At 55.9% G+C, this 54,108-nt stretch carries 55 protein-coding genes; 23 read left to right on the top strand and 32 right to left on the bottom strand.

Annotation, left to right across the window (positions count from 1 at the left end):
- Window positions 1-57: 57 nt before the first annotated feature.
- Window positions 58-429 (bottom strand): SFCGS family glycine-rich protein, encoded by a 372-nt coding sequence (locus tag ACMWL8_RS22915; RefSeq protein ID WP_414751615.1) that lies wholly within the window; start codon window positions 427-429, stop codon window positions 58-60.
- Between the two features lie 10 nt (window positions 430-439).
- On the bottom strand, window positions 440-778 hold the full coding sequence (locus tag ACMWL8_RS22910) for a PRD domain-containing protein (RefSeq protein WP_026080657.1): 339 nt from the start codon (window positions 776-778) through the stop codon (window positions 440-442).
- Window positions 779-1,195: 417 nt separating this feature from the next.
- Here ACMWL8_RS22910 and ACMWL8_RS22905 point away from each other — a divergent pair, with 417 nt between their 5' ends.
- Window positions 1,196-1,351 carry a Hok/Gef family protein gene (locus tag ACMWL8_RS22905; RefSeq protein ID WP_041911460.1) on the top strand — a complete coding sequence of 52 codons (156 nt, stop codon included), beginning with the start codon at window positions 1,196-1,198 and terminating at the stop codon, window positions 1,349-1,351.
- A 70-nt stretch (window positions 1,352-1,421) separates the two neighbouring features.
- On the opposite strand, the gene cybC is transcribed toward ACMWL8_RS22905, so the two are convergent.
- Window positions 1,422-1,808, bottom strand: a complete 387-nt coding sequence (cybC, locus tag ACMWL8_RS22900; protein WP_028015297.1) for a cytochrome b562 — start codon at window positions 1,806-1,808, stop codon at window positions 1,422-1,424.
- A 40-nt stretch (window positions 1,809-1,848) separates the two neighbouring features.
- On the bottom strand, window positions 1,849-3,201 hold the full coding sequence (gene pmbA, locus ACMWL8_RS22895; protein ID WP_032644960.1) for a metalloprotease PmbA: 1,353 nt from the start codon (window positions 3,199-3,201) through the stop codon (window positions 1,849-1,851).
- A 95-nt stretch (window positions 3,202-3,296) separates the two neighbouring features.
- On the opposite strand from pmbA, the gene yjgA reads away from it, so the two are divergent.
- On the top strand, window positions 3,297-3,848 hold the full coding sequence (gene yjgA, locus ACMWL8_RS22890) for a ribosome biogenesis factor YjgA (protein ID WP_028015295.1): 552 nt from the start codon (window positions 3,297-3,299) through the stop codon (window positions 3,846-3,848).
- Between the two features lie 73 nt (window positions 3,849-3,921).
- Here yjgA and mpl read toward each other — a convergent pair whose 3' ends face one another.
- Window positions 3,922-5,295, bottom strand: coding sequence for a UDP-N-acetylmuramate:L-alanyl-gamma-D-glutamyl-meso-diaminopimelate ligase (gene mpl / locus ACMWL8_RS22885; RefSeq protein WP_028015294.1), 1,374 nt, complete (start codon window positions 5,293-5,295; stop codon window positions 3,922-3,924).
- A 197-nt stretch (window positions 5,296-5,492) separates the two neighbouring features.
- On the opposite strand from mpl, the gene fbp reads away from it, so the two are divergent.
- Both fbp and ACMWL8_RS22875 read left to right on the top strand, forming a co-directional pair.
- The gene (gene fbp / locus ACMWL8_RS22880; protein ID WP_028015293.1) at window positions 5,493-6,491 is read left to right on the top strand and encodes a class 1 fructose-bisphosphatase; all 999 of its coding nucleotides are present in this window, start codon (window positions 5,493-5,495) and stop codon (window positions 6,489-6,491) included.
- A 148-nt stretch (window positions 6,492-6,639) separates the two neighbouring features.
- Complete coding sequence (locus ACMWL8_RS22875) at window positions 6,640-6,996, top strand: helix-turn-helix domain-containing protein (RefSeq protein ID WP_041911461.1); 357 nt, start codon at window positions 6,640-6,642, stop codon at window positions 6,994-6,996.
- Here the strand turns inward: ACMWL8_RS22875 and ACMWL8_RS22870 are convergent.
- The 5 genes from ACMWL8_RS22870 to ytfQ all read right to left on the bottom strand — a co-directional run bounded on the left by ACMWL8_RS22870 (window position 6,968) and on the right by ytfQ (window position 13,181).
- Complete coding sequence (locus ACMWL8_RS22870) at window positions 6,968-8,539, bottom strand: methyl-accepting chemotaxis protein (RefSeq protein WP_045259618.1); 1,572 nt, start codon at window positions 8,537-8,539, stop codon at window positions 6,968-6,970. The two genes, ACMWL8_RS22875 and ACMWL8_RS22870, sit on opposite strands and share 29 nt — an antisense overlap.
- Before the next feature lie 93 nt (window positions 8,540-8,632).
- On the bottom strand, window positions 8,633-9,634 hold the full coding sequence (yjfF, locus tag ACMWL8_RS22865; RefSeq protein WP_045259619.1) for a galactofuranose ABC transporter, permease protein YjfF: 1,002 nt from the start codon (window positions 9,632-9,634) through the stop codon (window positions 8,633-8,635).
- Window positions 9,621-10,646, bottom strand: coding sequence for a galactofuranose ABC transporter, ATP-binding protein YtfT (gene ytfT, locus ACMWL8_RS22860; protein ID WP_162196517.1), 1,026 nt, complete (start codon window positions 10,644-10,646; stop codon window positions 9,621-9,623). The genes yjfF and ytfT overlap by 14 nt, the downstream gene beginning before the upstream one ends.
- Before the next feature lie 10 nt (window positions 10,647-10,656).
- Complete coding sequence (gene ytfR, locus ACMWL8_RS22855) at window positions 10,657-12,159, bottom strand: galactofuranose ABC transporter, ATP-binding protein YtfR (RefSeq protein WP_041911465.1); 1,503 nt, start codon at window positions 12,157-12,159, stop codon at window positions 10,657-10,659.
- A gap of 65 nt (window positions 12,160-12,224) precedes the next feature.
- Window positions 12,225-13,181 (bottom strand): galactofuranose ABC transporter substrate-binding protein YtfQ, encoded by a 957-nt coding sequence (gene ytfQ, locus ACMWL8_RS22850; RefSeq protein WP_021240696.1) that lies wholly within the window; start codon window positions 13,179-13,181, stop codon window positions 12,225-12,227.
- 309 nt (window positions 13,182-13,490) lie between these two features.
- Between ytfQ and ppa the strand changes: the two genes are divergently transcribed.
- The 3 genes from ppa (at window position 13,491) to ACMWL8_RS22835 (ending at window position 15,292) form a co-directional block, all read left to right on the top strand.
- Complete coding sequence (ppa, locus tag ACMWL8_RS22845) at window positions 13,491-14,021, top strand: inorganic diphosphatase (RefSeq protein WP_041911466.1); 531 nt, start codon at window positions 13,491-13,493, stop codon at window positions 14,019-14,021.
- Window positions 14,022-14,405: 384 nt separating this feature from the next.
- On the top strand, window positions 14,406-14,825 hold the full coding sequence (locus ACMWL8_RS22840) for a hypothetical protein (RefSeq protein ID WP_235428235.1): 420 nt from the start codon (window positions 14,406-14,408) through the stop codon (window positions 14,823-14,825).
- On the top strand, window positions 14,822-15,292 hold the full coding sequence (locus tag ACMWL8_RS22835) for a hypothetical protein (RefSeq protein ID WP_045259620.1): 471 nt from the start codon (window positions 14,822-14,824) through the stop codon (window positions 15,290-15,292). The genes ACMWL8_RS22840 and ACMWL8_RS22835 overlap by 4 nt, the downstream gene beginning before the upstream one ends.
- 314 nt (window positions 15,293-15,606) lie before the next feature.
- Here ACMWL8_RS22835 and ACMWL8_RS22830 read toward each other — a convergent pair whose 3' ends face one another.
- From ACMWL8_RS22830 to tamA, 3 genes are read right to left on the bottom strand one after another with little or no spacing between them, the layout of a single operon-like run.
- Window positions 15,607-15,951, bottom strand: coding sequence for a gamma-glutamylcyclotransferase (locus ACMWL8_RS22830; RefSeq protein ID WP_008501424.1), 345 nt, complete (start codon window positions 15,949-15,951; stop codon window positions 15,607-15,609).
- Window positions 15,952-15,953: 2 nt separating this feature from the next.
- The gene (tamB, locus tag ACMWL8_RS22825) at window positions 15,954-19,730 is read right to left on the bottom strand and encodes an autotransporter assembly complex protein TamB (RefSeq protein WP_045259621.1); all 3,777 of its coding nucleotides are present in this window, start codon (window positions 19,728-19,730) and stop codon (window positions 15,954-15,956) included.
- A complete protein-coding gene (gene tamA / locus ACMWL8_RS22820) occupies window positions 19,727-21,460 on the bottom strand; it encodes an autotransporter assembly complex protein TamA (RefSeq protein ID WP_045259622.1) in 1,734 nt (577 codons plus the stop codon). Before tamA ends, tamB begins: the two co-directional genes overlap by 4 nt.
- Window positions 21,461-21,683: 223 nt before the next feature.
- Here tamA and msrA point away from each other — a divergent pair, with 223 nt between their 5' ends.
- On the top strand, window positions 21,684-22,325 hold the full coding sequence (gene msrA / locus ACMWL8_RS22815; protein ID WP_028015284.1) for a peptide-methionine (S)-S-oxide reductase MsrA: 642 nt from the start codon (window positions 21,684-21,686) through the stop codon (window positions 22,323-22,325).
- Between the two features lie 211 nt (window positions 22,326-22,536).
- Window positions 22,537-23,874, top strand: coding sequence for a hemolysin family protein (locus tag ACMWL8_RS22810; RefSeq protein WP_028015283.1), 1,338 nt, complete (start codon window positions 22,537-22,539; stop codon window positions 23,872-23,874).
- A gap of 75 nt (window positions 23,875-23,949) precedes the next feature.
- Here the strand turns inward: ACMWL8_RS22810 and ACMWL8_RS22805 are convergent, their stop codons facing one another.
- On the bottom strand, window positions 23,950-24,156 hold the full coding sequence (locus ACMWL8_RS22805; RefSeq protein ID WP_008501430.1) for a DUF1107 domain-containing protein: 207 nt from the start codon (window positions 24,154-24,156) through the stop codon (window positions 23,950-23,952).
- A 324-nt stretch (window positions 24,157-24,480) separates the two neighbouring features.
- On the opposite strand from ACMWL8_RS22805, the gene ACMWL8_RS22800 reads away from it, so the two are divergent.
- A complete protein-coding gene (locus ACMWL8_RS22800; protein ID WP_045259623.1) occupies window positions 24,481-25,038 on the top strand; it encodes a YtfJ family protein in 558 nt (185 codons plus the stop codon).
- Here ACMWL8_RS22800 and cysQ read toward each other — a convergent pair.
- Complete coding sequence (gene cysQ / locus ACMWL8_RS22795; RefSeq protein ID WP_028015281.1) at window positions 25,032-25,772, bottom strand: 3'(2'),5'-bisphosphate nucleotidase CysQ; 741 nt, start codon at window positions 25,770-25,772, stop codon at window positions 25,032-25,034. The genes ACMWL8_RS22800 and cysQ overlap by 7 nt on opposite strands.
- A gap of 190 nt (window positions 25,773-25,962) precedes the next feature.
- Between cysQ and ACMWL8_RS22790 the strand changes: the two genes are divergently transcribed.
- Entirely contained in the window at window positions 25,963-27,906 is a 1,944-nt protein-coding gene (locus ACMWL8_RS22790) for a bifunctional 2',3'-cyclic-nucleotide 2'-phosphodiesterase/3'-nucleotidase (protein WP_045259624.1), read from the top strand.
- A gap of 40 nt (window positions 27,907-27,946) precedes the next feature.
- Here the strand turns inward: ACMWL8_RS22790 and ACMWL8_RS22785 are convergent, their stop codons facing one another.
- Window positions 27,947-28,333 (bottom strand): winged helix-turn-helix transcriptional regulator, encoded by a 387-nt coding sequence (locus ACMWL8_RS22785; protein WP_028015279.1) that lies wholly within the window; start codon window positions 28,331-28,333, stop codon window positions 27,947-27,949.
- Window positions 28,334-28,417: 84 nt separating this feature from the next.
- Between ACMWL8_RS22785 and ACMWL8_RS22780 the strand changes: the two genes are divergently transcribed.
- The 3 genes from ACMWL8_RS22780 to ACMWL8_RS22770 all read left to right on the top strand — a co-directional run bounded on the left by ACMWL8_RS22780 (window position 28,418) and on the right by ACMWL8_RS22770 (window position 31,213).
- Complete coding sequence (locus ACMWL8_RS22780; RefSeq protein ID WP_045259625.1) at window positions 28,418-29,266, top strand: SDR family oxidoreductase; 849 nt, start codon at window positions 28,418-28,420, stop codon at window positions 29,264-29,266.
- Window positions 29,267-29,347: 81 nt separating this feature from the next.
- Window positions 29,348-30,172 carry an AraC family transcriptional regulator gene (locus ACMWL8_RS22775; protein WP_045259626.1) on the top strand — a complete coding sequence of 275 codons (825 nt, stop codon included), beginning with the start codon at window positions 29,348-29,350 and terminating at the stop codon, window positions 30,170-30,172.
- A gap of 75 nt (window positions 30,173-30,247) precedes the next feature.
- A complete protein-coding gene (locus ACMWL8_RS22770; protein ID WP_041911471.1) occupies window positions 30,248-31,213 on the top strand; it encodes a DMT family transporter in 966 nt (321 codons plus the stop codon).
- 79 nt (window positions 31,214-31,292) lie between these two features.
- On the opposite strand, the gene ACMWL8_RS22765 is transcribed toward ACMWL8_RS22770, so the two are convergent.
- Window positions 31,293-32,942 carry a methyl-accepting chemotaxis protein gene (locus ACMWL8_RS22765; protein ID WP_045259627.1) on the bottom strand — a complete coding sequence of 550 codons (1,650 nt, stop codon included), beginning with the start codon at window positions 32,940-32,942 and terminating at the stop codon, window positions 31,293-31,295.
- 244 nt (window positions 32,943-33,186) lie between these two features.
- On the opposite strand from ACMWL8_RS22765, the gene ytfE reads away from it, so the two are divergent.
- On the top strand, window positions 33,187-33,849 hold the full coding sequence (gene ytfE, locus ACMWL8_RS22760) for an iron-sulfur cluster repair protein YtfE (RefSeq protein WP_045259628.1): 663 nt from the start codon (window positions 33,187-33,189) through the stop codon (window positions 33,847-33,849).
- Between the two features lie 86 nt (window positions 33,850-33,935).
- On the opposite strand, the gene cycA is transcribed toward ytfE, so the two are convergent.
- Together cycA and fklB are read right to left on the bottom strand one after the other, a co-directional pair.
- Window positions 33,936-35,345, bottom strand: a complete 1,410-nt coding sequence (cycA, locus tag ACMWL8_RS22755) for a D-serine/D-alanine/glycine transporter (RefSeq protein ID WP_045259629.1) — start codon at window positions 35,343-35,345, stop codon at window positions 33,936-33,938.
- A gap of 311 nt (window positions 35,346-35,656) precedes the next feature.
- Complete coding sequence (gene fklB, locus ACMWL8_RS22750; protein WP_008502892.1) at window positions 35,657-36,277, bottom strand: FKBP-type peptidyl-prolyl cis-trans isomerase; 621 nt, start codon at window positions 36,275-36,277, stop codon at window positions 35,657-35,659.
- A gap of 233 nt (window positions 36,278-36,510) precedes the next feature.
- Here fklB and ACMWL8_RS22745 point away from each other — a divergent pair, with 233 nt between their 5' ends.
- Complete coding sequence (locus tag ACMWL8_RS22745) at window positions 36,511-37,149, top strand: OapA family protein (protein WP_028015272.1); 639 nt, start codon at window positions 36,511-36,513, stop codon at window positions 37,147-37,149.
- Between the two features lie 46 nt (window positions 37,150-37,195).
- Here the strand turns inward: ACMWL8_RS22745 and ACMWL8_RS22740 are convergent, their stop codons facing one another.
- From ACMWL8_RS22740 to rpsF, 5 genes are all read right to left on the bottom strand, one after another.
- Window positions 37,196-38,125, bottom strand: coding sequence for a DMT family transporter (locus ACMWL8_RS22740; RefSeq protein WP_045259630.1), 930 nt, complete (start codon window positions 38,123-38,125; stop codon window positions 37,196-37,198).
- A gap of 152 nt (window positions 38,126-38,277) precedes the next feature.
- Entirely contained in the window at window positions 38,278-38,727 is a 450-nt protein-coding gene (gene rplI / locus ACMWL8_RS22735; RefSeq protein WP_006810372.1) for a 50S ribosomal protein L9, read from the bottom strand.
- 41 nt (window positions 38,728-38,768) lie between these two features.
- Entirely contained in the window at window positions 38,769-38,996 is a 228-nt protein-coding gene (gene rpsR, locus ACMWL8_RS22730; protein ID WP_000135199.1) for a 30S ribosomal protein S18, read from the bottom strand.
- Window positions 38,997-39,000: 4 nt separating this feature from the next.
- Window positions 39,001-39,315, bottom strand: coding sequence for a primosomal replication protein N (gene priB, locus ACMWL8_RS22725; protein ID WP_028015270.1), 315 nt, complete (start codon window positions 39,313-39,315; stop codon window positions 39,001-39,003).
- A 6-nt stretch (window positions 39,316-39,321) separates the two neighbouring features.
- The gene (gene rpsF / locus ACMWL8_RS22720) at window positions 39,322-39,717 is read right to left on the bottom strand and encodes a 30S ribosomal protein S6 (protein WP_014068637.1); all 396 of its coding nucleotides are present in this window, start codon (window positions 39,715-39,717) and stop codon (window positions 39,322-39,324) included.
- Between the two features lie 340 nt (window positions 39,718-40,057).
- On the opposite strand from rpsF, the gene yjfY reads away from it, so the two are divergent.
- The gene (yjfY, locus tag ACMWL8_RS22715; protein WP_041911476.1) at window positions 40,058-40,333 is read left to right on the top strand and encodes a DUF1471 family protein YjfY; all 276 of its coding nucleotides are present in this window, start codon (window positions 40,058-40,060) and stop codon (window positions 40,331-40,333) included.
- A 139-nt stretch (window positions 40,334-40,472) separates the two neighbouring features.
- Here the strand turns inward: yjfY and ACMWL8_RS22710 are convergent, their stop codons facing one another.
- The 6 genes from ACMWL8_RS22710 to ulaA are packed head-to-tail and all read right to left on the bottom strand — an operon-like array spanning window position 40,473 to window position 44,880.
- Entirely contained in the window at window positions 40,473-41,159 is a 687-nt protein-coding gene (locus tag ACMWL8_RS22710; RefSeq protein ID WP_045259631.1) for an L-ribulose-5-phosphate 4-epimerase, read from the bottom strand.
- The gene (locus tag ACMWL8_RS22705) at window positions 41,152-42,012 is read right to left on the bottom strand and encodes an L-ribulose-5-phosphate 3-epimerase (protein ID WP_045259632.1); all 861 of its coding nucleotides are present in this window, start codon (window positions 42,010-42,012) and stop codon (window positions 41,152-41,154) included. The genes ACMWL8_RS22710 and ACMWL8_RS22705 overlap by 8 nt, the downstream gene beginning before the upstream one ends.
- 9 nt (window positions 42,013-42,021) lie before the next feature.
- Window positions 42,022-42,672, bottom strand: coding sequence for a 3-keto-L-gulonate-6-phosphate decarboxylase UlaD (gene ulaD, locus ACMWL8_RS22700; protein WP_023334265.1), 651 nt, complete (start codon window positions 42,670-42,672; stop codon window positions 42,022-42,024).
- A gap of 12 nt (window positions 42,673-42,684) precedes the next feature.
- Entirely contained in the window at window positions 42,685-43,152 is a 468-nt protein-coding gene (ulaC, locus tag ACMWL8_RS22695) for a PTS ascorbate transporter subunit IIA (protein ID WP_241276773.1), read from the bottom strand.
- Window positions 43,153-43,161: 9 nt separating this feature from the next.
- A complete protein-coding gene (ulaB, locus tag ACMWL8_RS22690) occupies window positions 43,162-43,467 on the bottom strand; it encodes a PTS ascorbate transporter subunit IIB (protein ID WP_003856022.1) in 306 nt (101 codons plus the stop codon).
- Window positions 43,468-43,479: 12 nt separating this feature from the next.
- On the bottom strand, window positions 43,480-44,880 hold the full coding sequence (gene ulaA, locus ACMWL8_RS22685; RefSeq protein ID WP_028015265.1) for a PTS ascorbate transporter subunit IIC: 1,401 nt from the start codon (window positions 44,878-44,880) through the stop codon (window positions 43,480-43,482).
- A 358-nt stretch (window positions 44,881-45,238) separates the two neighbouring features.
- Here ulaA and ulaG point away from each other — a divergent pair, with 358 nt between their 5' ends.
- Window positions 45,239-46,303: an L-ascorbate 6-phosphate lactonase gene (gene ulaG, locus ACMWL8_RS22680; RefSeq protein ID WP_006810379.1), complete on the top strand. Its 1,065-nt coding sequence runs from the start codon at window positions 45,239-45,241 to the stop codon at window positions 46,301-46,303.
- Between the two features lie 110 nt (window positions 46,304-46,413).
- Window positions 46,414-47,169, top strand: coding sequence for an HTH-type transcriptional regulator UlaR (gene ulaR, locus ACMWL8_RS22675; RefSeq protein WP_024907324.1), 756 nt, complete (start codon window positions 46,414-46,416; stop codon window positions 47,167-47,169).
- Here ulaR and yjfP read toward each other — a convergent pair.
- Window positions 47,166-47,888 carry an esterase gene (yjfP, locus tag ACMWL8_RS22670; RefSeq protein WP_045259634.1) on the bottom strand — a complete coding sequence of 241 codons (723 nt, stop codon included), beginning with the start codon at window positions 47,886-47,888 and terminating at the stop codon, window positions 47,166-47,168. The two genes, ulaR and yjfP, sit on opposite strands and share 4 nt — an antisense overlap.
- A 137-nt stretch (window positions 47,889-48,025) precedes the next feature.
- On the opposite strand from yjfP, the gene bsmA reads away from it, so the two are divergent.
- The 3 genes from bsmA to ACMWL8_RS22655 all read left to right on the top strand — a co-directional run bounded on the left by bsmA (window position 48,026) and on the right by ACMWL8_RS22655 (window position 50,882).
- Window positions 48,026-48,355 carry a biofilm peroxide resistance protein BsmA gene (gene bsmA, locus ACMWL8_RS22665; RefSeq protein WP_028015263.1) on the top strand — a complete coding sequence of 110 codons (330 nt, stop codon included), beginning with the start codon at window positions 48,026-48,028 and terminating at the stop codon, window positions 48,353-48,355.
- A 136-nt stretch (window positions 48,356-48,491) separates the two neighbouring features.
- Entirely contained in the window at window positions 48,492-48,779 is a 288-nt protein-coding gene (gene yjfN / locus ACMWL8_RS22660) for a DUF1471 family protease activator YjfN (RefSeq protein WP_032644956.1), read from the top strand.
- 171 nt (window positions 48,780-48,950) lie between these two features.
- Window positions 48,951-50,882, top strand: a complete 1,932-nt coding sequence (locus ACMWL8_RS22655) for a methyl-accepting chemotaxis protein (RefSeq protein ID WP_045259635.1) — start codon at window positions 48,951-48,953, stop codon at window positions 50,880-50,882.
- Here ACMWL8_RS22655 and ACMWL8_RS22650 read toward each other — a convergent pair.
- A complete protein-coding gene (locus ACMWL8_RS22650; RefSeq protein ID WP_045259636.1) occupies window positions 50,879-52,501 on the bottom strand; it encodes an isovaleryl-CoA dehydrogenase in 1,623 nt (540 codons plus the stop codon). The two genes, ACMWL8_RS22655 and ACMWL8_RS22650, sit on opposite strands and share 4 nt — an antisense overlap.
- Window positions 52,502-52,695: 194 nt before the next feature.
- Here ACMWL8_RS22650 and ACMWL8_RS22645 point away from each other — a divergent pair, with 194 nt between their 5' ends.
- Window positions 52,696-53,970, top strand: coding sequence for an MFS transporter (locus tag ACMWL8_RS22645; RefSeq protein WP_028015259.1), 1,275 nt, complete (start codon window positions 52,696-52,698; stop codon window positions 53,968-53,970).
- Window positions 53,971-54,108: the final 138 nt, after the last annotated feature.

Raw genomic sequence — 54,108 nt, 5'->3', positions numbered from 1 at the left:
CAACAACGTGAAGAAGTGGCAGATCCCGCGATTCATCAACACGGATAAAGCGCCCGCCTATGGTCGCGCGCTTGCTCTGCTCAAACGCGAAGGCCGGTGCCCGTCTGACGTTGAACACCGATTATCCATAAAGCCAAAGCCCAGCACGTTGCAGCCTTCGTTGATGGCGGTCACGCCCTCTTCCACGGAACGCATGCCGTATTTGGCCTTGTAGCCATATTTGGTTTGGGCCGTGATGGCGCCCGCGCCGCCGCTGCCGCAGAAGGAGATGCCGAAGGTGGCGTTTTCCGCTTTCATTACGTCGCCGAGCTTCATGTCCGCCGCCATGCCCGGCACAACCACTGCGCGTCCACCTGCTTTTTCCACACCCGCAGCCACTTTCTGACCTTTACCCAGGCGATCGCCAATCACGACTGTAATCTGTTCCATGTGTTGCTCCTTAAAGGTTGTCTTTCGCGACTTCAAAGTGAACGGAGAGCAGCCAGGCCTCTTCATCAGGAAGGTTGCCAAACTGCGCCACCACTTCACGGGCAAGCTGCATTGAATCTGGTGAAATTTCGTCGAACAGCTCTGCTTCAACCTCCGGCAGCGGCTCGCCGGTCACGGACCGGTGCGCCATTGCGCGAACGTGGGAGGTGAGCATCTGCTCCTGTACCGCATTGGGGATGATGTTGTGCCGGGCCAGCAGGGCATAAACCTGCTGCAGCATGGTGTTCGCGAGCTGTTCTGTTTGCACCGCCTGTTCCCCAACGTCGTTCATTACCGCTCCGTTAATCACTCGTCTTACCCCGTTAATGGCTCTGGAATAAAACTAACGTTGGGCGTGAAGGGTTTGTAGCGAGTTGTTTTCCACTTCGAAGTGGAAAGGCGAGCCGCAGCAGTGATCTGTGCCACATAAATATGGTGAATCTGGATTAACGGCCGCATTTACGTGATGAATATCACGCTATTAAGCGGCACTAAACAGGTAAGCGGAGTGGAAAAGTTTACGAGCAGGCTCGTAGAAATGTGACGTGGATAAGGTTTTCTTATGGGGATTCGCTAGAGTGGCTGCGGGTGCTTGAGACTGACCGTCTCAGGCATGGGACGGAAAGTGGAAAGCCCCGCCTGATAGAAAATCAGGGCGGGGGCTCGAAACGACACGTCACGACCGTGGAGTTCGCTACCTCGCCCGCTTTAAAGCAAGGAGGCATCCATGAAACGCCAATCCCCAATTATCCGGGTTTCGATGATTGTTGCTTTGACAATAATCATCTTAACGCTGGTGACGAGGAAAACACTGTGCGAGATCCGTTTTCGAAACGGCTCGCTTGAAGTGACAGCGCGGATGGATTGTCGCTCCGGCCAGTAGGGAGCAAGGATGCGGGGGCGCTTAGTGCGCCTCCGCATACGGAGGAAGGACGTACAGCTCAGGCACCCAATTAACGGTATTTCTTGTGATACGTGTTGCGCGTCGCCACAAACTGGTCGGCCGCCGCCTGGGCTTCCTTCACTTTGCCTTCGTTAGCCAGCTTCAGCGCGCCGTCGATCTGACCGACCAGCACGTCAAAGCCGTGGCGATAGTCTTTCATCTCTGCGCTGTCTGCCGCTTTGCTTTCCAGCTTTGGCGGCGTCGCTTTTTGCGCGTCCAGCGCCGCTTCACGCATTTTGGTCAGTGCGCCTTTCATTTCCGCCGCATTGTCCGTTTTCTGCACTACCTTCAGGTTTTGACTGAGGATGTCCATGTTGTCTTCGAGATCGGCAGCAAACGCAGAAGAGCCAAGAACCAGCGTTGAAGCCGCGACGATCGCTAACAGGTGTTTACGCATTGCTCACTTCCTTTTTTATTATTAAAACGCTTTTCGGGTATTACTGGCCGGCGATTTTCATTTCCGGCAGTAATACAGAACCACACTGTATATTGCTACGTGTTTCAATATCGTTACCGACCGTAACGATATTGCGCCACATGTCCTTCAGGTTACCGGCGATGGTAATTTCGCTCACCGGATACTGAATTTCGCCGTTTTCGACCCAGAAGCCTGCCGCACCGCGAGAATAGTCGCCGGTGATGCCGCTTACGCCCTGGCCCATCAGCTCGGTGACCACCAGACCGGTGCCCATCTCTTTCAGCATCTGCTCGAAGTTCAGGCCCTGACCGGCAATGCGCCAGTTATGGATCCCGCCCGCATGTCCGGTGCTTTTCAGCCCCAGCTTGCGCGCGGAGTAGTTGGTCAGCAGCCACTGGGTCAGAATGCCGTCTTTAACGATATCGCGGCGTTCCGTGCGCACGCCTTCGCTGTCGAATGGCGTGGAGGCCAGCCCTTTCAGCAGGTGCGGATGTTCCTCGATAGTCAGCCACTCCGGCAGGATCTGCTTGCCCAGCGAGTCGAGCAGGAAGGTCGATTTACGGTACACCGAGCCGCCCGCGATAGCGCCCACCAGATGACCAAACAGACCGGTCGCCACTTCATTGGCAAAAATGACCGGGGCCTTCATGGTGGAGAGCTTACGCGGCGACAGGCGAGACAGCGTGCGTTCGGCACACTCTTTGCCCACCCACTCAGGAGACTGCAAATCCCCCAGCGCGCGGCCAATGGTGTAGGCGTAGTCACGCTCCATGTCGCCGTTCTCTTCGGCAATTACGCAGCTTGAAAGCGAGTGACGGGTGGAGCAGTAGCCCTGCAGCATGCCGTGGCTGTTGCCGAAAACTTTGATGCCGTAGTGGCTGTTAAAGCTGCCGCCTTCGGTATTCGTGATGCGCTTGTCAGCCTGCAAAGACGCCTGCTCGGCGCGCGCGGCCAGTTCAATCGCTTCATCCGGCGTGACTTCAGCCGGGTGGAAAAGATCGAGATCCGGCGCGTCAAACGCCAGCAGATCTTTATCCGCCACGCCTGCGTAAGGATCCGGAGAGGTGTAACGGGCGATATCCAGCGCCGCCTGCACCGTACGGGCGATGGCATCCGGGCTGAGATCGGTGGATGACGCGCTGCCTTTGCGGTTCTGGTGATACACCGTGATCCCAAGCGCGCCATCGCTGTTAAATTCTACATTCTCCACTTCGCCATAGCGGGTGCTCACGCTAATGCCGGTGGTTTTGCTGACCGCCACTTCGGCGCCATCTGATTTACCTGAAGCGAGCGTCAGCGCGGTGGAGACGGCTTCTTCCAGAATCTTACGCTGCGCTTCAACTTGTGAGGTTACTTTCATCGCAAATGCCATACTGTAAGAGAGAGTTAAGTGAAGTCTAACAGAGAACCGTTTTTCAGTGCGCGTCTTAACTGGTAACATTAGCCTCTTTTTTTAAGGAGCCTGACATGACTAAGCAGCCCGAAGACTGGCTCGACGACGTTCCCGGTGATGACATCGAAGACGAAGATGATGAGATCATCTGGGTCAGTAAAAGTGAAATTAAACGTGACGCCGAAGAGTTAAAACAGCTTGGCGCAGAAATGGTAGAACTGGGTAAAAACGCGCTGGATAAGATCCCGCTCGACCAGGATCTGCGTGATGCCATTGAACTGGCACAGAAAATCAAGAAAGAAGGCCGTCGTCGCCAGCTTCAGCTTATCGGTAAAATGCTGCGTCAGCGCGACGTGGATCCGATCCGTCAGGCGCTGGACAAGCTGAAAAACCGCCACAACCAGCAGGTTGCGCTGTTCCATAAGCTGGAGCAGATCCGCGATCGTCTGATTGAACAGGGTGATGATGCGGTACCGGAAGTGCTGAACCTGTGGCCGGATGCCGACCGCCAGCAGCTGCGTTCTTTGATCCGCAACGCGAAGAAAGAGAAAGAGGGGAATAAGCCGCCGAAATCCGCGCGTCTGATTTTCCAGTATCTGCGCGAGCTGTCTGAGAACGCAGAGTAATCCCCTCTCCCCAAAGGGGAGAGGGAGAAGAGATAATGAAGGCCCGGTAAGCGCTAGCGCCACCGGGCTTTTTTTACTCTGCGGCCGCGGCTTTCTTCGCCAGACCGTCCAGCAGCTTCTGATGGATCCCACCGAACCCGCCGTTGCTCATCACCAGAATGTGGTCGCCAGGCTGTGCGGCTTTCACCACCATATCCGCTAAGACATCCACGTCCGCGCTCCAGTGCGCAGGCTGAATGCAGGCGTCGGCCACTTCAGCCACCTGCCACGGAATATGCTGCGGCTGCAGCAGGAAGACTTCGTCGGCACGTCCCAGGGAAGGTGCGAGGTCGTCTTTGCAGATGCCCATTTTCATGGTGTTCGAGCGCGGTTCCAGCACCGCCAGAATGCGCGCGGTGCCGCCAACCTTGCCGCGTAACGCAGCAAGCGTCGCCAGAATGGCCGTTGGGTGGTGCGCGAAATCGTCATACACCGTCACGCCGTTCGCTTCGCCGCGCAGCTCCAGGCGGCGGCGGGCGTTGATAAACGTCCCCAGCGCATTGGCCGCATCCGCAGGCAGTACGCCCACGTGGCGCGCCGCGGCGATCGCCATCAGGCCGTTGTGCATGTTGTGCTCGCCCACCAGGCCCCACTTCACCTCGCCCACTTTCTCACCGTCGAGCAGTACTTCCCACTCGGAGGCATCCGCGTTGAGTTTTTTCGCCTGCCAGTGGCCCTGCTCGCCCACCAGCTCCTGCTCGCTCCAGCAGCCCATCGCCATGGTCTGCTTCAGGTTGATGTCGTTCTCCGGCAGGATAATGCGGCCCTGGCCCGGAACAATGCGCACCAGGTGGTGGAACTGTTTCTGAATGGCTTTCAGGTCGTCAAAGATATCCGCGTGGTCAAACTCAAGGTTGTTGAGGATCAGCGTGCGCGGGCAGTAGTGCACGAATTTGGAACGCTTGTCGAAGAATGCGCAGTCGTATTCATCCGCTTCAATCACAAAGAACGGGCTGTCGCCGAGACGCGCAGAGACGTCGAAGTTACCCGGCACGCCGCCGATCACGAAGCCCGGCTTGTAGCCGCAGGCTTCAAGGATCCAGGTCGCCATGCCGGCGGTGGTGGTTTTGCCGTGGGTACCGGCTACGGCAACCACCCATCGGTCGCGCAGCACGAAATCATGCAGCCACTGCGGGCCGGACATGAACGGAATATTGCGTTCCAGCACCGCTTCAACGCACGGGTTACCGCGGGTCATGGCGTTGCCAATGATGACCAGATCCGGCTCGGGATCCAGCTGGCTGGCATCGTAGCCCTGAATTAAAGAGATGCCCTGTTTCTCCAGAAGCGTGCTCATCGGCGGATACACATTGGCGTCCGAACCTGTCACTTCATGGCCCAGCGAGCGCGCCAGCATTGCCAGTCCGCCCATGAAAGTGCCACAAATCCCCAATATATGAATGCGCATACGTCACTATCCTTCTTTAATGTGGCGCACATTTTACTCACATGTTAGCGGCTGTGAAACGCATTTCAGGTAAATCCGTATGTTGCTGGCGCGATTCACCTCTGCGCTACTATTTGAATATTTGTTAAGATTGTTGGGCTTTAGTCGTTTTAGTGAACATACAATCGCTCTACTCACAAAGATGCAGGGAAAGTGTTATGAAAACGTTAGGTGAATTTATTGTCGAAAAGCAGCACGAGTTCTCTCATGCTACGGGTGAACTCACTGCTTTGCTGTCGGCAATAAAGCTGGGCGCTAAGATCATCCACCGTGATATCAACAAGGCCGGTCTGGTCGATATCCTGGGTGCCAGCGGTGCCGAGAACGTTCAGGGCGAGGTTCAGCAGAAACTCGATCTGTTCGCAAATGAAAAACTGAAAGCTGCACTGCGCGCGCGCGACATCGTTGCGGGTATCGCCTCCGAAGAAGAAGATGAAATTGTTGTATTCGAAGGGTGTGAACACGCGAAATACGTCGTACTGATGGATCCGCTCGACGGCTCCTCCAACATCGACGTTAACGTTTCTGTCGGTACCATTTTCTCCATCTACCGCCGCGTCACGCCTGTTGGTACGCCGGTAACCGAGGAAGATTTCCTGCAGCCGGGCAGTAACCAGGTTGCGGCCGGTTACGTCGTTTATGGCTCGTCCACCATGCTGGTCTACACCACCGGATGCGGGGTTCACGCCTTTACCTACGATCCGTCGCTGGGCGTCTTCTGCCTGTGCCAGGAACGTATGCGCTTCCCGGAGAAAGGCAGCACTTACTCCATCAACGAAGGCAACTACATCAAGTTCCCGAACGGCGTGAAGAAGTACATCAAATTCTGCCAGGAAGAAGATAAAGCGACCCAGCGCCCTTACACGTCCCGCTACATTGGCTCTCTGGTCGCGGATTTCCACCGTAACCTGCTGAAGGGCGGTATCTACCTCTATCCAAGCACCGCCAGCCACCCGGACGGGAAGCTGCGCCTGCTGTACGAATGCAACCCGATGGCGTTCCTGGCCGAACAGGCGGGCGGCAAGGCGAGCGACGGTAAACAGCGTATTCTGGACATCGTGCCGGAAAGCCTTCACCAGCGTCGTTCGTTCTTCGTTGGCAACAACCATATGGTTGAAGACGTTGAACGTTTTATCCGTGAGTATCCGGACGCGTAATATCTCTCCCGGGGAGCCAGTCTGGCTCCCCAACACATTTATATATTTTACCGTATAAGTGTTTATAAAAATCACGCTTTAATCTTCACCCCTGCTCCTGCATTATTTCCATAACAGTTTGACATTTATTTCCTGGAGCAGAATTGCAATGAAAAATTATTCCCGGGCTAATACCGGCATTGATTTAAATCTTATCCCTGTATTTATTGAAGTCGTCCGCTGCGGCAGTATGGCAAAAGCCTCTTTGCGCCTGGAGATGTCCCGTCCTGCGGTGAGCCTGGCGTTGAAGCGTTTTAATCAACTGTTTGATGAGCCGTTATTTTTTCGCAAAGGTTTATATCTCGAGCCGACTGAAAAAGCGTTAGCGTTAACCAACTCGCTGGAATTATTAATGGGTGATATTCACGATAATATTGCGGCGGTAAATTCCGCGAGAAATAAAGCCCCGGCACAGAACGCACCGGGGCTGGGAAATATTATGCCGCAGTCTGAGCCGTCACTTTGAATGATGACATGGCCTCCATCAGCTGACGCGACTGCTCCTCAAGGGAGCGGGTCGCGGCGGAGGATTGCTGCACCAGCGCCGCATTCTGCTGCGCGGTTTCATCCATCTGGTTCACCGCAATATTCACCTGCTCGATGCCGCGGCTCTGCTCCTGAGACGCGGTGGCAATTTCGCGCATCAGTTTGGTCATGCGCAGCACTTCGGTGGCAATCTCATCCATCGTTTCACCCGCCTGCTGGGCCAGCTCGCTGCCCTCGTTAACGTGGGCCTGCGAATCGCCGATCAGAGAGCGGATCTCTTTCGCCGCGTCGGCGCTGCGGCTGGCAAGGTTGCGGACTTCACCCGCGACCACGGCAAACCCGCGCCCCTGCTCGCCCGCGCGCGCCGCTTCCACGGAGGCGTTAAGCGCCAGAATGTTTGTCTGGAAGGCAATACCGTCAATCACGCTCAGGATGTCGGCGATGCGCGCCGAACTGCCGGAGATATCGCGCATTTTTTCAATCACGTAGCAGACCATTTCGCTGCCGTGATCGGCGGTGTCGGAAACAGACTTCGCCAGCTGGTGCGCCTGCTCGGCGTTGTCGGCGTTAAGCTTCACCGTGGCGGTGATCTGCTCCATGCTGGCGGCGGTCTGCTCCAGCGACGTGGCGGTGGATTCGGTGCGCTCGGCAAGATCCCGGTTCCCCGCCGTCAGCTCGCGGCTGCCGGTATCAATTTGCGAGCTGGCATCGCGAACCCGCAGAACCGAGCTCATCAGCGACTGACGCATCTCCTCTATCGCCGCATTGAGGCGGTTAAACTCCTGGCTCGCCGGGGCATTCAGCGTGTGGGTTAAATCGCCCGCCGCCACGTTCTCCAGCTGCGCAATGGAGGCAGACAGCGGCTTGAGCAGCATATGGCGCAGCGCCAGCCAGGCGAGCACGATAATGCCCGCCGTCAGCAGCGCAGCGACAATAATCAGGATCAGCACGCGGGTTTTACTCGCCTGTACGGCACGCACTTCCGCCTGACCTCGCGCTTCGCTCCATTTCTGAAACGCCTGCATGTCGTTATCGAACTGCTTCGCCACCGGAATCAGCGTGTTCTCCAGCAGATCGTAATAGCTGTCTGCGCTCTGGTCATTCAGGGTTTTCAGCATCGGGCCGATCCCCTGCTGGTTATACGTCGCCAGGCTGGCCGCGACTTTGTCGAGGAGCTGCTGCCCCTGTTCGTCAGCCACGCCGCCGTCAATCACGCCTTTTAACGTTTTCCGGGCCAGGGCGACTTCCTGATTGATGTTTTTTACCGCTTTGGTCGCATCGTCAAGCATGCCGATTTCCATCATGCGGACGGCCTGACCCGCCTCATTGCGCGCGCGCAGGATCAGCGTATAGCCGGTGTTCAGCTGCACCATCTGCTCACCCTGAAGGTGATTAATGCGCTGCAGTGAGGAAGAACTCTGTGTGAGGGCATAAATGCCGATGCCGCTGACAATCAGCAGCAGAAGGGTCATAACGGCCAGTAAAGAGAGCAAGCCGGTACGAATCGATAGCGTTTTAAGCATGATATTATTTCCGGTAGCGAGATATTTCTGGGCATAAAAGAAGAGTATCGGCCGCTACCGGAAAATGTTTAGACTTTAAGCAAATTCAGCGTGTTATCGCTCTGTTACCGATGTGTTTACGCGGGTAACAGGCGAGCTTTGACGGTTCTCCCAGAGCACCGTCAGCCCCCGCTGCAGGGCAATAAAAATAAACAGCAGAATGCCGATGGCGATCTTCGTCCACCACGAGCTGAGCGTGCCGTCAAAGTTGATATAGGTTTGTATCAGCCCCTGAATCGCGACGCCGAACAGCGTCCCCAGCACCGTCCCTACCCCGCCGCTGAGCAGCGTGCCGCCGATAACCACAGAAGCAATCGCATCCAGTTCCACGCCGACGCCTGCAAGGGCATAGCCCGCCTGGGTATACACCGAGAAGACAATACCCGCCAGGGTTGCCAGGCCGGTCGAAAGCATATAGATGCGGATGGTGGTGCTGCGGGTTGAGATCCCCATCAGGTTGGCCGACGTGGCGTTGCCGCCAATGGAGTACACCTGATTGCCGAACCGGGTGCGGTGGGCGAGGAAAATGCCAATCACCACCACGCCCAGCATCAGCAGCCCCATCGCGCTCAGGCGACCGCCGCCAGGAATTTTCCACGCCAGGCTGGAGAGCGTGTCATACACCGGATGGTTAATCGGAATCGACTCCTCAGAAACCAGATAACTTACGCCGCGCAGGAAAAACATCCCGGCCAGCGTTATGATAAAGGCCGGAATTTTCAGCGCGTCGATCAGCAGCCCCATAAAGGCGCCAAACGCGCAGCCCATCACCAGCACCAGCGGAAACGCCACCAGCGGCGAGATGCCCCAGAAGCCGATCGCCTTCGCGAGGAATACCCCCGTGAACGCGATCACCGACCCGACGGAGAGATCGATCCCGCCGGAGAGGATCACAAAGGTCATGCCGACGGCGATAATGCCTAAAAAGGCGTTGTCCGTCAGAATGTTGCAGATCACGCGCGTTGAGGCAAAACCGGGGAACTGCGTGAGGCAGTAGAGATACCCCAGCACAAACACGCCCAGCGTGATCATTAACGGTAAATTACGTTTTATCATGGCCACGGATCCCCTTAATGATGCTGACAAAGCGCGGCGACTGGACGATCAGCACGCAGAGTACAACTACCGCTTTTACCACCTGGTTGAGTTCCGGCTGGAATCCCGAGAGCAGGATCCCGGTGTTCATGCCCTGAATGATCAGCGCGCCGATCACCGAGAGCAGCAGGTTAAAGCGCCCGCCCATCAGCGACCCGCCGCCGATCACCACCGCGAGGATCGCATCCAGCTCCAGCCAGAGCCCGGCGTTATTGGCATCGGCCCCGCGAATATCGGCGGCGACGATGACACCGGCAATGGCGGCGCAGACGCCGCTCAGCACGTAGGTCAGCATCACCATCAGGCGGGTGTTGACCCCGGCGTTGCGCGCGGCGCGAATGTTGATCCCCACCGCCTCAATAAACATGCCGAGTGCCGTTTTGCGGGTGAAGAGCCAAAAGACAACAAGCGTGACCAGGGCAATAATCACTGGCGTCGGGAAGAACAGAAGGTTGCCGCTGCCAAGCCATGCCAGGCTCGGAGAGTTGAAGGTAACAATCTGCCCCGAGGTGATCAGCTGTGCGACCCCGCGCCCGGCCACCATCAGGATCAGCGTAGCGACAAAGGGCTGAATTTTCAGCACCGCCACCAGAATGCCGTTCCATAGTCCGGCCAGCACGCCGGTGCCTAAGGCTGCTAGCAGTACCACCGGCAGGCTGTGACCGGCCACGGTCATTGAGGCTGCCGTGGCCCCGGCGATAGCCATCACCGCGCCGACGGAGAGATCTATTCCGCCGGTGGCGATCACCAGCGTCATCCCAATCGCCAGCAGCGCCACGGGCGCGGCGCGGTTTAAAATATCGATCGGGCTGCCAAACAGGCGGCCATCCTGAACAATAATCTGGAAGAAATGCGGTGCGACAAGGCTATCTACCAGCAGCACCACCAGCAGCGCTGCAATTTGCGGCGTGCCGGTTGGCCAGCTAAAGCGGCGCTTTGACTCACCGGTTTGCGAAAGCGAACGGGACATCACGATTCACTCCTTACGCCGCGATGGCATTCATGATTGCCGGAACGGACAGTTTATCCAGTGGGATCTCTGCCACCTGTTTGCGATCGCGCATGATGATGACGCGATCGGCATAGCCCACCAGCTCCTCCAGCTCGGATGAGATAACCAGCAGGGCCAGCCCGTCCGCACAGAGCGTTTCAATAAGCCGGATAATTTCGGCGTGCGCGCCCACGTCGATACCGCGCGTCGGCTCGTCAAGGATCAGGAACTGCGGTTTGGTCAGTAGCCAGCGGGAGAGCAGCACCTTCTGCTGGTTACCGCCGGAGAGAAATTCAATCGGCTGTTCCGCGCTCGGGGTGCGGATGCCGAGCTGGCGGATAAAGCGCTCGGCGATGGCGTTTTGCTCTTTACGGGGGATCGGGCGTAGCCAGCCGCGCTGGGCCTGCAGGGCCAGGATGATATTTTCCCGCACCGAGGCGGCGGCAATGATGCCGTCCGTTTTTCGGTCTTCCGGGCAGAAGCCAACGCCCAGACAGGAGGCCTGATGCGGCGATCGCAGGGTTTGCGGTTTGCCCTTGATCAGCGCGGTGCCGCTGTCGGCAGGCTTGATCCCGAAGATCACCTCGGCGGTTTCGGTTCGGCCCGAGCCCAGCAGGCCCGCCAGCCCGACAATTTCGCCGGGACGCACCTCAAGGTTAAACGGCGATATCACGCCTTTCTTGCCGTAATCGCTGAACGCGGCAACCGGTTTTTCGCTCAGCAACGTGCGGCCCGCGCGCTGGAGCGCGTTGGTTTCCAGCTCGCGGCCCAGCATCATTTTCACCAGCTCGATCTGCGGCAGCTCGCGGGTTTCGCGGCAGCCGACAAAGCTGCCGTTGCGCAGCACCGTAATGCGGTCGCTCACCTCATACACCTGATCGAGGAAGTGCGTGACGAAGATCAGGCTCACGCCCTGATCGCGCAGCTGGCGCATCAGGGTGAAGAGCATCTCCACTTCCTGGGTATCGAGGCTGGCGGTGGGTTCATCGAGGATCAGCACCTTCGCAGAGAGATCGATCGCGCGACAGATGGCGACGATCTGCTGCATCGCCACGGAAAAGCGGTTCAGCGGCTCGCGGACGTCGAGGGAGAAGCCGTAGGACTCCATCAGCTTCGTGGCGCGCGCCTCCATCTCTTTTCGGCGCAGCAGGCCAAAGCGGCGTGGCTCGCGGCCAATAAACAGGTTGTCCGCCACAGACATATTCGGCAGCAGGTTCACTTCCTGGTAAACCGTCCCGATCCCCAGCTGTTGGGCGTGGGCGGTATTTTTTGGCGAAATGGCGTTGCCTTCCAGCCAGATGGTGCCGCGATCGGCGTGATAAACGCCGGTCAGCGATTTAATCAGCGTCGATTTTCCCGCGCCGTTCTCGCCCAGCAGCGCCATGATCTCACCGCGCCGCAGGCTGAAATCAACGCTATCCAGCGCCTTTACGCCGGGGAAGAATTTACTCAAGCCCTCTGTGCGGAGGATTTCCTGGTGTTGTTCAGTTTTCATATTCACGTCCCCGGCACGTTCCCGTAGGCCGGGTAAGCGCAGCGCCACCCGGCAATTTCACTGGATCAGTAGCCCATATTTTTCTTCTTCTCTAACTCTTCTTTCGCTGTATCAGGCAGGTAGAGCGTGGACTTGGTGACGGTCACCTTCTCAGGCATCGTTCCGTCTTTCTTGAATTTCTCCAGCGCGTCGAATGCCGGGCCCGCCATGTTCGGCGTCAGCTCGACGCTGGCATTGGCTTCACCGTCGATCATCGCTTTGTAGATGTCCGGCACGCCGTCGATAGAGCCGGTGAGGATATCTTTGCCCGGCTTCAGGCCCGCTTCTTTAATCGCCTGAATCGCCCCGATCGCCATGTCATCGTTGTGGGCGTAAACCATGCAGATATTCTTGCCGTTGTTTTCAGCCTTGATAAAGCTCTCCATGACCTCTTTACCCTTACTGCGGGTAAAGTCGCCGGACTGGGAGCGGATAATCTTGATGTTTGGCGCTTTGGCAATGGCCTCAGCAAACCCTTTCTTACGGTCGATGGCCACGCTCGCGCCGACGGTGCCCTGCAGTTCAACGACGTTACACGGCTTGCCGTCGACCTGTTTAATCAGCCAGTCGCCAATTAACTGCCCTTCAAGCACGTTATTCGCGGTGACGGTGGTCATATAGAGAGATTTGTCTTTAACATCGATGGAACGGTCGAGCAGGAAGACCGGAATTTCAGCGTCTTTCGCTTCCTTCAGAACCGGTTCCCAGCCGGTCGCCACCACTGGTGCAATAAAGATGGCATCCACGCCCTGGGCGATAAACGAGCGCACGGCTTTGATCTGGTTTTCCTGCTTTTGCTGACCATCGGCGATTTTCAGGGTGATGCCGCGTTTCTGAGCCTCGCTTTTCGCAACGTTGGTTTCCGCCGCACGCCAGCCGGATTCAGAGCCAACTTGCGAAAAACCTACGGTTAAGGGAGCGGCCATCGCCATAGACGACATGGCTGCCGAAACTGCTGTGACAAGAAGTAAGCGCTTCCACATATGAGCGTCCTCGTAGGGGTGTTTATTGTTGGTTAAAAGATGTTCTGCGAAATGACTATAGCCAATGAAATATGTAACGAATTGCGTTACATCACACTTCAGGAAAGTGAATAAAATGTTAATCACAAGTTTGTAATCGCTTTCATTTCACCATTAAAAATGCGGCTGAGTTTATGGATTTTCCTGTCATGGAAACGGTCTGAAAAGTGGGGCTTGCGGGGAGAGAAAGCGAAAAGAGGCGGAGACATTCAGCGTGAGTTGGCTATAATACCTGCCACTTGTTTACCATCCATTTTAAAGGACACCGACATGAGCTTACTCAACGTCCCAGCGGGTAAAGAACTGCCAGAAGACATCTACGTTGTTATTGAAATCCCGGCCAACGCAGATCCAATCAAATACGAAATCGACAAAGACACCGGTGCGCTGTTCGTTGACCGTTTCATGTCTACCGCCATGTTCTATCCGTGCAACTACGGCTACATCAACCACACCCTGTCTCTGGACGGTGACCCGGTTGACGTGCTGGTTCCAACGCCATACCCACTGCAGCCAGGCTCCGTCATTCGCTGCCGTCCTGTTGGCGTGCTGAAGATGACTGACGAAGCGGGTGAAGATGCGAAGCTGGTTGCGGTACCGCACACCAAGCTGAGCAAAGAGTACGATCACATTAAAGATGTGAATGACCTGCCAGAGCTGCTGAAAGCGCAGATCGCCCACTTCTTCGAGCACTACAAAGACCTCGAAAAAGGCAAGTGGGTTAAGGTTGACGGCTGGGACAACGCAGAAGCGGCGAAAGCAGAAATCATCGCCTCTTTCGAACGCGCTGCTAAGAAGTAATTCTTACTGTCGATTGATGAAAGCCCCGCATACTGGGGCTTTTTTTATCTTTGTTAAAAGCAGCATACATTAGCTTTTAAGATAAATCCCATTCCCTTTGGCTTTCATGTTAATACAACAAAGACACCCTCTCATTTATGGTGGGAGTGGTTGAAGAGGCTGTCAATTAATCACATACTGTCATAATGAGCATTAATCCCCATTCATTACAGGATTCATATGTCATCCATTAACATTGATGTTGCCCGCCCCACTGGAATTTACTTTATTATTGAAAGGCTATATTCCCGCGATGGACTTATGCCTTCCGTTGGGTAAATCAGCCCCTCTTTGACACAGGTACACCGCACTGTCATTCAGCTAAAACGCAAGCAAGATATGTTTATGGATGGTGTTAAGGTTACCCCAAAAGATATTACACTTTGGCAACAGATAAAATATCTTACGGGCTCGAAAGTAACGACCAAAGATACAGATACGTTAGTGTATACGACTGATTTTATCGGCTCTCTTGTTGCCACTACACCTTTAGGCAATATTGAGCATGAAAATATTCCTCGCTTCCTCACGACAGAGTCTATTCACTCCCTTCCTCAGGCGGTGAGCTATGGGCGTGATCCCATCCCACAGGTCCTTCTTTATGGTCGTAAGGATATTGTCTTCTTTATGGACAATGGTGGTAAAGGAACGCCAACCGCTATTGCAAAATATAATCACAATAATCGTGACCTTGCCATAATCAAAGATCAGCTGGAGGCCAGTAAAACGATGAAGGAACTGCTTTCTAAGGGAGCAAAATTATGAGTAAGAAAATCCATATCGTAAGTCTACTCGTCATTATTATTGCCTCCTTTATCTTTGGCAGAAGTACGTATATTCAATATCTGGCATGGTACTATGGAAGCGATAATTTAATATTCAGCGAAATAAACAATTCCTTACTATCCAGTTTATTTAACGGGCTTTACTTCGCTCTTTCAGCAAGTATTATTTATACGTTACTCACTCTGTTAAAAAGAATTCCAGCGAATATTGTCACTTCTTGTCTGCTTCAGTTCTGTATTAACATCGGGCTATATACGCTTTTTGTTGCAGTAGATAGAGGATATAGTAAATTACATACTTTAAGCTCGGGTGCTACTGATATCACCCACAGCTATTTTTTAGGAGCGTTGCTGACGAGCACGCTTCTGACCGTCGCGATCGTGAGCGTTATACATGCTAAGTTTCTTTCTTCAAAGCATAAAGATGGGCTACATAAAGGCGTTTGACTGTTACGGCAAAGACAGCAAATGGCAGTATCTCTGCATCCTGACATTCCAACTTGCCTGGTTTTTGTTTTACTTATGGATCCCTTATCGAAGCGATTATGCGATTTTGCTGTTTTTACTATTTTTCCTGCCCGTCATATCAAGCAATACGCGGTGCATAAACTACTATGGCCGTTCACGCGCCTTGTGTTTTTTATGGCTTATTGCCCCATACATCATGCTGTTCGTTCCTCTTTTTTTAACCCGACGCAGGGATACAGAAGAGAATTGAAAGTGAAAAAAACAACGCCACCTCACGGTGGCGTTGTCGTTTTTCAGTACTGGTCTCTGTCTAACCAGTTACCGCTTACAATCCGCGTTAACCCGTCGACCGGACGCTGGTAGACATACATCCACGCGCTTCCGTACGGTGTCTGGATCAACTGGCGAGCGTATTCACCGCCCCTGGTGCGCAAGGCATCAAGTTCGGCAAGTGTAGCATTATCAATACGATAAACTTCACCCTGTACTGTTCCTTCGCCGGGAACCGCGCCTGGATAGTGGCCCAGGCTGTACAACTGGTAGTTCTCGATATTGTAATTCCCCAGTAGCTGGGCATTGGTCATCCAGTGACTGTTGCCTTGCCTGGTTCGTAAACTGCCGTAGACAAATATTCGCATTGCTAAAACTCAAACTGATAGAGCAGATCAAGTGCCTGGTCTACGCCGGACACTGCTTCCAGATATAGCTTAGGCATCAGGCGATAGCGTAACGTGAGTGTTGCCAGTGAGTCAAAGATCCCCACACCATATTTTACCTGCAGACCCGGCAGTACATAGCCGCTGACCACCACCTGCGAGGAGTCACCCACGCCCTGGGTGTCCAGCGCCAGATTGCTTACGCCGAACGTCTCGCCGATTTTACCCACAACCTGCCCACTTTGTGCAACCCCCAGACCGACCAACATTGAGGTCATCGCCGCACTGTCGCTTTGTCCGCTGTCCAGACCTTGTCCGCGCAGCAGATAAGAGAGGGCTTCCTGCTGCGACATCGCCGGGTCGGAGAAGATCTCCGCCTTCGGTTCGTCGGCAGAGCCGGTGACGCGTACGCCAGCAATGACGTCGTTTTCCGTCGCTTCCGGGTTACGAATCGCTTCGATGTTCAACAATGGTTGATCCGGTGGGCCGGAGAACAGCAGCTCGCCTTTACGGACAATCAGATCCTGACCATAGGCATGGAAACGCCCTTCAGGAATATTGATCTGCCCATTGAGGCCAAGCCCTTGTTTATCCTGCGCCACTTTCAGGTCGCCCGTGAGCCTCGCCTTCAGCCCAAACGCATCCAACCGCACGTTATTTCCCACGTGCACGATAAGGTTACTATTAATCGGTATGCCAGCGCTCTTCTCTTCGGCAGGTTTCAGATTTTCATTGAGCATAACTTCATCACTGGAGACGCCGACCGCGCTTTCCGGCACCTCGTGAACCACGATGCGCGCCCACGGCACGTCCACGCGGCCATCCAGGGTGAAGAGGCTTGGCGTCGCCTCAAAGACCACGTCCGGCGAGACGTCCAGGCGCACCATTGGCGGTACGGTGATGCGCACCTTACTGCCTTTCGCGGCAATACGGGCGCGCCAGTTGTCGAGCTGGCTCCAGTCCGCGTCGCCGCTCAGGTTGATTTGCCCCTGCTGAGTTAATACCGAGCCGTTCAGCGTCGAGCTCATGCCGTTGAAGTTCATCGCAATCTGGCTGGGCTGCATATCGAACGGCATAAAGTTACCGTCGATATCCACACCGCTGAGCCGCAGCTGACCGAACAGCTGAGGGCTTTGCGCGTTGCCCGCCAGGCGCAGGTTGGCATTCACCATGCCCTCGGCTTTTTCCCCGCGGGCGAAGATCGGGTTGACCATCGCCAGGTTGAAGTTACGAATATTGACGTTGCCGCCCAGATTGCGCCGCCCCTGCGGATCGGTAATCTGTATCTGCCCGTCCATCTGGCCGTTGTTGGTCAGACGGATAAGCCACCCCAGCTCCGCACGGTTGTTATGCAGGTCTGCACTCACATTCAGGGTGTCGAAGGCCACCGGCAGCGTCGCATCGTTCACCTCCTGCGTTACCTTCACGTTGCGCCCGGAAAGCGTGACGCTGCCCTGTGGAAGCCCCTCTTTGGTGGTGTCCCAGGCGACATTGGCTTTCCCGCTGAAGACGCCGCTGGCCTGCGTGGTGTCCGGCATAAACGGTTTCAGCATCGCCAGATCGAAGCGGTTCAGGTTGATCTGCGCGCGCCCTTCCGCCCCCGCATCAATGGTCTGCGGCACGCACAGCTCCGCGTTCGGGTTGGTCCAGCAGTGAGGCCCGATGCTAATCTTCTGCTCGGCGTTGCGGTAGTCCAGCGCAATGGAGCGCGACAGCGCCAGCGGCCCCACCGGGGTGTTGAAGCGGGTGTTGTCCAGCGTCCCTTTCCAGCGCGTTTCCTTCCGGTCGAAGCTGCCGGTCAGGTGAAGCTGGCCGGAGACGGGCTCGCCCTGCACGCGCAGCTGGAGGTCGTGCTGCTTCTCGTTACCTTTGGCGTCCAGAGTCACCAGGCTGATGTTCACGTCCGGCTGGGAAATACGCTCCACGCGCAGGTTCAGGTTGCCGCCGATCTGATCGGTGGATTTCACATCCCCTTCCACGCGGACGCGGGCAACGCTCAGCTCCTGCCAGCGCAGATTGTTAGCGGTGATATCTGCCAGCAGCTGCGGCGCGTCCACGGTGCCGCGCACTTTCACGAGTCCTTTCGCCGTACCGCCCAGACCCGGCAGGGCGTTATCCAGATTCGGCGCGTCGATGGTGGCGTCAAGATTGAGATCTTTTACCCCCAGCTCGCCTTTGATATCCGCCGTGTTGCGGCCCAGCGCCACGTGCAGTCCCGGGATAATCCACTGCAGGTAGCTGTTGCCCTTCACCGAGCCTTCAACATTCACCTTGTTCTGCTTCACGTTCCCGGTGAGCTTGATTTCCGGCACGTCCATCTGCCACGTGCCGCCGTAGAGGCTGCCGCGGGTTTTGATCAGCCCGTCCAGCTTCGACGGCCAGTCCGGCACCTCTTTGGCGGTGTTAATTCCCGTCAGCTTCAGCTCGCCGCGCCAGCTGATCGCCTGCTGCCAGTCGAGCAGCGCGGTCAGTTCCGTTTTGCCTTCCAGTGCCGCGACGGTCAGCTTGTCGAGGTTAACCTGCTGTTCGTTGCCTTTTGCGTCCAGGGTGATGGTCGCGGGCGGCACGCCCTGCCCCTTCACCGCAGTGCGGAACGAGAGCGTGTAGTCGGTCATCTTGCCGCTCAGCTTCAGCTTCAGATCGTCCGCCTGATACTGTTTTTCGCCGGTAAACGGCCAGTAAAGCTGCTTGCTGACAACCTCCAGATTGAGCGGCAGCCCGGCTTCCGCCAGCTGGGTTTGCGCGCGCAGGGCCATGTCTACCGGGCCGGAGAGATTCACCCCGATATCCAGCTTCTCGCGCAGCGCCCCGCCCACTTTAACCTTCACTTTTTCGCCCTTCAGCGGGTCGATATTCAGGGCGCTATTGAGGGTGATATCCACCGGCCAGCTGTCGCGCAGCAGGGCGTTGCCTGACGCGTTCACCGAACCCTGGTTGGTGTCGATATCCAGCGCGTCGAGCTTCATGTTGCCGTCAATGCTGCTGACTTTCAGCAGCATGTTAAAGACCGTCAGATCGGTGTCGCCGGTCAGGCGCAGCTGCTCGCCTTTGAACTCCTCAATGTTGAGGTTCAGCGGCAGATGCACGTCGGTCATTTCAGGCAGGACAGGCTTCGAGAAGAGTTCTTTCAGCGTTTCGCCCAGCGGCTTCTCTTCCGGCTGCGGGTTCTGGATCTTCGGTTCGACGATCTCTTCCTGCGCCACGTCCGCCACTTTCGGCAGCGCGATCAGCAACCCCTGCAGCGAGGTTGGCGTCAGGGTGAGGTTTTTCTCCTGCCAGCGCAGGCCGGAGGTGAAATCCATCACCGAAACGGTGGTGTCGTCGATTTTGATATTGACGTTATCGAGCGCCACCCGATAGAGCGCAATCGGGTACGGCGTGGAGAGATTAAGCGGGCCGCTGTCCTCTTCCTCAACCGGCGCAGATTTCGGCATTTTCTTTGAGTCAATCGCCACGTTGACGTCTTTTAGCGACAGATCGTTCACGCAGAGCTTGCTATCCCGCAGGCAGCCCAGCTTCACCGCGAGATGGAATTCTCCGGCGTTGACCGCCACGCCCGGCTGCTCGTAGCGGATGTTCTTCAGACGCAGGTCGCGCCAGCCGCCCGTTACCTGACCAATTTCCAGCCCCGGCACCCAACGGTTCGCGGCGTTAAACAGCAGATGCAGCCCGGTCGTCGTTCCCACCAGAAACGCCACCGTACCGAGCAGCAGCACGATAAAAATCAGCACCCCGAGGCTTATTTTCTTCCATAAACTCATAATTCAGGCCCCAGACCGATGTAAAACTGTAATCCGTGTTCATCTTTGTCGCCCACCGGCACGGCGAAGTCGAGCTTGATAGGTCCGACGGGTGACTGCCAGCGTACGCCCACGCCTGCACCGGTTTTGAAATCGCTGCGGCGGATATCGTTCACCGCTTCACCACCGTCAACAAACATGGCGCCCCACCACTTGCCGCTGACGTTGTACTGATACTCCAGCGATCCGGTCGCCAGTTTGGATGCCCCGGTCAGCTGGCCTTTTTCGTTTTCAGGTGAGATCGATTTGTACTTATACCCGCGAATGCTGCGGTCGCCCCCGGCGAAGAAGCGCAGGTCCGGCGGAACGCGCTCGAAATCACCCGTCTCAATCCAGCCGAGATTGCCGCGCATCACAAAGCGGTGTTTGTCATACAGCGTGCGGATCCAGACGTTTTGCGCCTGCACCACCGTGAAGTCGACGTCAGAGCCCCACATCGTATTGGAGTAGTCGATAGAGTAACGCTGTGAATCACCCCAGGTTGGCATCAGGCCGCCGCGCGAGCGGGTGCGGCTGATCATCACGCCCGGATAAAGCAGCATAGTGGTGTTGGTGACGTTTGCCTGGGTAAAGTGATCAAGGCTCCAGCGCAGGTTAATGGCGCGCTGCCAGCCGCTGGAGAGATCCCAGAAGCGTGAAACCGCAAGCGTTGTCGAGTCCTGCTCGGTATCGTTCAAATCGGTACGCTTAAAGCCGCCCTGCACCAGGTAATATTGCTCAAGCGGGTTTTTCAGCAGCGGTATTTTATAGCTGAAATCAAGCTGCTGTTCCGGTGCGGAAATGCTGGCGCTGGTGGTCAGGCTGTGGCCGTAGGAGTTCATCCACGGTTTTTTCCAGGAGGTCTTCACGCGCGGACCGACGTCTGTCGAGTAGCCAACACCGGTCTCAATGGTGTTCTCGGTGCGCGGCGAGACAACGCCATGCAGCGGCAACACCTTGGTTTTGCGAGACTTATCAAATTCCGGTGCGACAACCACGGAGTTAAACCAGCCGGTAGCGGAGAGGCGACGGTTCAGCTCCGCCAGATCGCTCGACTGGTAGTAATCGCCTTTTTTAAACGGCACGAGGTTTTGCAGATACTCTTCACGAATTTGCGAACCTTCAAACGTTACATCGCCAAAGCGGTAGCGCTCACCGCTGTCGTAGTCAATATCCCAGAAGGCCTGACGTCGCTCCAGCGCGATGCCCAGCTGGCTTTTATTGAACTGGCTGTCGAAGTAGCCCTTGCGCAGAGAGACGCTCGTCAGCTCTTTTTTGAAGTGATCGTAGTCACCGTGGTTGAGCACGGTGCCGATTTTCGGCCGCGTGCTGAGCAGGTCCAGGTAGTCGCGGTCGGTACGCGCGCCGCCGCGCAGGATGACGTTCGTGCCGCCAATCAGCACCGGCTCGCCCGGCGAGACGCGGGCAATAAGCACCTGACGCCCCTTCTTTGGCGGCGGGCGGAGATCGAAATCAATGGTGGGTTCGTAATACCCCAGCGCTTTTAGCCCTTCACGGATCGCGTCATCCACGCGCGCGCGAAAACGCCGGTCCGGCGTCACCTCATCGCTCTGGATGGTCGACAGCTGCGCACGCACGTTTTTTTCCAGCGTCCCGGATAACCCCTCAACCTGCAAACGGACATTCGCCGCGCTGGCAACCCCGCTTGTCAGCAATACACTGACTAAACATAACTGGCGGATTTTTGTCACGTTTTCTCCTGAATATCCCTTTTCCACCCTGGAAGCAAATGAAGTGCCGCCGTGCGGCAAAATACGGCCCGGAAGCCAAAAACCCAAATCGTGGGTTGAAAACGGGTGTAACACCCAAATATTTCTTATGATTAAATCTAGTCTCATTCAGCGCATTTATTGTGTTCAATTAAACGCTTCGTGACAACCTTAACCGAAACATCGCACCCCGGGAGGCCCCATCGTGAGTTTATTCGACAAGAAGCATCTGGTTTCACAAGCTGATGCATTACCGGGACGCAACACCCCTATGCCTGTGGCGACCTTACACGCCGTCAATAACCATTCAATGACCAACGTTCCTGATGGAATGGAAATCGCCCTGTTCGCCATGGGCTGCTTCTGGGGCGTTGAGCGCCTCTTCTGGCAGCTGCCCGGCGTTTACAGCACCGCGGCCGGCTACACGGGCGGCTACACGCCAAACCCAACCTACCGCGAAGTCTGCTCCGGCGAAACCGGCCATGCGGAAGCGGTCCGCGTGGTATATGACCCGACGGTCATCAGCTACGAACAGCTCCTGCAGGTCTTTTGGGAAAACCACGACCCGGCGCAGGGCATGCGTCAGGGCAACGACCACGGCACACAGTATCGCTCGGCCATTTATCCGCTCACGCCTGAGCAGGACGCCGCCGCGCGCGCCAGCCTTGAGCGTTTCCAGCAGGCCATGCGTGAAGCAGGCGATACGCGCGAGGTGACCACGGAAATCGCCACCGCGAAGCCGTTCTACTATGCCGAGGACGATCATCAGCAGTATCTGCACAAAAACCCGTACGGCTACTGCGGCATCGGGGGCATCGGCGTCTGCCTGCCGCCACAGCTGGCCTGATTATTAACCGTTAAATCGTCACCCGTACCGGACAGCGCACGCTGTCCGGTCTGTTTTATGCCAAAAATGTGACCTCTGGCAGATTTACATCTCTTTACGCTATACTACCGCTGAAATAATCGGCTCAACGCTACGAGCTGACGTTCTACGTGTTTTCACACAAATGGTATCAACTCCCCTTCTGAGGATCTGGCGAGAAGCCGGATAAACTATGTTAAACAGTATTTTAGTAATACTTTGTCTTATTGCCGTCAGTGCATTTTTCTCGATATCTGAGATCTCGCTGGCCGCGTCCCGTAAAATCAAACTTAAGCTGCTTGCCGACGAGGGCAACATTAATGCCACCCGCATCCTGAAAATGCAGGAAAACCCCGGCATGTTCTTCACCGTGGTGCAGATTGGCCTTAACGCGGTCGCCATTCTCGGCGGTATCGTGGGCGATGCGGCCTTTTCTCCAGCGTTTTATAGCCTCTTTGTCAAATACATGTCCGCTGAGCTTGCCGAACAGCTGAGCTTTATTCTCTCCTTCTCGCTGGTAACCGGCCTGTTTATCCTCTTTGCAGACCTGACCCCGAAACGCATCGGTATGATTGCGCCAGAAGCTGTAGCTTTGCGTATCATCAACCCGATGCGCTTCTGTCTGTACGTGTTTCGTCCGCTGGTGTGGTTCTTCAACGGCCTGGCGAACGTGATTTTCCGCATCTTTAAGCTGCCAATGGTGCGTAAAGACGACATCACCTCTGACGACATTTATGCCGTGGTGGAAGCCGGCGCGCTGGCCGGGGTGCTGCGTAAGCAGGAACACGAGCTGATTGAGAACGTATTTGAACTGGAATCCCGTACCGTGCCCTCTTCCATGACGGGCCGTGAAAACATTATCTGGTTCGATTTACATGAAGATGAGCAGAGCCTGAAGAACAAAGTGGCGCAGCATCCTCACTCCAAGTTCCTGGTCTGTAATGAAGATATCGACCACATCATCGGTTACGTCGACTCCAAAGACCTGCTGAACCGCGTGCTGGCAAACCAGAGCCTGGCGCTCAACAGCGGCGTGCAGATCCGCAATACCCTGATTGTGCCGGACACCCTGACGCTCTCCGAAGCGCTGGAAAGTTTCAAAACTGCCGGGGAAGACTTCGCGGTGATCATGAACGAATACGCGCTGGTGGTGGGTATCATCACGCTGAACGACGTGATGACCACGCTGATGGGAGACCTGGTTGGTCAGGGACTGGAAGAGCAGATTGTTCAGCGTGACGATAATTCATGGCTGATCGACGGCGGTACGCCGATTGAAGACGTCATGCGCGTGCTGGATATCGACGAGTTCCCGCAGTCCGGTAACTACGAAACCATCGGCGGCTTTATGATGTTTATGCTGCGTAAAATCCCGAAACGCACCGACTCTGTGAAGTTCTCCGGCTACAAGTTTGAGGTGGTGGATATTGATAACTACCGCATCGACCAGCTGCTGGTGACGCGTATTGACAACAAGCCGACCGTACTGGTGCCGAAGCTGCCGGACGCGGAAGAGAAGGTGTCGGCGTAACGTTCCTGCCCCCACAAACATCAACGGCTCCCATCGGGAGCCGTCTTTTTAACTACCTACTGCATAGCACGTTGGTTAAGCCATCTCAGTTTGCAGACGCATAACCTGACGGTTGACTTCGGACATCACAGACAGGTGCTGTTTGTCCTTCACTTTTGGGACAAGGATTTTGCCCTTATCAAACTCAAAAGCGCCAACATCCTTGATGTACAACCGTCCACGGAACAGGATCTTCACGTACTTCGCCACCTGAAGCGGGTTGTAGCGTTGGAAAATTTTCATTCTTGTATCTCCTGCGAATCATACGCTCTTGCGGTGCCACAATCAGCCCGACTGTCCTGAGCGCAAATTTTGATGCCCAATGACTATAGACCAGAACTACGGTGTTACCCAGTGTGCATAAGTTTATTTACCGTTTGATTACAATTATTCAGAATAATCTTTGCAAAGCGTGATAGAGAGCAGTATAAGCCGTCGTTTTTTCATGGATATGTGCGTTCACCCGCAAACTGGCACTCGGATTGCGGGAAAACCACATTGATCGCACTTATGATTAAAAGCGTATGACCAAGTGGTCGGATCACCTGCAAACAATAAGGAAACGCCATGACCCTACGTAACATCCTTGCGGCAGCCTGCCTGCTGCTGCCCCTGTGGGCTTCCGCTCACAGCATTGAAAAAGGACAACGTGTACCGCCAGTCGGCATTGCTGACCGGGGAGAATTGATTCTCGACAATGATAAGTTTAGCTATAAAGCCTGGAATAGCGCGCAGCTCGCGGGCAAAGTGAGAGTTGTACAACATATTGCCGGTCGTACATCCGCAAAAGAGAAGAATGCCAGCCTGGTGGAGGCGATCAAGGCCGCAAAATTCCCCCATGACCGCTACCAGACCACCACGATTGTGAACACCGATGATGCCATTCCTGGCTCCGGGATGTTTGTGCGCTCAAGCCTTGAGAGCAATAAAAAGCTCTACCCGTGGTCGCAGTTTATCGTCGACAGCAACGGCGTGACGCGTAAGGCCTGGCAGCTTGAGGAAGAGAGCTCCGCGATTGTCGTGCTGGATAAGGACGGCCGCGTGCAGTGGGTGAAAGACGGGGCGCTGACCCAGGAAGAGGTGCAGCAGGTTGTCGACCTGCTGCACAAGCTGCTGGCTCAATAAAGAGAGACGCGGAAGCCGGGGTTGAGAAATGATTCGCGCGGGGTATAGTCCAGCGGCTTACCCTGCCAGTCATGGACATGCGCCCCGGCGGCCGCGGCAACGGCATGGCCTGCCGCGGTATCCCAGACGTTGGTTGGCCCAAAGCGCGGATACAGCTGCGCCTGACCTTCCGCTACCAGGCAGAATTTCAGCGATGAGCCAATCGAGGTGGTCTGGTGTTCACCCAGCTGTTGCAGGTATTCCTCCAGCTCGCTGTCGCTGTGCGAGCGGCTAATCACCACCAGCGGTGGACGGGCATCGCGCACCTGGATCTGCTTGCGTACGCCGCACTCCTCCTTCCAGGCCTTCCCTTCTGCGGCGCTGTACATCACCTTCATTACCGGCGCGTAGACCACGCCGAGCACCGCTTTACCCTTCTCAATCAGGGCAATATTGACGGTGAACTCACCGTTGCGCTTGATGAACTCTTTTGTCCCGTCCAGTGGATCGACCAGCCAGTAGCGCTGCCAGTGCTGGCGCTCGTCCCAGCTTTGCGGCGCTTCTTCAGACAGAACGGGGATATCCGGCGTTAAGGCCTGCAGACCTTGCAGGATCACCTTATGCGCCGCGATATCGGCCGCCGTGACCGGGGAGTCGTCCGCCTTGCTGACGACCTCCATCGGTTTTACACCGTCATACACCTGCATGATGGCATCTCCCGCATCCCGTGCGAGCTGACAAATCTTATCTAGCATTTTCCACCTCTTTGTTAACGCAGTGAGGTTAACTCTTTGTTTTAGTTATATCGTAATGTGAACAATTCCGCTATCTGTGAAGCAATTCCGGTTTCATGTCGCTTTTTTCTGTCAGGATTCACATTTCTGTAAGCAACAAGCGATAGATACATACTCTTTTGTGGAACGGATCGAAAAAAGGACTCCTCTGATGATTAAGTTTAGTGCAACGCTTCTGGCAACGCTGATTGCAGCGAGCGTGCAGGCGGCGACGGTAGATCTGCGTATTCTGGAAACGACCGATCTGCACAGCAATATGATGGACTTCGATTACTACAAAGATACCCCTACGGAAAAATTCGGACTGGTACGTACAGCAAGTTTGATCAACGCCGCGCGGGGTGAAGTCAAAAATAGCGTGCTGGTGGACAACGGCGATCTCATTCAGGGCAGCCCGCTCGGCGACTACATGGCGGCAAAAGGTCTGAAGAAAGGCGAGATCCATCCCGTTTATAAAGCGATGAACACGCTGGACTATGCCGTCGGCAACCTGGGCAACCACGAATTCAATTACGGCCTGAAATACCTGCACGATGCGCTGGCCGGCGCGAAGTTCCCGTACGTTAACGCCAATATCATCGACGTTAAGACGCAAAAGCCGCTCTTTACCCCATACCTGATTAAAGAGAGTGAAGTTGTCGATCGGGACGGTAAAAAGCAGACGCTGAAAATCGGCTATATCGGCTTCGTACCGCCGCAGATCATGACCTGGGATAAAGCCAACCTCGACGGCAAAGTGACCGTTAATGACATTACCGAAACCGCGCGCAAGTACGTGCCGGAAATGCGCGCGAAAGGCGCAGATCTGGTGGTGGTTGTCGCTCACTCGGGTCTCTCCGCCGATCCGTATCAGGCCATGGCGGAGAACTCCGTTTACTATCTGAGCGAAGTCCCGGGCGTTGACGCGATCCTGTTCGGCCACGCTCACGCCGTTTTCCCGGGCAAAGATTTTGCCAGCATTAAAGGGGCGGATATCGAGAAAGGGACGCTCAACGGCGTGCCGTCGGTGATGCCGGGCATGTGGGGCGACCACCTTGGCGTGGTGGATCTGGTGCTAAATAACGACAGCGGCAGCTGGAAGGTGACGCAGTCAAAAGCCGAAGCACGCCCAATTTACGACGCGGCGGCTAAAAAATCCCTGGCCGCGGAAGATAAAAAACTGGTCGACGTGCTGAAGCACGACCACGACGCCACCCGCGAATTCGTCAGCAAGCCGATCGGCAAATCCGCCGACAACATGTACAGCTATCTGGCGCTGGTGCAGGATGACCCGACCGTTCAGGTGGTCAACATGGCCCAGAAAGCCTATGCCGAACACTTTGTTCAGGGCGATCCGGATCTGGCAAAACTGCCGGTGCTGTCTGCCGCTGCGCCATTCAAAGTGGGCGGACGCAAGAACGACCCGGCAAGCTATGTTGAGGTCGAAAAAGGCCGGCTGACCTTCCGTAACGCCGCCGATCTCTATCTCTACCCGAATACCCTGGTGGTGGTTAAAGCCACGGGGAAAGAGGTGAAGGAGTGGCTGGAATGCTCCGCCGGGCAGTTTAACCAGATCGACCCGAAGAGCAGTAAACCACAGCCGCTGATTAACTGGGACGGCTTCCGCACCTACAACTTCGACGTGATCGACGGCGTAAATTACCAGATTGACGTCACCCAGCCGGCGAAATATGACGGCGAGTGCCAGGCGATTAACCCGCAGGCCGAACGCATCAAAAACCTGACCTTCAACGGCAAGGCGATCGACCCGAATGCCACCTTCCTGGTGGTAACCAATAACTACCGCGCCTACGGCGGTAAGTTTGCCGGTACGGGCGATAGCCACATCGCTTTTGCGTCACCGGACGAAAACCGCTCGGTGCTGGCGGCGTGGATCGGCGCGGAGTCGAAGAAGGCGGGCGAAATTCACCCGGCGGTGGATAACAACTGGCGTCTTGCGCCAATCCACAGCGATGCGAAACTGGATATCCGCTTTGAAACGTCACCGTCCGATAAGGCAGCCGCGTTTATTAAGGATAAGGCGCAGTATCCGATGAAGAAGGTTGCGACGGATGATATCGGGTTCGCGATTTATCAGGTGGATTTGAGCAGGTAGCGGTGATTGTGCCGGGTAAGGCGAAACCGCCACCCGGCTTTTACGCCGCACGCTCATCCCGATTCGCCATCACCTTCGGCGTATTGACTTCAATCCAGTCCGCCAGCGCGGCGACTTTCTCGCTCACCTCGATGCCCATCGGTGTCAGGCTATACTCGACGTGCGGCGGCACGACCGGATACGACACGCGATCGACAAACCCGTCCTGCTCCAGCGCCTGAAGCGACTGGGACAGCATCTTTTCGCTCACCCCGCCCATTTTATGGCGCAGCTCGCTAAAACGGTGCGTTCCTCCGCGCAGAGCCAGCAGGATCAGCACGCCCCAGCGGCTGGTAACGTGTTTAAGCACCTCCCGTGAAGGGCACTGTTCCGCGAAGAGATTGCCATCGCGCATTTGCTCGCTAAGCGTTGGGATCGTCTTTTTCATACTTACCTTTTTGTACGTACTTACTAAAAGTTAGCTATGGTGATAGTGTGCCACAACACCAGACAAACACGAAGGAGATTTATCATGATCGCGATTACCGGCGCTACCGGCCAGCTTGGCCAGCACGTTATTGAAGAACTGCTGAAAACCGTTCCAGCAAACCAGATTGTTGCCATTGTTCGTAACCCGGCGAAAGCTGAAGCGTTAAGCAAACAGGGTATTGTGGTTCGTCAGGCGGATTACACCGATGAGGCCGCCTTTACTGCCGCGCTGAGCGGCGTGGAAAAGCTGCTGCTCATCTCCTCCAGCGAGGTGGGCCAGCGCGCAGCCCAGCACCTGAACGTTATCAACGCCGCCAAAGCGGCAGGCGTGAAATTTATCGCCTACACCAGCCTGCTGCACGCGGATAAATCACCGCTGGGTCTGCACGTTGAACATGTCGCCACTGAAAAAGCGCTGGCGGCGTCCGGCATTCCCTATGCCCTGCTGCGCAACGGCTGGTACACCGAAAACTACCTGGCGAGCGCGCCGCCTGCGCTGGAACACGGCGTATTCATTGGTGCCGCAGGCGAAGGCAAAATTGCCTCTGCCACCCGCGCAGACTATGCCGCGGCGGCAGCCAAAGTGATCGCTGAAGAGGGTCATGCGGGCAAGGTATACGAACTGGCAGGCGACCACGGCTGGACATTGAGCGAGCTGGCGGCGGAACTGAGCAAGCAGAGCGGTAAACCTGTGGCGTATCAAAACCTGAGCGAAGCGGACTTTGCAGCCGCATTGAAGAGCGTGGGTTTACCCGCCGGGCTGGCGGATATGCTGGCGGACTCTGACGTGGGCGCGTCCAAAGGCGGCCTGTTTGACGACAGCCGTACCCTGAGCAAGCTGATTGGCCGCCCGACTACACCGCTGGCGGAGAGCGTCAAAGCCATTCTGTAATTGTTACGGATTGGTTATTTTTTGTAGCATCCCCTCGGGTCATCTCTGATAATGTAGTGATGACCCATGAGGAGGCTCATCGTGCAAGGCGTACCGGAACAGTTTACTGACGAGAGAGACAGCGCGCGCTTTCGCCATCTGGCGCAGCTGCCGGGCCTTGAACTCTATCACGCGCATATCTCTGACTACGCCTTTGAGCCCCACACCCATGAAGCCTTCGGCATCGGCACCATCGAAACCGGCGCCGAACGCTTTCGCTATCGCGGCACCCAGCATCTCGCACCTGAAAAATCCGTTGTTACCATGAACCCGGACGAGATCCATACCGGGGAGTCCGCGACCGAAGACGGCTGGCGCTACCGGATGGTCTACATCGAACCCGACCTTCTGGAAGAGGTAACCGGCCTGCGCCACTGGTGGTTCAGCGACGTAACCCGTTACGACCCGCAGCGCTCTCAGCAGATCGGCAGGCTAATTTACGGCCTGTGGCATACGGACGATCCGCTGGCGCAAAAAGGCTTATTGCTGGATCTGATCGAGACCTTTCAGCCGCTAGCCCATCACGCGCCGGTGCTTCAGGAAGGCGCACACCGTTTCGAGCGCGTGCGCGAATATTTGCACGACAACTATATGCACGCCCTGACGCTGGACGAACTGGCGAACGTTGTCTCGCTCAGCCCGTACCATTTCCAGCGACAGTTCAAAGCCCATTTTCACGTTACGCCGCACCAGATGTTGATGGCCATCCGCCTGTGGCGCGCCAAGGCGTTTCTCACCCACGGTATGCCCGCCGCCGAAGTCGCCGCCGCAACGGGGCTGACCGACCAGTCGCATTTAACCCGCGCCTTCACCCGCCGCTACGGCATTACGCCCGTGCGCTACCAGAAACAGGTCACCCGGCGCTAATGCGCAATCTCATACAATACGCGCGCGTTTCCCCCTTCTAGACTGAGTGCAGAGTAAATCAATGTGGATGGAAAAATGATTAGCGGCGTGTTGTATGCCCTGCTTGCAGGTCTGATGTGGGGGCTGATCTTTGTCGGCCCTCTGATCGTGCCGGAATACCCGGCGATATTGCAGTCTACCGGACGTTATCTGGCGCTCGGGCTGATTGCCCTTCCTCTGGCATGGCTGGGGCGTACGCGCTTGCGACAGCTCAGCCGTCAGGACTGGGGCACCGCGCTGGCGCTGACCATGATGGGCAATCTCATCTATTACGTCTGCCTGGCAAGCGCCATTCAGCGAACCGGAGCGCCGGTGTCGACCATGATTATCGGCACGCTGCCGGTGGTCATCCCCATCTTCGCGAATCTGCTTTATAGCCATCGGGACGGCAAGCTGGCGTGGTCGAAAATGATACCCGCCCTGGCCTGCACCGCCGTGGGGCTGGTGTGCGTCAATATCGCCGAGCTGCGCCACGGCCTGGCAGACTTCAGCTTATGGCGTTACGGTTCGGGGATCGTTTTAGCGTTCATCTCGGTCGCGTGCTGGGCCTGGTACGCCCTGCGCAATGCGCGCTGGCTGCGGGAGAACCCGGATAAACACCCGATGATGTGGGCAACGGCGCAGGCGCTGGTCACGCTCCCCGTCTCGTTAGTGGGGTATGCCGGCGCATGCCTCTGGCTGGGTCATCAGCAGCCGGAATTTGCCCAGCCCTTCGGGCCAAGACCCTGGGTCTTTATTGGCTTAATGGTTGCGATTGCGGTGCTGTGCTCCTGGGTGGGCGCGCTGTGCTGGAACATTGCCAGCCAGAAGCTGCCGACGGTGATCTTAGGGCCGCTGATTGTGTTCGAAACCCTGGCCGGGCTGCTGTACACCTTCCTGATGCGCCAGAGCGTGCCGCCGCTGTTAACGGCCTGCGGGATCGCGCTGCTGGTGGTGGGAGTGGTGATGGCGGTAAGAGCGAAGCCGGAAAAACCGAGGGTCGTTCCGGCTTCGGAGATGTGAGTAATGCCCAGCGGCGCTACGCTTGCAGGGCCTACAAAACAGTAGGTCTGGTAAGGCGTAGCCGCCACCGGGCAAGCCTTTAAAACGTTTCCCAGTTCGCTTCAGACGCCGTCGCTGCTGGCTGCGCTTTTGGCACATAGGTTTTCACCGGTGCCGCTTTGACCGCCTGATTACGCGTTATTTTGAACACCGCTACCGCTTCGTTCAGGCGTGCGGCCTGATCTTCCAGCGCCGCCGCTGCCGCCGCAGACTCCTCCACCAGCGAGGCGTTCTGCTGGGTCACGCGGTCCATCTCGGCTACCGCCTGACCAACCTGGTCGATACCGCGGCTCTGCTCGTCAGAGGCAGAGGCAATTTCGCCCATGATGTCGGTCACGCGGGTAACCGCGTTAACGATTTCCGCCATCGTCGCGCCCGCTTCGTTCACCAGCTGAGAACCCGCGTTCACGCGCTCGCCGGAATCATCGATCAGCGCCTTAATCTCTTTCGCCGCCTGGGCGCTGCGCTGGGCAAGCGTGCGTACTTCACCTGCAACCACCGCAAAGCCACGGCCCTGCTCGCCCGCACGCGCCGCTTCCACCGCCGCGTTCAGCGCCAGAATGTTGGTCTGGAAGGCAATGCCGTCGATAACGTTAGTAATTTGCGCGATTTTGCTGGAGCTGGTGGCGATCTCGTCCATGGTGCGCACCACGCCTTCCACCACGTTACCGCCCTTCTTCGCGGTTGAGGAGGCATCCAGCGCCAGACGAGACGCCTGACGCGCGTTATCCGCGTTCTGCTTCACGGTGGCGGTCAGCTGTTCCATGCTGGCTGCCGTCTCTTCCAGAGACGCGGCCTGCTGCTCGGTACGGGAAGAGAGGTCGTTGCTGCCCGCCGAGATTTCACCCGCACCGGTATAGATGGTGTCTGCGCCTTCACGCACCACGCCCACGGTGTTCGCCAGCGAGGTTTGCATCTCCTGCACGTTGCGCGCCAGGATAGCCATTTCGTTTTTGCCTTCAGCCTGAATCGGCTGGGTTAAATCCCCTGCCGCGATGGCGCGGATATGGTTGATCACCTCTTCCAGCGGCAGCAGCAGCACCCGGCGCATGGCGATCCAGCTGGAGATAATCACCGCAATGACGAGGATCATGACGGCAGAAAGGATCCACAGGATGCGCTTGTAGTCGCTTTCGTTATCCTGAATGCCTTTACTGGTGAGCGCAGCCTGCGCCTCGCGCCACTCGCGATAGACCTTTTGCATTGCCGTCTGCTTCTGTTCGGCATTCTGTTTGAACATATCTTCCAGGTTGCCCTGGCCCAGCAGAACGTTCATTTGCGTCAACGTGGCGGAGTAGATGCGGTACTGCTCTTCCAGCCGATCGGCCAGGTTCTCATCCAGACCCGGGGTATTCGGCAGGGCGTAGTATTTGTCGTAATGGACCTGCGCATTGGCCAGCAGATTTTTCGCGGTGTTAACCAGCTCGTTCAGCTGTCCGCCGTTAATCTGAGAGGCCATGCTGCTTTGCAGACGCAGCATCCCGCGGTTTAGCGTGACGCGCGCCTGGTTCAGGCTGATCCAGGCGTCGGTAAATTCCGCCACGTTCTGGCTGGAAAGCTGCGACACGGTGAAGTTGTCTTTATCGTTATTCAGCGCGTTGATAAAGATACCCGCGGAAATCACTTGCATGATGCCGAGCACAAGCAGCACCGAAATAAGAAGAGTAATGACTTTTATACGTTTAAACATGCGTTGCCTTTGTTATATGCAGGTTTGTCTGACGTGTATCTATCGGCACGCGCGGCGGGTTGTTTACTGTTTCTCCACCTTTAAAAACTTTCTAAACCACTTTCCTAAATCCATTCAGGGAGTTAAACGGGACATTTTTTTGTGATCCGTGTCGCACCTTCCCCCTTCCCTCTAAAGGGTTATAGCGCCGCCTTAAAGATGCATTTAATATGCATCTTATATTTTTAATAACGAGGTAACTGCTATGGCCTTTCGCGACCACCCCCTCGGCGAGCTGGCGCTCTCCATCCCTCGCGCTTCCGCGCTGTTCCGTAAATACGATATGGATTACTGCTGCGGCGGTAAGCAAACGCTGGCGCGAGCGGCCTCGCGCAAGGAACTGGACGTGGAGGCTATCGAAGCGGAGCTGGCGCTGCTGGCTGAACAGCCTGTTGAAAAAGACTGGCGCACCGCCCCGCTCGCGGAAATCATCGACCATATCATCGTGCGTTACCACGACCGCCACCGTGAACAGCTGCCTGAGCTGATCCTGCAGGCAACGAAAGTTGAACGCGTACATGCCGACAAGCCTTCCGTGCCGCGCGGTCTGGCAAAATACCTGACCATGCTGCATGAAGAGCTTTCCAGCCACATGATGAAAGAAGAGCAGATCCTCTTCCCGATGATTAAACAGGGAATGGGAAGCCAGGCGATGGGACCTATCAGCGTAATGGAAAGCGAGCACGATGACGCGGGCGAACTGCTGGATGTGATCAAACACACCACTAACAACGTCACGCCGCCGCCGGAAGCGTGCACCACCTGGAAAGCGATGTACAACGGCATTAACGAGATGATTGACGACCTGATGGAGCACATCAGTCTTGAGAATAACGTTCTGTTCCCGCGGGCATTGGCGGGGAAATAAAAAAGCCCGGTGGCGCTAGCGCTTACCGGGCCTACAACGTCCTCGAACATAGGCCGGGTAAGCGTCAGCGCCACCCGGCAATATGCTTAACGCATGCCTGCCATCCGTTTCTTACCGATAAACAGCCAGCCCAGCCCCAGCGCGATAAACCACAGCGGCGTGACGATCAGCGCCTGACGGGTGTCATCTTCGAGCGTCAGCAGCACCAGCACGAACACGAAGAACGCCATGCACACCCAGCACATCAGCTTGCCCAGCGGCATCTTGTAGATCGACTTCTCATGCAGGTGCGGACGCTGTTTGCGGTACACGAGGTACGAGCACAGGATAATGGTCCAGACGAACATGAACAGGATCGCCGACACCGTGGTGATCATGGTAAACGCGCCAATTACGCTTGGGTTTACGTAGAGCATCACCACGCCACCCAGCAGGCACATGCAGGAGAAGGTCAGCCCTTTCGCCGGTACCGCACGTTTAGAGAGTTTCGCAAAGGCGCTCGGCGCTACGCCCTCCTGCGCCAGACCAAACAGCATACGGCTGGTTGAGAACACGCCGCTGTTCGCGGAAGAGGCCGCAGAGGTCAGCACCACGAAGTTAATCAGGCTCGCCGCAGCAGGCAGCCCTACCAGCACGAACAGCTCAACGAACGGGCTCTTGCTGGGCACCACGGAGCTCCACGGCGTCACGGACATGATGATGATCAGCGCGAAGACGTAGAACATGATGATACGCACCGGTATGGAGTTGATGGCGCGCGGCAGGGACTTCTCCGGATCTTTGGTTTCCGCAGCGGTCGTTCCGACAAGCTCAATCCCCACAAACGCGAACACCGCAATCTGGAAGCCCGCAAAGAAGCCGCTGATGCCTTTCGGGAACCAGCCGCCGTCATTCCACAGATGGGTGAAGGACGCCTGAACGCCCGTTGGCGACTGGAAGTGCGTCAGGACCATCACCAGGCCCACCACAATCAGCCCCACGATAGCGACAATCTTGATCATCGCGAACCAGAACTCCATCTCACCGAACATTTTCACGGTGGCGAGGTTGAGGCTCAGCAGCAGAATAATCACCGCCAGCGAGGCGACCCAGTCCGACAGCCCCGGGAACCAGAACTGCGCGTAAGCGGTAATCGCCACGACGTCCGCCATGCCGGTGACCACCCAGCAGAACCAGTAGGTCCAGCCGGTAAAGTAGCCCGCCCACGGGCCGAGCAGGTCCGACGCGAAGTCGCTGAAGGATTTGTATTCGAGGTTCGAGAGCAGCAATTCACCCATTGCGCGCATCACGAAGAAGAGCATAAAACCGATGATCATATAAACGAAGATGATCGACGGCCCGGCAAGACTGATGGTTTTGCCCGACCCCATAAACAGCCCGGTGCCGATGGCACCGCCAATGGCGATAAGCTGTATATGACGGTTTGTGAGATTGCGCCGTAGCGACTGTTCAGACGACGCCTCTTCTGCAGCGGCGACTTTGACCTGATCTACCATGTAATTTTTCCTGTTTATGCCTGTCTGTGTTGTTAAGGCTCTTCTGGCCTTTAAAACGTCAAATAAATGACGGTCCCTTCGTAAGGGTTTATCGATATTAGGTAAGAATCGGCGGGATGAATACTATGATTTAGATATTATGTTAATAATATGTTGAAAGTGAGTGTCATATCACTCATACAGCGCGAAACAGCTCACAAAAATACACGCAACAGTTTCGTTTGCAAGATAAAATGTTGATTCCGTCGTAACTATGGGTTTTATCACTATTTTCCTCTCCCCGGGCGGAGAGAGGAAATAAGAAAAGTCGATTACAGGATTTCCAGCAGCTCGACTTCAAATACCAGGGTGCTGAATGGCGGGATGGACGCACCAGCGCCACGCTCGCCGTAAGCCAGGTTGTGCGGGATGGTCAGTTCCCATTTGGAACCCACTGGCATCAGGGTCAGGGCTTCGATCCAGCCTGCGATAACGCCGTTGACCGGGAACTCAGCCGGTTCGCCGCGCGCCACGGAGCTGTCGAACACGGTTCCGTCGATCAGCTTACCGGTGTAGTGCACGCGAACGTGGTCGGTACGCGCCGGGATAGCGCCGTCGCCCTGGTTGATCACGCGGAACTGCAGGCCGGATTCGGTGCTGTTCACACCTTCGCGCTCGCGGTTCTCTTCCAGATATTTCACGCCTTCGGCTGCCATCTCTTCGAAGCGCGCGCGACGCACGGCGTCAGCACGTTCGTGGATTTCACGCAGCGCACGATGCACAACGTCAACCGGAACGGCAGGCTGTTTACCTTCCAGCGCATCAGCGATACCCGCCACCAGCGCTTCAGGTAACAGACCTTCCAGGCCGGATTCGCTCAGCTGCTGTCCTACCTGCAAGCCGATACCGTAACTTGCCTGCGCTTCGATAGTGTCAAAAGTCGGGGTGGTCATGGGTTTTCCTTCCATCACATTTAAAGTAGCGGGCAGCATATCAGCCATGCCCTTATGGGTAAAACTTTGTCTGAAGTTAAGGTGACAAACCGCGACGAAACAGAAACAATAGAGACAACCAGGATTAATCCCGAACTGATGTCACGGATGTCCGGTTTGCTACGTCGTTCAGGCAGTTAGCGAACTATACTTCGAAGCACAGGATATAAAAGACGCGGAGCAGGAGGAGAGCCATGCCCGGGCGATTTGAACTGAAACCTACCCTGGCGAAAATCTGGCAGGCGCCGGACAATTTTCGCATTATGGACCCGCTGCCTCCTCTGCACCGCAGGGGGATCATCATTGGTGCGCTGATGGTGATCGTGGGCTTCCTGCTTCCTTCCGGCGGTGATGATGTTGATACCGCGCCGGTCACCCGCAATGCGCAGCTGGATCTTCAGTCGCAAACGCGGCCGCAGCCTGACGCGCAGCCGATGCAGACGCAGCTGGTAACCCCGTCTAACGATCCGGGTCAGGTCGCGCCTGTTGAACCCGAACCCGTTCAGGATGAACAGGAGCAGGCCGCAGCGCCGTCTGAGCCGCAAACCCAGCAGCCGACCGGCATTGAGCAGCAGTGGCGTTCCTATCGCGTGGAGCCGGGCAAAACCCTGGCACAGCTTTTCCGCGACCACAACCTGCCGCCGACCGACGTGTATGCCATGGCAAAAGTGGAAGGCGCAGGTAAACCGCTGAGCAACTTACAGAACGGCCAGATGGTGCAGATTCGCCAGAACGCCAGCGGGGTGGTCACCGGGCTGACCATTGATACCGGAAATGGGCAGCAGGTGCTGTTTACCCGCCAGCCAGACGGCAGTTTCATCAGAGCACGTTAATGGCGTATGCCGGGTAAGGCGAAGTCGCCACCCGGCACTTTTGTTCTCAGGCACTCCGTTTATTCACCCACCAGATCCCCGAGCAGACCAGCACCAGCGCAATCGCATATTTGATATCCAGGATGTTTTCGCCGAGGAAGATGGCGGAAAGCACCGTCCCTGCAACAGGAATGACAAAGTTGAACGGAGCAATCATGCTTACCCGGTTCACTTTCAGCAGCGCGCTCCACAGGGCGAACGCCACCGATGAGAGCAGCGTCAGATACCCCAGCACCGCAACGGCCTTCATGCTGTGCACTTCCAGCGTTCCGCCCGTGGCATAACCTCCCGCAACCAGCGCAGCCCCGCCTATCGCCAGCTGCCAGCCGGTCATCACCGTTGGGTCGACGGTCTGGGAAATACTTTTCCCGTAAAGCGTGGCGGCAGAGAGAATAAAAGCCGCCAGCACCACAAAACCGTCGCCTTTCCAGATAAACTGGAAATCGCTTAACCCACTGTGAAAGTTCACCAGCATCACCCCGGCAAACCCAAGAATACAGCCCAGCGTTTTGTTATAGCTGAGTTTGTCATTGTGGTAGATAAAGTGCGCCAGCAGTACGCTGAAGAAAGTCCCGGTGGCGTTCATGATTGAGCCGTTTACCCCCGTCGTGTAGGCCAGTCCTATATAGAAGAAAGTGTACTGAATGGTGGTCTGGGTCAGCCCGAGGATCGTGAGCTGGCCAAACTGCGCGGGCGTGAGCCTGCCAATCGGTTTGCGCTGGGCCAGCGCAAACAGCAGCAGCAAGGCACCGGCAAACAGAAAACGGTATCCGGCAAAAACGACTTTGGACGGAATATCATCGGTCGCGATCTGAAAGAGTTCGTAGCCATTTTTAATGGCCGGGTACGAGCTCCCCCAAAGCAGGCAGCAGAGCGTGGCGCAGACGTAGGCCACATGTCGACGGGCAAAGACGGGCGTGGGCAGAGCGGTATCCATGACAAATCTCATAAATAAAATTGCGTTTCAATTTATTATCAGAGAATGCGTCAGGAATAGCTACCATACGAGATAAAAAGAGAATTTCCGGTAGCTTTAAATAGCAAAACGCCGGCACAAGGCCGGCGCTTCGACGCGAGCAGAGTAAAAAATTACTCAGCTACAACGTTAACAACCAGTTTAGCGAACACTTCGCTGTGAACCTGGAAGTCAACTTCGTGCTCACCAGTGGTACGCAGAACGCCGTTCGGCATGCGAACTTCGCTCTTAGCCACTTTAACGCCTGCTGCAGTAACTGCATCAGCGATATCGCGGGTACCGATGGAACCGAACAGTTTACCTTCGTCGCCAGCTTTGGAAGCGATGGTAACAGTGCCCAGTGCGTTGATTGCTTCAGCGCGAGCGTTAGCAGCCGCCAGAACGTCAGCCAGTTTGGCTTCCAGTTCAGCGCGACGTGCTTCGAAAAACTCTACGTTTTTCTTAGTAGCTGGAACAGCTTTACCCTGTGGAACCAGGAAGTTACGAGCGTAGCCCGCTTTAACGTTAACCTGATCACCCAGGCTGCCCAGGTTTGCTACTTTATCAAGCAGAATAACTTGCATTACCTTATCCTCTTAAAGTCGTATTAATGGACCGTGCCCGATTACTGATGACGATCAGTGTACGGCAGCAGGGACAGGTAGCGAGCGCGTTTGATAGCGCGAGCCAGCTGACGCTGATATTTTGCACGAGTACCGGTGATACGGCTTGGGACAATCTTACCGCTTTCGGTGATGTAGTTTTTCAGCGTTGCGATATCTTTATAGTCGATCTCTTGAACGCCTTCCGCGGTGAAACGGCAGAACTTGCGACGACGGAAATAACGTGCCATATGGCTAGTCTCCAGTATCTATCAAATCAATCTGCTCGGCATGCAGAACCATTTTGCTCAGGCCGTTCTTTGCCTTGTGGCAAGAGATGAACCCCTGAACGATTACTGCGCTACCGACCGTTAAACTGTGAGTAATGGCCTGGTTTTCGTGTCCGCTAATAATAACGGGCATTTGGCACCATGCCTGCCGGTGAAACCCGGCTTCCTCTTGCACAGAACGATGCTCAAGCACGAACTGGCAATGCGGAATTCCTGATGGACTGACCTTTCGAAGGGGAGCCCTGCATACGATGCCGGACAACGCCAGACGGTTGGTCATCAGAAATTACTCTTCAGAATCCCCAGCATCAGAATCATCTGCGGTTTCGTTTGCGAAATCATCGCGACGCTCACGGCGCTCGTCTTTCGCTTTAACCATCGGAGATGCTTCGGTAACTGCGTTTTTGGTACGCATAACCATGCTGCGGATAACGGCATCGTTGAAGCGGAAGGTAGTTTCCAGCTCATCGATCACTTCCTGCGGCGCTTCAACGTTCATCAGAACGTAGTGTGCTTTGTGCAGTTTGTTGATCGGGTAAGCCAGCTGACGGCGGCCCCAGTCTTCCAGACGGTGGATCGTACCTTCTGCACCAGTGATGGCAGCAGAGTAACGCTCGATCATACCCGGAACCTGTTCGCTCTGGTCAGGATGGACCATAAAAACGATTTCGTAATGACGCATCGAATTGCTCCTTACGGATTATTCAGCCTCCTGTCTGGGTCAGCCGAGGCCCGGGGAGGCAAGGAACGTGTTAAAGGTCGGCTGAAAAATTGACGCGTCATAATACTTGCCCCCCCCAGGAAACTCAAGCTGATTGCACAAATAATTCGCACAAAGCGTAAAGCTGGTCTAAGTGGGTGATTTAAAATTAATCGCATCAGGAAGCGTTGTTTTTTTGAACAACTGCATCAGAAATGGTCACGCATCCCCGCCGGAGGAATGATTACACTTTAATCAGAGATCAGCTGAATTAAAGAAGGAGTATTCCCCTCACACAGCACGCAGTCGTGGAGCGCATATCATGAAAAAAATCGCAGTAGCCATAATGGCGGCGCTTTTGCTCAGTGCAAACGCGATGGCAGCCATCAAAATAGACGGCCGGCAGGCCAGAAACATGGATGATGTGCACAGCTTGGGCGTAATCTATATCAATCATAATTTCGCCACTGAAAGCGAAGCAGATCGGGCACTAAATGAAGAGACCGATGCCCAGGGCGCAACCTATTACCACGTGATGTTAACCCGTGAGCCCGGCAGCAACGGCAATATGCACGCCAGTGCAGATATCTACCGGTAACCTTTAACGCTAGCACCAGGAAAGCCAACAACGAGAACATAGCCATAGTTGACGTTGCCCTCTGTCCGGGGGCTTTTTTTGTGAATGGCTCCGGAATACCACCGGTTACAACTGTTTTTCGGTATTCCAGAGCACTTATTCACTTCTGCCCGTAGTAGGCATTCGGGCCGTGCTTGCGCATGAAATGCTTGTTCATCAGGTAATCGTCAATGCCCTGAAGCTGTGGGTTGATGCCGCGGGCAATCCACGCCATTTTAGCTACCTCCTCCATCACGACAGCATTATGTACCGCGTCGTGAGCATCTTTACCCCAGGAGAACGGACCGTGCTGATACACCACAATACCCGGCGTATGCAGCGGTTCGCTTTCACCCAGCGTTTCGATGATGACCTTTCCGGTGTTGAGCTCGTATTCGCCTTCCACTTCAGCCTGCGATAATGCCCGCGTGCAGGGAATATCGCCGAAGAAGTAGTCTGCATGCGTCGTGCCCAGCGCCGGGATGGGCAACCCCGCCTGTGCCCAGGCGGTGGCGTGCGTGGAGTGGGTATGCACAACGCCACCCAGCGATGGATAACGCTGGTACAGCGCCAGATGGGTCGCCGTATCAGAAGAAGGACGCCATTTGCCCTCAACGACGTTTCCTTCGAGGTCGACCACCACCATATCGTCCGCTTTCATGGTTTCATACGCCACGCCGCTCGGCTTGATCACAACCAGACCTTGTTCACGGTCGATGGCGCTCACGTTGCCCCAGGTGAACGTTACCAGGCCATAGCGCGGCAGATCCATATTGGCCTCAAAGACCTGCTGTTTCAGCTTAAGCATGTTCAGCCTCCAGTAACCCCGCGCGCGCCATACGCTCGCGCACCCAGTCCCGCGCTTTTGCCACTTCCGCAGCCGGATCGTCTGACGTTTCGCTCCACATCTCAATCAGATAAGGTCCGCAATACCCTGTCTGTTTGAGCGTCTCGAAGCACCGTTCGAAATCCACCACCCCGGTGCCGAACGGTACGTTTTTAAACACGCCAGGGCGGGTATCTTTGACGTGCACCGCCACGATATGCCCGATGCCCGCCTGCAGCTCCATCTGCACGTCGTTATCCCAGGCCGACAGATTGCCGATATCCGGATAAAGCTGGAACCAGGGGTTATTCAGATAGTGCGCATAGCCCAGCGCCTTGCTGATGGAGTTCATCAACGGGTAGTCCATGATCTCCATCGCCAGCGTGACCTGCGCGCGGCTTGCCATCTCAACGCTCTCTTTCAGGCCGTCACGGAAACGACGGCGCGTTTCGTCGTTGGCTTCCTGATAGTAGACGTCGTAACCCGCCAGCTGGATCACGCGGATGCCGACATCCTGCGCAAAACGAATGGCTTTGCGCATGATCTCCAGCCCTTCAGCGCGCACGGCATCGTCTTCACTGCCGAGCGGAAAACGGCGGTGGGCGCTCAGACACATGGACGGCACGCGCACGCCGGTTTCGGCAATGGCGCCCACCAGCGCCAGGCGCTGCTCGCGACGCCAGTCCAGGCGAGAAAGGCGCACATCCGTCTCATCCACGGACATTTCGACAAAATCGAAACCCAGCTGTTTTGCCAGCCGTAACCGCTCCAGCCAGCACTCCCCTGCAGGGAGTGCCTTTTCATAGATGCCAAGCGGGACCTGTTTTGACAACATACCCGCTCCTTAACCCCAAAGCTGAGCGATTGAGCGTTTGAACTGACGCGCCGCTTCCACCGGAGATGCCGCGTCGCGAATGCTGCGGCCAGCGATAAAGACGTGAATAGGGATACCCTGGAACAGCGGCAGATCTTCCAGCGCCAGGCCACCGGTGACGGTGACTTTGAACCCCATATCCGCCAGACGCTTAATCGCGCTGATATCCGCTTCGCCCCACGCCACGCCTGCGGCTTGCGCATCGCGGCTGCGGTGATACACCACCTGCTGGATGCCCGCATCGCGCCACTCCTGCGCCTGCTCCCAGGTCCAGAAGCCGGTCAGTTCAATCTGCACATCGCCGTTAAACTCTTTTGCCACGTCCAGCGCGCCTTTGGCGGTGTTGATATCCGCACAGCAGATCACGGTGACCCAGTCGGCGTTGGCTTCAAAGCACATGCGGGAAAGGATTTTGCCTGCGTCAGCAATCTTGGCATCCGCCAGCACGATTTTGTGCGGATAGAGCGCTTTCAGGTCACGAACGGCGCGCACGCCTTCGCCCACGCACAGAATGGTCCCCACTTCGATGATATCCACCTCTTCCGCAATCAGGCGGGTGGTTTCGTAAGCGTGAGACAGCGTCTGGTTATCCAGCGCAACTTGCAACATTGGTAATGACATGTTCAATTCCTCTTAAACGGCCGCCGCAGTGGCGTTATCAATTAAATCCAGCACTTCCTGCGCGGTGCGGCAGGCGCGTAAACCGTCAAAATTGGCTTCGTCATCAAACAGGTTGACGATCTGCATGATGCCCACCTCCTGGTGGGTGTTGGCATCAACGGCCGCCATGGTGATGAGAATGTCGACCGGGTCGTTATCTTCGTGGTTGAACACCAGCGGCGTTTTCAGCGTCACCAGTGCAAAACCGGTTTTCTTGACGCCCTCTTCCGGGCGGCCGTGCGGCATGGCCAGGCCCGGCGCAATCACGAAATAGGGGCCGTGCTGCGCCACGCCATCCAGAATGGCCTGGTAATAGCGCGGCTCGACAACGTCCGCCTTAACCAGCAGATCCACACTCAGCTTCACCGCTTCCTGCCAGGTGCTTGCGTCGGCCTGTAAAAGGATGGCGTTATTCTCTGCCAGCGAATCACGTAGTTTCATGTGGTGTCCTTACTTCACGTCTTGTGGGAAGTGTTCTTTGATCACTTCCAGCAGTTTTGGCCCGAAATCCGCAGGCGACAGCATGTTGCGCACGCCTACCACATATTTGTTGCCCGACACGCTAATCTCACCGGCAATATGAGTTGAAGCGATGATGATGTCCGCGCCGTTCAGTTCACTTTTGTATTCACCCACTGCGCAGCTGTTCACCGTGTGGTCGATGTTTGACTGGGTCAAAAACTGGTCCACTTTCATCTTCATGATCATGGAGCTACCTTGCCCATTGCCACACACAGCCAGGATACGTACGGTCATAATCGAAACTCCTTAATGAGCAGACACTTCTGCTGTTTGTTTTTCCGCATCTTCTTCAGCTCGCAGCGAACGGCCAGCGAAGAACATATAAGCCAGAGCAATCAGGATGATGACGGCCATAAAGGCCAGACCGACGGAGGCAAAGCCCTGCATCATCGGCGGTGCCAGAATTGACCAGTCCGCCATGCCCATCCAGGCGCTCATACCGGTGAGCTTGACCGCCCACACGCAACCGAAGATTTCCACCATGCCCATCACCAGGCAGATCTTGAGCGCCGCGCGCCAGCCGCCGAAGTGGTTCGCAAACACGCCAATGGTGGCGTTGGAGAAGAACATCGGGATAAAGCCAGGAATGATCAGGATTGAGGAGCCGCAGCCCACCAGGATGCCCACCGCAATCAGCTGGCCGATGGTGCCCCACATAAAGCCCCAGACGACGGCGTTTGGCGCAAAGCTATAGATAGCCGCGCAGTCAATCGCCAGTACCGCACCAGGGATTAGGCGCTGAGAGATGCCGTTAAAGGCTTCCGACAGCTCGGCGACGAACATACGCACGCCCTGAGTGATGATGAAAATCGCTACCGCGAAGGAGAAACCGGTCTGCAGGATATAGACCGTCCAGTGGGTTTTACCCGCCATCGCCTGCACGACGTCAATGCCGAAAGAGAGCAGAATGGCGCCGAAAAAGAGGGTCATCACAATCGCCGTTGAGACGATGTTGTCGTGGAAGATATTCAACCAGCCAGGCAGTTTGAGGTCTTCGACACTCTCCTCTTTTTTGCCCAGGTACGGCGCAACTTTATAGGCAATCCAGGCGGCAAACTGCTGCTGGTGACCGATGGAGAAACCACAGCCGTCGGTCACGATCTGCGTTGGCTTGTACATCATGTTGGAGGTGATACCCCAGTAGAGCGAGACCAGCACCGCGGTGCAGATAATCGTGGTCCACATTGGGTAACCGAAGATATAGAGAGAAACCGCGATCAGCCCCGCCTGCTGGAACATGATGTGCCCGGTGAGCATGATGGTGCGAATGCCGGTAATGCGGCGCAGGAGCACGTATATGATGTTCAGCGCCAGCGCGAGCAACACCGCATACCCCACCCAGCTATAGGCATCACCCATGCGATCGATGGTCGCCATCATTGAGGCGTAGGTATCAGAGATAGCGCCGTTGATGCCATACACTTCCGACATTTTGGCGACGACCGGCTTAAACGTGCTGGTCAGAATGCCTGACCCCGCCTGCAACAGCATGAAACCGATAATGGTTTTGATGGTGCCTTTAATAATCACGCTGACGCTTTTACGCAGCAGGATGTACCCCAGGCACGTCACGATACCCAGCAACAGCGGGGCGTTGGTCATTACCTGATTAAAGAAAACGGTAAAGACGTTGTAGAGGATCTCCATAACTCTCTCCAGAAATGAGAACACGAGGGGCAATCCCTGTGCGGTTGGTGCCATCACTCTATTAATCACAAATAATCACCACAAGATTGCATTTGATTATTTGTGACGCATCACGCAATTTATTTCCATGCTGTTAGTAATGATTTTCACTACCGCACCGCAAAAATAAATTAATCCTTATAATTCATCAAATTAATGTTTAGTGCAGGATAATCTAACAAGTAAAGAGTGGAGAGTCCGTGAAGTCGCGCAGATAAAATTCCGCATTTTGACCATTGCAAAGCACGTCAAATAGTGCCAGCATTAATCATAACGAATCACCATGTGATTACCTTTGATTAAACCAGGAGTCAAAACGATGAGTAAAGTGAAAACCATTACCCGTGAATCATGGATTCTGAGCACCTTTCCGGAGTGGGGTAGCTGGCTGAACGAAGAGATCGAGCAGGAACAGGTTGCTCCTGGCACGTTTGCAATGTGGTGGCTGGGCTGCACCGGTATCTGGCTAAAATCTGAAGGCGGCGCCAATATCTGCGTCGATTTCTGGTGCGGCACCGGCAAACAGAGCCACGGCAACCCGCTGATGAAAAAAGGCCACCAGATGCAGCGTATGGCCGGCGTGGAAAAGCTCCAGCCGAACCTGCGCACCACGCCGTTTGTGCTTGATCCTTTTGCCATTCGCCAGATCGATGCCGTGCTTTCTACTCACGATCACAACGACCATATCGACGTGAACGTGGCGGCAGCGGTGATGCAAAACTGCGCGGACGACGTACCGTTTATCGGGCCGCAAACCTGCGTAGATCTCTGGATTGGCTGGGGCGTGCCGAAAGAGCGCTGCATCGTGATGAAGCCTGGCGACGTGGTGAAAATTAAAGACATTGAAATCCACGCGCTGGATGCCTTTGACCGTACCGCGCTGATTACCCTGCCGGCCGACCAGAAGGCTGCTGGGGTACTGCCAGACGGCATGGACGAGCGTGCGGTGAATTACCTGTTCAAGACGCCGGGCGGCTCCCTGTATCACAGCGGTGATTCCCACTACTCTAACTATTACGCGAAGCACGGCAACGAACATCAGATTGACGTGGCGCTGGGCTCGTACGGGGAAAACCCGCGCGGTATTACGGACAAAATGACCAGCGCCGATATGCTGCGCATGGCGGAAGCGCTCAACACCAAAGTTGTGATCCCGTTCCACCACGATATCTGGTCAAACTTCCAGGCCGATCCGCAAGAGATCCGCGTGCTGTGGGAGATGAAAAAAGACCGCCTGAAGTACGGCTTCAAGCCCTTTATCTGGCAGGTAGGCGGCAAGTTCACCTGGCCGCTGGACAAAGACAATCTCGAGTATCACTACCCGCGCGGCTTCGATGATTGCTTCACCATTGAGCCAGATCTCCCGTTCAAATCCTTCCTCTGATTGTGAGGCCACATCGCCAGACCCTGTGTCTGGCGATTTCATATTTATTTTAGTAATTTCACGCTATTTCAAATATCATCTTTTCAAATCAATTCTTATCGGAATAGCTCATGACGGAAGCGCAACGGCATCAAATTTTACTGGAACTCCTGGCGCAAACAGGGTTTATCACCGTCGAGAAAGTGATCGAACGTTTAGGGATCTCCCCCGCCACCGCGCGGCGAGACATCAACAAGCTGGATGAGAGCGGCAAGCTGAAAAAAGTCCGCAACGGCGCAGAAGCCATCAGCCAGCAGCGTCCACGCTGGTCGCCGATGAATATTCATCAGGCGCAGAATCACGATGAAAAAGTACGGATTGCCAGAGCGGCATCACAGCTGGTGAACCCCGGTGAGAGCGTCGTCATCAACTGCGGCTCCACGGCGTTTTTGCTGGGCCGTGAAATGTGCGGCAAGCCGGTGCAAATCATTACCAACTATTTGCCGCTGGCTAACTACCTGATCGATCAGGAACATGAGAGCGTAGTGATCATGGGCGGCCAGTACAACAAAAGCCAGTCCATCACGCTCAGCCCGCAGGACAGCGAAAACAGTCTCTACGCCGGGCACTGGATGTTTACCAGCGGCAAAGGCCTGACCGCTGACGGCCTGTATAAAACCGATATGCTGACCGCGATGGCGGAACAAAACATGCTCAACGTGGTGGGCAAGCTCGTTGTGCTGGTCGACAGCAGCAAAGTCGGTGAACGCGCAGGCATGCTGTTCAGCCGCGCAGAACAGATCGACATGGTGATCACCGGCAAAGGGGCGAATCCCGAGATCCTACAGAAGCTGGAAGATCAAGGGGTGAAAGTCCTGCGCGTTTAAAGATGCTTGCGGAAAAACGCCACCGTGGCGTCCAGCGCCGCTGGCGTGATGCGGTGGCGGACGCCTGTTTCCCACAAACAGGTCAGATTAGCGTCCAGTCCTTCATTCTTTAACGCCTGCTGCAGGCGGAAGGTTCCATCGGGCGGGACAACATCGTCCGCATCACCATGCCATAGCAGCAGCGGGCGATCGGCCAGACGCGGCAATGCCCGGGTCACTTCCCACTCTGCCAGCATCGGCGTAATTTCCGTTAAATCCTGAGGGGGGAAAAGCGTCTTCGCCAGCGAGGTAAAATAGCCCGAGCCCATCAGACAGGCGACAGACCGCACGTCAGGATGATGCGTCATAATCCCCAGCGCCGTCATGCCGCCCATCGACGCCCCGGCCACCGCCAGCCGATTATCGGCCACCAGCCCTGCCTCATAGAGCGCATCGCGCAACCCGGTAAACTCAGTCAGGCTGCCGTGCAGAATGTGCCAGAACTGCCCCAGTCGCGCCCGCTCATTGCCCGTAAAGCGCGCGCCGTGGTCAGGCGCATCCGGCATTACCACGCGAAAACCCGCCTGAGCCAGCGCCACTGCAAAATAACTGTAAACCAGTTTCGATGAGGTAAACCCATGATAAAAAACCACAACAGGCAGCGATTTATCACGTTTCCCTGCCGGCACAGCGTGTAAAATTTCATGGTCGCCGAGATGGCGTATTTCAATTTCAATCATTGTCGACCCTGTACGAATGAATGATTCATAATGTTGAGAACTGGATTACGGTTTGACGCTATTTTCATTCGAAAATTACGTTCCAGATAACACTTCGGGAACATTCCCCCAAAACTAAATTCGCAGACAACTACACTATGGCTAACAGGAAACGAGATATGGTTATGCACAGGTTTGCTGCTTTATTGCTGGTGTTTCTGCTCAGCGGCTGTAGCGCACTGCAGGGTACACCGCAACCCGCTCCCCCGGTTGCCGATCATCCGCAGGAGATTCGTCGTAATCAGACGGAAGGATTACAGCGAATGGGCACCGTCTCCGCGCTCGTTCGCGGTTCGCCGGATGATGCAGAAGACGCAATAAAGGCACAAGCCGTCGCTGCCAAAGCAGATTATTACGTCATTATTATGATCGACGAAACCATCATAACGGGACAGTGGTATTCACAAGCCATTTTGTACCGGAAATAATGGTTTACCTTTGAACGACATTTACACTGCTTTGCGTCCATAGACATTTTCCTGTCCACAATAAACTCCATGCCAGCGACAAGGAATGGGAGTTTATTCGCGAAGGATTGCCCGGCGGATACCGGAAATATGTGAAATGGAGCTGACGATGAAACGAACTCTTGCTTTGACCTCTCTGTTGCTCTCTGCAGGCCTGGTGAGCACCACCGCGCAGTCAGCAGAATTCGCCAGTGCGGATTGCGTAACAGGTCTGAATGAAATAGGCCAGATCTCCGTCAATAACATTCCGGGGAGCCCGCAAGACGTTGAACGTATCGTGGCATTAAAGGCCGATGAACAGGGCGCGTCATGGTATCGCATCATCCAGATGCAGGAAGATAACCATATCGACCAGTGGCGGGTACAGGCCATTCTCTACGTATAAATCCTTCCTGATAAAAGCCACTTATTTTTAGTGGCTTTTCGTTTTTGCAAATTTTTTATCTAATTTAAAACCACTCTAAAACAATAAAATAACAGTTTGTTACATTAATTCAGTAAACGTAATCTCCGCTCTGCCGTTGAAGAACCATACCTTTTCAATGATGAGCAATTTATGATCAATGTTTTCCGCCGTGCGGGCCTTGGAACAAAGCTGTCGCTGCTGACGGGCGTCAGTGTCGCCACGCTGTTTCTGCTTTTCACTTTCCTGCTCAGCCAAAAAGCCAGCCAGCAGCTTGAAGCCCTCGCGGTCGAAGATCTGCATAATCAGTCCACCGGTATGGTCGACATGGTGCAGATGTTTAATACCAGCCTGAGCGAAGAAGTCGAAAGCTACACCAGACTGTTTACGACATTTCTGCCTCAGCCGTTTAGCGTCGATACTCAGCAGACCCGGACCATAAACGGGCTCGCCGTTCCCCTGCTGAAAGGGGGCGACGCTGAACTCCATGAAAATACAACGTTTTCTGATGATTTTCTGAGCCGTACGGGAGCGATCTCAACGCTGTTTGTTCGCAGTGGTAACGACTTCATTCGCGTTGCCACCTCCCTGCGCAAAGAGAATGGCGATCGCGCTATGGGGACGGTTCTGGACACGAGCAGCCCGGCGTTTGCCTCCGTCACGAAAGGCGAGGTGTACCGCGGCCTGGCGCTCCTGTTTGGCAAGCGCTACATAACCCAGTACCAGCCCGTGAAGAACAGTGAAGGTCAGGTTATCGGGATCATCTTCGTTGGGGTGGATATCACTCACTCCTGGAATGTCATGCGCGAGAAAATCCTCAACCGCCGCCTGGGCGAGAGCGGGCACTTCTTCGTGCTGGACCGCAGCAACGGCAAAACGCGCGGTCAGTATCTGTTCCACGCCAGCGAAGAGGGAAAACAGCCGAAGTGGGATAGCGCCACCCAACAGCAGCTGTTGAGCGATTCCTCAGGCACGCTGGAACGCGTAAGCGACGACGGTCGCACGCTGAAAATGGCCTATACGCCGCTGCCCGGCTGGAACTGGACCATCGTCGGTGAAGTGGATAAATCAGTCCTGCTCTCAAGCGTTAACGCCATGCGCGACCGTTTCCTGCTGGCCGGCGTAGCGTTGTCCGTCCTCTTCGCGGGCCTGTTTGTGGTGCTTATTCGCCGGATGCTGACCCGTCCGCTGCGTAACGTGATTGACCTTGCCCGCCAGTATGCCGCGGGCGATTTACGCTCCAGCCTGCCCGTGACCCGCCAGGATGAGGTTGGCCAGCTGGTTGAAGCCATTAACGGTATCGGTGATGGGCTACAAAAAATTGTCCTGCAGGTCCGCGAGGCCGCGGGCGAGATCCATCTGGGCACCAATGCGCTTGCCTCCGATACCGGAGACATCTCCGAGCAGATCAACAAGCAGGCCAGCAGCGTTGAAGAGACCTCCGCCAGCATGGAGCAACTGGCCGCGACCGTGCAGCAAAATGCCGCCAACATGGAGCAAACGCAGCAGCTGGTAGGTGAAACCTCGCGCGCGGTTCATCAGGGTGGTGAAACGGTGACCCATGCGGTTGCCACCATGGACGATATTCGCGAAGCGTCAAAACGTATCGAAGACATCACCCGCGTGATCGAGTCCATCGCGTTCCAGACTAATATTCTGGCGCTGAATGCGGCGGTAGAAGCGGCACGCGCAGGCGAGCATGGAAAAGGTTTTGCCGTGGTCGCGCAAGAAGTTCGCGCCCTGGCAGGTCGAAGCGCCAACGCGGTGAAGGAGATTGAACATCTGATTGGCGATACCCTGCGAAAAGTGGGCGAAGGCCACGCGCTGTCTGAACAGACGCGTCTGGCGATGGATTCCATCATCGTTCATATCGACAACATCAGCCAGCTGGTCACGGAGATTAACCACGCGTCACGCGAGCAGTCCGCGGGGATCGGCCAGGTCAATCTTGCCATGACCCACATTGGCGAAGCGTCGCATATCAATGCCGATCGCATCTCACGCAGCGAGCAAACCGCACGCACGCTGCGCGAGAAAGGGTCACACCTTACCCAACTGGTCAGCCTGTTCCAGCTTAAACGCTAGCCAACCCTGCCCGTGGCGCGCAGCAGCAGATCGCTTTGCACCTGCTCATTCATGAGCGTACCACCACGGGTATCCAGCATCATGCGGCACCACGCCTGCGCCACGGGCGGCGATGCGTGCCGCAGCATCTGGCTGCCGGCCCCCAGCAAAAAGAGCTGCTGAGCGATCTCCCTCCCCTGCGCCTCCTGCGGTTTACGCAGCTTTTGCTGAAGCTGCCGCCAGCTGCGGTCAAAGTGTCTGTCCTGCCCTTTGACCTGGGCAAACTCGTCGGCAAGCAGGTCGTGGATACCTGGCTGCTTCGCCAGCACCCGCAGCACGTCCAGGCACATGATATTGCCCGATCCTTCCCAGATGCTGTTCACCGGCATCTCACGATACAGGCGTGGAAGTTCACTCTCCTCGCAGTACCCGACGCCACCGAGTGCCTCCATCGCCTCCGCCACGAACGGAATACCCGCTTTGCACACGCTGAATTTTGCGGCTGGGGTAAAAAGCCGCGCCCAGGCGGCCTCCTGCGGGTCGGTGCGGTTATCCCACGCCCGGGCCAGACGGAACAGCAGCGCCGTGTGTCCCTCCAGCACCAGCGCCATACGGCTTAGCACTTCACGCATTAGCGGCTGATCGATAAGGTTTTTGCCGAAGGTCTGACGCTGATGGGCGTGGTACAGCGCCACGGAAAGCGCCCGGCGCATTAGCCCGTGGCTGCCCAGCGCGCAGTCGAAGCGCGTCAGCCCGCCCATCTTCAGGATTTGCCGCACGCCTTCTCCCTCTTCACCCAGCAGCCAGCCGGAGGCATCGAGGAACTCCGCCTCGCTGCTGGCGTTCGAGCGGTTGCCGAGCTTGTCTTTCAGACGTTCCAGCCGTACGGCGTTGCGCTGTCCGTCGGGTAAGAAACGCGGGACAAAGAAGCAGGACAAACCGCCTTTCGCCTGCGCCAGCACCAGATGCGCATCGCTCTGCGGCACGGAGAAAAACCACTTGTGGCCCACCAGTCGGTAGCTGCCGTCGCTGCATTTTTCCGCTCTGGTGGTGTTGCTGAGCACGTCCGAGCCGCCCTGCTTTTCCGTCATTCCCATGCCGATCAGCAGGCCGCGCTTTTGCCCACCCGGCGCGAGATGGGGATCGTACCGGTCGCTCATAAGCGGCGTTAACCATTCATGAAACGGTTTGGGCAGCGACTGCTGCAACAGCGGCGTGGCGGCGAAGGTCATGGTCACCGGGCATAACGTCCCCGCTTCTACCTGAGCATGGAGCACGAAGCGCGCGGCCCTGGCGACGAAAGACCCTTTTCGTGCCTCTTCCTCCCATGCCAGATTATGTACCCGGTTAGCGCAGAGCCCCTGCATCAGCAGGTGCCATGCCGGATGAAAGCGAACGTCATCCAGCCGCTCTCCCGTGGGGTCGTAGCGTAATAGCTCCGGCGGATTCACGTTCGCCAGCCTGCCCAGCTCCAGCGACTCCGCCGTGCCTAACTGCTGTCCAATGCTGGCAAGAAGATCCATATCCCACTCGGCACCCTCGCGCGCAACCGCGTCGCGCAGGGCGCAGTCAGAGAGGAAAAGGTTGCTGTTAGAGAGTGGGGCTGGTTGATTAAAAACGGTATGGGTCTGCCAGTGCATGCTGTCTCCCTCCTTCAGTAGCAATGAAGGTAAGTATGGACAGACCGTATGAACGCTGCATGGGAGTGAGGTCACACGATGGCGATCCCGCTGATATCATTCGTGAAATAGCTCACAGAACATAAGAATAAACTATTTCATTACTCCGCTTATGTTGAATAATTTATTCTTAACCCGTCTTTGTGAGGATCGTTATGCAACAGGATGCGCACAAGCGAGCATTAATTGCAGGCTCCATTGGTAACTTTATCGAGTGGTATGAGTTTGCGGTCTACGGTTTTCTGGCGACCGTGATTGCGAAGAACTTCTTCCAGCTTGAGGGAGAGGCGGGACTGACCAGTCTGATCCTCACCTGGGCCTCGTTTGCCATTGCCTTCTTCTTCCGTCCGCTGGGTGCGGTGGTATTTGGCCGCATTGGTGACAGGATAGGCCGAAAACCGACGCTGATTATTGTGCTGGTGCTAATGACGCTCGCCACCACGGCCATCGGCATCGTGCCCGTCTACGCCAGCATCGGCATTGCTGCACCGCTGATCGTTACGCTGCTGCGCATCCTGCAGGGCCTGTTCGCGGGCGGCGAGTACGGCGGTGCGGTCTCACTGATGACGGAGTTCGCCCCGCGCGGCAAGCGCGGTCTGTACGGCGCGTGGCAGTCCTTTACCGTGGCGCTCGGGCTGTTAGCGGGCGCAGGTATTGTCGCGCTGCTCTCTGCCCTCCTCACGCCTGAAGCCCTGCACGACTGGGGCTGGCGCATTCCTTTCTTCCTTGCCCTGCCGATGGGCGCGGTCGCGCTATGGCTGCGGGTGAGCATGGAAGAGACGCCGAGCTTTGTGCAGCAGAAGGAAAAAGCGGTCATTGCTCAGGCCAGTACTTCCGCCACGCTCAAAACCATCCTGATGGGCATTGGCCGCGTGATGGTCTGGTCCGCGGCGGGGTATACCTACCTCGTGATCATGCCGACCTATCTGCAGTCTGCGCTGCACACCGGGTTTAATCAGGCGCTGCTGATAGCGGTGATTTCTAACATTGGGTTTGCGCTCACCATCATTCCGTCGGGAATGCTGAGCGACAGGATCGGGCGGCGAACGGTGATGATTATCGCCACCGTGCTCCTGCTGATCCTCGCCCTGCCGCTGCTGAAAATTTTGCAGGCGGAATCCAGCACGATGGCGGTCAAAGCGATTGTGGTGCTGATTGCGGGCGGTCTGGTGGGCATGCTGGCGGGGCCAGGCCCGGCGATGTTGTCTGAGATGTTCCCGACGCGCGTGCGCTATACGGGACTGGGGCTGGCCTATTCGTTATCGAACGCGATTTTTTCGGGCTGTGCGGGGTTAATCATTACCGGGCTGATTAAGCAGACGGGCAACCTGGACATTCCGGCCTATTACGTGATGGCAACGGCGGTGGTGAGTATTTTCGCGCTGATGACGCTCAGGAAGGATGACCATTTACGGTCGTTAGAGGAGTGAGGTTGTCACCGTCTGGCGCCCTCACCCCGGCCCTCTCCCACTGTACGGTCCGGGGACATAGTGAACACTTGTTCGGGGACATGGTAGACACTTACAACTGAGGCATAAGAACCCGTTTATGGAGTCGCTTATGCCCTG

Origin of the sequence: Enterobacter sp. 04-C-12-SI-ECC, from assembly GCF_047530715.1 — a bacterium.
GTDB lineage: Bacteria > Pseudomonadota > Gammaproteobacteria > Enterobacterales > Enterobacteriaceae > Enterobacter > Enterobacter bugandensis.
Note: the sequence above shows the minus strand (reverse complement) of the source record. Positions and strands in the feature narration are given on the sequence as shown.

What these genes read in the sequence shown, in the direction of transcription:
- ACMWL8_RS22705 (WP_045259632.1), bottom strand. Translation starts at nt 42,012, where the DNA reads ATGTTGTCAAAACAGGTCCCGCTTGGCATCTATGAAAAGGCACTCCCT.
- ACMWL8_RS22765 (WP_045259627.1), bottom strand. Translation starts at nt 32,942, where the DNA reads ATGTTTAAACGTATAAAAGTCATTACTCTTCTTATTTCGGTGCTGCTT.
- ACMWL8_RS22780 (WP_045259625.1), top strand. Translation starts at nt 28,418, where the DNA reads ATGATCGCGATTACCGGCGCTACCGGCCAGCTTGGCCAGCACGTTATT.
- ACMWL8_RS22790 (WP_045259624.1), top strand. Translation starts at nt 25,963, where the DNA reads ATGATTAAGTTTAGTGCAACGCTTCTGGCAACGCTGATTGCAGCGAGC.
- ACMWL8_RS22650 (WP_045259636.1), bottom strand. Translation starts at nt 52,501, where the DNA reads ATGCACTGGCAGACCCATACCGTTTTTAATCAACCAGCCCCACTCTCT.
- ACMWL8_RS22745 (WP_028015272.1), top strand. Translation starts at nt 36,511, where the DNA reads ATGCCCGGGCGATTTGAACTGAAACCTACCCTGGCGAAAATCTGGCAG.
- ytfQ (WP_021240696.1), bottom strand. Translation starts at nt 13,181, where the DNA reads ATGTGGAAGCGCTTACTTCTTGTCACAGCAGTTTCGGCAGCCATGTCG.
- ACMWL8_RS22870 (WP_045259618.1), bottom strand. Translation starts at nt 8,539, where the DNA reads ATGCTTAAAACGCTATCGATTCGTACCGGCTTGCTCTCTTTACTGGCC.
- ACMWL8_RS22875 (WP_041911461.1), top strand. Translation starts at nt 6,640, where the DNA reads ATGAAAAATTATTCCCGGGCTAATACCGGCATTGATTTAAATCTTATC.
- ACMWL8_RS22835 (WP_045259620.1), top strand. Translation starts at nt 14,822, where the DNA reads ATGAGTAAGAAAATCCATATCGTAAGTCTACTCGTCATTATTATTGCC.
- ACMWL8_RS22840 (WP_235428235.1), top strand. Translation starts at nt 14,406, where the DNA reads ATGGATGGTGTTAAGGTTACCCCAAAAGATATTACACTTTGGCAACAG.
- yjfN (WP_032644956.1), top strand. Translation starts at nt 48,492, where the DNA reads ATGGAGCTGACGATGAAACGAACTCTTGCTTTGACCTCTCTGTTGCTC.
- ACMWL8_RS22710 (WP_045259631.1), bottom strand. Translation starts at nt 41,159, where the DNA reads ATGCTTAAGCTGAAACAGCAGGTCTTTGAGGCCAATATGGATCTGCCG.
- cycA (WP_045259629.1), bottom strand. Translation starts at nt 35,345, where the DNA reads ATGGTAGATCAGGTCAAAGTCGCCGCTGCAGAAGAGGCGTCGTCTGAA.
- ACMWL8_RS22655 (WP_045259635.1), top strand. Translation starts at nt 48,951, where the DNA reads ATGATCAATGTTTTCCGCCGTGCGGGCCTTGGAACAAAGCTGTCGCTG.
- cybC (WP_028015297.1), bottom strand. Translation starts at nt 1,808, where the DNA reads ATGCGTAAACACCTGTTAGCGATCGTCGCGGCTTCAACGCTGGTTCTT.
- pmbA (WP_032644960.1), bottom strand. Translation starts at nt 3,201, where the DNA reads ATGGCATTTGCGATGAAAGTAACCTCACAAGTTGAAGCGCAGCGTAAG.
- rpsF (WP_014068637.1), bottom strand. Translation starts at nt 39,717, where the DNA reads ATGCGTCATTACGAAATCGTTTTTATGGTCCATCCTGACCAGAGCGAA.
- mpl (WP_028015294.1), bottom strand. Translation starts at nt 5,295, where the DNA reads ATGCGCATTCATATATTGGGGATTTGTGGCACTTTCATGGGCGGACTG.
- ytfE (WP_045259628.1), top strand. Translation starts at nt 33,187, where the DNA reads ATGGCCTTTCGCGACCACCCCCTCGGCGAGCTGGCGCTCTCCATCCCT.
- ACMWL8_RS22905 (WP_041911460.1), top strand. Translation starts at nt 1,196, where the DNA reads ATGAAACGCCAATCCCCAATTATCCGGGTTTCGATGATTGTTGCTTTG.
- ACMWL8_RS22785 (WP_028015279.1), bottom strand. Translation starts at nt 28,333, where the DNA reads ATGAAAAAGACGATCCCAACGCTTAGCGAGCAAATGCGCGATGGCAAT.
- ACMWL8_RS22810 (WP_028015283.1), top strand. Translation starts at nt 22,537, where the DNA reads ATGTTAAACAGTATTTTAGTAATACTTTGTCTTATTGCCGTCAGTGCA.
- ulaR (WP_024907324.1), top strand. Translation starts at nt 46,414, where the DNA reads ATGACGGAAGCGCAACGGCATCAAATTTTACTGGAACTCCTGGCGCAA.
- ulaB (WP_003856022.1), bottom strand. Translation starts at nt 43,467, where the DNA reads ATGACCGTACGTATCCTGGCTGTGTGTGGCAATGGGCAAGGTAGCTCC.
- tamB (WP_045259621.1), bottom strand. Translation starts at nt 19,730, where the DNA reads ATGAGTTTATGGAAGAAAATAAGCCTCGGGGTGCTGATTTTTATCGTG.
- ulaG (WP_006810379.1), top strand. Translation starts at nt 45,239, where the DNA reads ATGAGTAAAGTGAAAACCATTACCCGTGAATCATGGATTCTGAGCACC.
- ACMWL8_RS22770 (WP_041911471.1), top strand. Translation starts at nt 30,248, where the DNA reads ATGATTAGCGGCGTGTTGTATGCCCTGCTTGCAGGTCTGATGTGGGGG.
- ACMWL8_RS22645 (WP_028015259.1), top strand. Translation starts at nt 52,696, where the DNA reads ATGCAACAGGATGCGCACAAGCGAGCATTAATTGCAGGCTCCATTGGT.
- yjfF (WP_045259619.1), bottom strand. Translation starts at nt 9,634, where the DNA reads ATGATAAAACGTAATTTACCGTTAATGATCACGCTGGGCGTGTTTGTG.
- ACMWL8_RS22915 (WP_414751615.1), bottom strand. Translation starts at nt 429, where the DNA reads ATGGAACAGATTACAGTCGTGATTGGCGATCGCCTGGGTAAAGGTCAG.
- ppa (WP_041911466.1), top strand. Translation starts at nt 13,491, where the DNA reads ATGAGCTTACTCAACGTCCCAGCGGGTAAAGAACTGCCAGAAGACATC.
- ulaD (WP_023334265.1), bottom strand. Translation starts at nt 42,672, where the DNA reads ATGTCATTACCAATGTTGCAAGTTGCGCTGGATAACCAGACGCTGTCT.
- fbp (WP_028015293.1), top strand. Translation starts at nt 5,493, where the DNA reads ATGAAAACGTTAGGTGAATTTATTGTCGAAAAGCAGCACGAGTTCTCT.
- ulaA (WP_028015265.1), bottom strand. Translation starts at nt 44,880, where the DNA reads ATGGAGATCCTCTACAACGTCTTTACCGTTTTCTTTAATCAGGTAATG.
- rplI (WP_006810372.1), bottom strand. Translation starts at nt 38,727, where the DNA reads ATGCAAGTTATTCTGCTTGATAAAGTAGCAAACCTGGGCAGCCTGGGT.
- yjfP (WP_045259634.1), bottom strand. Translation starts at nt 47,888, where the DNA reads ATGATTGAAATTGAAATACGCCATCTCGGCGACCATGAAATTTTACAC.
- cysQ (WP_028015281.1), bottom strand. Translation starts at nt 25,772, where the DNA reads ATGCTAGATAAGATTTGTCAGCTCGCACGGGATGCGGGAGATGCCATC.
- fklB (WP_008502892.1), bottom strand. Translation starts at nt 36,277, where the DNA reads ATGACCACCCCGACTTTTGACACTATCGAAGCGCAGGCAAGTTACGGT.
- ACMWL8_RS22830 (WP_008501424.1), bottom strand. Translation starts at nt 15,951, where the DNA reads ATGCGAATATTTGTCTACGGCAGTTTACGAACCAGGCAAGGCAACAGT.
- ACMWL8_RS22740 (WP_045259630.1), bottom strand. Translation starts at nt 38,125, where the DNA reads ATGGATACCGCTCTGCCCACGCCCGTCTTTGCCCGTCGACATGTGGCC.
- ytfR (WP_041911465.1), bottom strand. Translation starts at nt 12,159, where the DNA reads ATGAAAACTGAACAACACCAGGAAATCCTCCGCACAGAGGGCTTGAGT.
- ulaC (WP_241276773.1), bottom strand. Translation starts at nt 43,152, where the DNA reads ATGAAACTACGTGATTCGCTGGCAGAGAATAACGCCATCCTTTTACAG.
- priB (WP_028015270.1), bottom strand. Translation starts at nt 39,315, where the DNA reads ATGACCAACCGTCTGGCGTTGTCCGGCATCGTATGCAGGGCTCCCCTT.
- bsmA (WP_028015263.1), top strand. Translation starts at nt 48,026, where the DNA reads ATGGCTAACAGGAAACGAGATATGGTTATGCACAGGTTTGCTGCTTTA.
- ACMWL8_RS22805 (WP_008501430.1), bottom strand. Translation starts at nt 24,156, where the DNA reads ATGAAAATTTTCCAACGCTACAACCCGCTTCAGGTGGCGAAGTACGTG.
- yjfY (WP_041911476.1), top strand. Translation starts at nt 40,058, where the DNA reads ATGAAAAAAATCGCAGTAGCCATAATGGCGGCGCTTTTGCTCAGTGCA.
- yjgA (WP_028015295.1), top strand. Translation starts at nt 3,297, where the DNA reads ATGACTAAGCAGCCCGAAGACTGGCTCGACGACGTTCCCGGTGATGAC.
- ACMWL8_RS22800 (WP_045259623.1), top strand. Translation starts at nt 24,481, where the DNA reads ATGACCCTACGTAACATCCTTGCGGCAGCCTGCCTGCTGCTGCCCCTG.
- rpsR (WP_000135199.1), bottom strand. Translation starts at nt 38,996, where the DNA reads ATGGCACGTTATTTCCGTCGTCGCAAGTTCTGCCGTTTCACCGCGGAA.